Raw genomic sequence first — 57124 nt, 5'->3', positions numbered from 1 at the left:
ACAGCCTGGCCCAGCAGCGCCAGCTGGGCTTTGTCTCGCGCGAGCCGCGCTGGGCCGTGGCCCACAAGTACCCGGCCGAGGAAATGCCCACGCGCATGGAAGGCATCGACATACAGGTCGGCCGCACGGGCAAGCTCACCCCCGTGGCGCGCCTGGCGCCCGTGGCCGTGGGCGGCGTCATCGTCACCAATGCCACGCTGCACAACCTGTTCGAGATCCGCAAGAAGCGCGTGCGCACCGGCGACACCGTGGTCGTGCGCCGCGCCGGCGATGTGATTCCCGAAGTCGTGGGCCGCGTGCCCGGCGACCGGCCGGCCTATGTGCCCAACTTCCGCATGCCCGCTGCATGCCCCATCTGCGGCAGCGCGGTGTCGCGCCCCAAGGGCGAGGCCAACCACCGCTGCACGGGCGGCCTGTTCTGCCCGGCGCAGCGCAAGGAGGCCATCCTGCACTTCGCCGCGCGGCGCGCCATGGACATCGAGGGCCTGGGCGACAAGCTGGTGGACCAGTTGGTGGACGGCCATGTGGTGCGCACGCTGCCCGACCTCTACCGCCTGGGCCTGGTGGCCCTGGCATCGCTGGACCGCATGGCCGAGAAGTCGGCCCAGAACGTGCTGGATGCGCTGGAGAAATCCAAGAAGACCACGCTGTCGCGATTCCTCTTCGGCCTGGGCATCCGCCAGGTCGGCGAGTCCACGGCCAAGGACCTGGCCCGCCATTTCGGCCAGCTGGACGCCATCATGGACGCCAGCGTCGAGCAACTGCTGCAGGTGCGCGACGTCGGGCCCATCGTGGCCGAGAGCATCCACACCTTCTTCGCCCAGCCCCACAACCGCGAGGTGGTCGAGCAGTTGCGTGCCTGCGGCGTGCACTGGGAAGAGGGCGCGGCGCGCGAGCAGACCGCCCAGCCCCTGGCCGGCATGACCGTGGTGCTCACCGGCACGCTGCCCACGCTGGGCCGCGACCAGGCCAAGGAGATGCTGGAGGCCGCTGGCGCCAAGGTCTCCGGATCGGTCAGCAAAAAGACCAGCTACGTGGTCGCCGGCGCCGAGGCCGGCAGCAAGCTGGCCAAGGCCGAGGAACTGGGTGTGCCCGTGCTGGACGAGGCCGGCATGCTGGCCCTGCTGGCGGGTGACCCCCCTGCTGCAGCCGCAGCGGAGCAGGGCTGATGGCGCTGAGTCCGCGCAAACCCGTGGTCGGCCTGGCGCTGGGCAGCGGGTCGGCGCGCGGCTGGGCGCATTTCGGCGTGCTGCGCGCGCTGGAGGATGCGGGCCTGCGGCCCGACATCATCTGCGGCTCGTCCATCGGCGCCCTGGTGGGCGCCTCCTATGCGGCCGGTGAAATGCAGCGCTTCGAGGAATGGGTGCTGGGCCTGGGCATGCGCAAGGTCTTCGGCTTCATGGACTTCAACATCGCGGGCGGCATGCTCAAGGGCGAGAAGCTGATCTCGTTCTGGCGCGAGCATTTCGTGGACTCGGCCATCGAGGATCTGAAGATTCCCTTCGGCGCCGTGGCCACCGACCTGCATTCGGGTGCCGAGGTCTGGCTGCGCAAGGGCTCCATCGCCGATGCCGTGCGCGCCTCCATCGCGCTGCCCGGCCTGTTCACGCCCGTGCAGCGCGAAGGGCGGCTGCTGGTCGATGGCGGCATCGTCAACCCCGTGCCCGCCTCGCTGGCGCGCGCCATGGGCGCGGACATCGTGATCGCGGTCGATCTCAATGCCGACATCATGCGGCGCCACATGCGGCCGCTGGCGCCCGCTGCCGCCATGGCCGCTGCGCCGCCGCTGGAGGAGGCCCCGCCCGCCGTGGAGCAGGGCGTGGCGCCCGAGGACCTGTCGGGCCAGGCCAGCGCCGTGGCCGGCTCGGCCTGGATGCGCCGGCTGCAGCGCGGCGTGATGGGGTGGATGCCCGGCCACCACCGCGATGAGGCAGGCCGCGAGACCGAGCCCCCGCCCCGGCCGCCCTCGCTGCTGGACGTGGTGATGACCAGCGTCAACATCATGCAGATGCGCATCACGCGCAGCCGCATGGCGGGTGACCCGCCCGAGCTGGTGATCGCCCCGCGCCTGTCCCACCTGGGCCTGCTGGACTTCCACCGCGCCCGCGAGGCCATCGACGAAGGCTACGAGGCGGCGCAGGCCGCGCTTCCGGGCCTGCGCCACTGGGGTCTGTGAGGCCCCGGGGGAACGCGCCCTATGCCGCCTGGGCATCCCAGGCCGCCTCGCGCTCCACTGCTGCCGCGCTGCGGTCTGCGTTGGCCGCCGCGCCGCGCGAAGGCTGCAGCCGTTGCATCAATGCAGCCGGATCCAGGCACTGGATCAGCGGCAGGCCCGCGCCGGCATGCACCAGCTCCCGCACCAGGGCCGGCGTCGTGGAGGCCACGCTGAGCATGGGCGATTCCACCAGCGCGCTGGCCGGCAGCCGGTGCACGCCTTGCAGCGCGCTGACCAGCAGCCCCACGCGCAGGCCGCCGTGCTGGACCACGATGACCTGCGACTGCTCGGTGACCACGCCGGGCCGGCCCTGCAGCAGCGCGGCCAGGTCGAACACCCAGACATAGCCGCTGACGCTGCCCTGGCTGCGCCGCGCCAGCGCACCCACGCAAAACGGCAGCCGCCCTGCCGCCACGGGCGAGATGGCGCTGGCGGGCAGGGCCTCGCAGACATCGGCCGCCCGCAGGGCCAGCAGGCTGGCGCCCACGTAGAAGCTGGCCAGTTCCACCGGCGCATCGCCACCGCCGTGCGCGGCGAGCGCACGCGCGACAGGACGCGAGCCATCCAGCCGCGTGGCCGGCGCCAGGCGCAGGGCGCGGTTGCGCGCATCGGCATGCACGGGCCCCAGCCGCTGTAGGCTCAGGCTGACGAGGCCGGCCAGTGTGTCCTCCGTTGCGATTTCCTTTGCATCGCGTGCCGCGCCCTGATCCAGCCGGAACTCGCGGTAGCCGCGCCCGGCAGCCATGCCGACGATGCAGTAGTGGCCTTCGATTTCCTCGATGCTGCTGCGTACCTCTCCATCGGCCAGCGTTGCCAGCCCGGCCACGCCTTCTATGCAACTGCCCAGCGGCCGACCGCCGTGGCTGGCGGCGATGATGCGGCCGTCGCGTGCCACGTAGAAAGCCTCCATCGGCAAACGGGGCAGGCCGTGGTCTTCGGGGCCGGCGTCTTCGGACTGCTCCGGTGCAGCGGCCTGCAGCATGGCCTGCAGTTCTCGGCGCGTGTGGAACAGCAGGGCAATGCCGCCGATGGCGGGGCCCTGATCTGCGCCCTGCCCATGCCCATGTCCATTGGTGGTTGAGGGGGCGCGCAATGCGGCGTGGTAGACGTGGACGGGCAGGCCTCCATCGTCCAGCTCCTGCACGTGATAGGCCTGGGCATCGCGCAGCGCCATGGTGGCCTGCAGTGCCGATGCCTGCACGCGCACGCCGGGTGACAGCGGCAGACCGGGTTCGTCCTCATGGCTGCAGGCCAGCACCAGGCCCTGGGCGTCATACAGCGCAATGCGCGCATAGACGGTGTACAGCGCATTGAGCTGCTCCAGCAGACGCTGCGCGGCGTCGTGTGCCTGTACCGACAGGGCCAGGCAGCCGCTGTTGTCTTGCAGCACTTTCTGCAGGCCTGGCGTCAGGGCCCACCAGCGGCAATCGTTGGCGCGTTCGTAGAGATTGCGCTCCAGCAGGTCCATCAGCAGCCGGTTCAGCGTGGTGTGCTCCTGCAGCCGCGTGGACAGCGCCGTCTCGTGCAGGCCGTGGATGGCGCGCGTGAACACGGCATGGGTCAGGTCGCCGGTCTCGCTCATCTGCTCCAGCACGGCCTGCAGCGGGTCCGGGTGGGCCGTGCCCTGCACGGGGGACTCCGGTGCCTGGCTGGCAGCCAGCACCTGGCCGTTCCAGACCACGCGGCGTATGTCGTCGGCCGCGCGTGCCATGGCGTGCAGGGGCGGGCAAAAGCCCCGGGACTGGGCCATCAGTCCTTCGGCGATGGCAGGTTCCAGTGCCTGCAGGACCTGCGGCCTTTGCTGGGTGGCGAAGGCCAGGTCCAGCGGCGCCATGACCTGGGTCTGCCAGCCCTCGGGGCCCGCATAGCCCTGGTAGGGCAGGGTGCGTGCCGTACGCACCAGATAGGTGCGGCCGGCGTGGATCAGCGGCTGCACGGCATCGCCGTGGTGCATGGGCACGCGGCTGCCGGGGGCGATCCAGTGGTCATCGCTGCTGGCAATGACCACTCCAGCCGCATCCAGCAGCAGTCCCACCTGGGCGCGCGGCCCGCCCGAGGCAAAGATGGCCTGCATCTCGGCCGCGAAGTCGAAGCTCAGGCACAGCACGCCGAGCACCGCCATGGTGCGTGGATGCAGCAGGCGCTGCGCGTAGATCAGGCGGTCTGCGCCGGGCAGCACGCAGCTGGCGCCGAAATGGCTGACATGGCCGGCCTGCTGCAGGCACTGCTGGAACCAGCCCTCGGCGCAGGGCGGCAGCGGCTTGTCGCCTGCCTGGGCGCGTGCACAGACTTGGCCCTGGGTGTCCAGCAGCAGGATGTCGTCGTAGACCGTGTACTTGGCACGGTAGGCCTGCAGGTGCAGCTGCAGCGGAGCCTGCCAGGCGTGCAGGCCGCCCGCGGCCATGTCCAGCAGGATGTCGCCATCGCCGAGCTGGGCCATGGCCTCGCACAGCACGGAATCGGCGGCCAGGAAGCCGACATCGGCCGTGCGCTCGTAGAGGCTGCGCACCAGCAGGTCAATGGCATGGCTGGACTGCATGCCCAGCTGGGCCATGGCTTCCTGCGCGGACTGGGCCAGCTGCGACTGCAGCAGGCCTTGCTCCAGCTGCTCCAACCCCTGGCGCGTGTCGGTCAGCATGGACACCAGGGCCTGTCCCTGCTGCGAGGCCTGCATGCGGGCCGAAGCCTCGATGAGACGCCACATGAGCCGGATCTCGCGCAGGTCGGCGGCGTTGCGGTTGAGTTCCCGCAGGTGGGGAAGAATCAGGTCGGTGGGCAGGGATGTGGCCATGGGGCGCTCCGCAGTCAGGTTCAGGTTCGGTAAACCAACTTTTCCGCTCAGGGAAAAGCCCTATGCAAAGAGCAAGAAGGAGGCCAGTTTGTGACTAAATGTGTCTGCAAGGTGACATAGGGATGACGGACCGCCGCCTGCTCCCCGCACGCAGCCCGTCCGGTGCCACACCGGGGCATGGCCCGGCATCACCGCAGTGCGTACGCCGGCGCCCCGTGCAGCACGGTGGTGCCTGGCGGCCGTGCAGGCCTACAGGCTCAGGTCGATGGAGTGCACCCGGTGCGCGTCCAGCAGGCCGGCAGCCCGGTCGGCGAAGTAGCGCTCCAGCGTCACGCGCACGGTGCGGAAGGCCAGTTCTTCCCAGGGAACATCGGCCTGCGCAAACAGGCGGGCCTCCATGGTCTCGGGGCCGGGGTAGAACTGCTCGCTGCGCAGACGGGCGCGGTAGAACAGATGGACCTGGCTGACCTTGGGCACGTCCACGATGGAAAACAGCGGCCCCATCTCGATGTCGGCGCCGGCTTCCTCGTCGGTCTCGCGCTGGGCACCGCGTGCCGTGGTCTCGGCCAGTTCCATGAAGCCTGCGGGCAGGGTCCACAGGCCCCGGCGCGGCTCGATGTTGCGCTTGCACAGCAGCACGCGGCCGTCGTCGGTCACGGGGATGGTGCCCACCACGTTCAGCGGGTTCTCGTAGTGGATGGTGTGGCAGTGCGGGCACACGGCGCGCTCGCGCGTGTCGCCATCGTCAGGAAGGCGGTAGACCACCGCCGTGCCGCAGGCTCGGCAGAACTTGATGGGGCTGCGAAAAATCATGCCGACACCATGAAAGTGAAAGCGCCGCCAGACGGAAGGCAGTAAGGCATTCTGTGCGGCGGACCGTAGGTTCAAACACAAAGGCCGGCAGGCCGGGGAGCGTGCTCCCTGCTGCCTTGCCGGCCTGTCGCCAGGCTCAGAGAAAACTCAGGCGATCTTGACGCTCAAGGGGCTCAGCCCGTCGATGCGGCCTTCCAGCAGGTCACCGCGCACCACGGCGGCCACGCCTTCGGGCGTGCCCGTCATGATCAGGTCGCCGGGCTGCAGTTCCCAGGCCGCCGACAGGTGCTCGATGGTCTCGGCAATGTTCCAGATCAGCTTGCCGATGTCGCTGCGCTGGCGGTCGGCGCCATTGACCTGCAGCGAGATCGCGGCCTTGGCGATGTCGCCGGCCTCGGCTGCCGGGGTGATGGGGCCGATGGGTGCGGCATGCTCGAAGGCCTTGCCGATGCACCAGGGGCGGCCCTGTTTCTTCATGTCGTTTTGCAGGTCGCGGCGCGTCATGTCCAGGCCCACGGCGTAGCCCCAGATGTAGTCCAGCGCGTCGGCGGCCAGGATGTTCTTGCCCGCCTTGCCGATGGCCACGACGAGCTCGATCTCGTGGTGCAGGTTGGAGGTCAGCGTGGGGTAGGGCATGGTGCCCGTGGTGCCGGCCTCGACGGGCACGATGGCGTCGGCAGGCTTGAGGAAGAAGAAGGGCGGCTCGCGGCCGGTGAAGCCCATCTCCTTGGCGTGTTCTTCGTAGTTGCGGCCCACGCAGTAGATGCGGTGCACGGGGAAGCGCTCGGGGCGGCCCAGGACGGGTACGCTGGCCACGGCGGGCGGGTTGAAAACGTAGCTCATGTCGGTGTTCCTCTGGCGCCTTGTCTCTTGGGCGCCGCCGCAAGTGTGCCATGCATCGGCGCGGCTGCACGGTATGCTTTGCAGTCTATGAAGCTCCACACCTACTTCCGCTCGTCGGCCTCCTACCGCGTGCGCATTGCGCTGCAGATCAAGGGCCTGGACTATGAATCCGTACCCGTGCACCTGCTGCGCGGCGACCACAAGGCGCCGGCCTATGCCCAGCATGTCGGCGATGCGCTGGTGCCGGCGCTGGAGACCGAGGACGGCCACTGGCTGACCCAGTCCATGGCCATCATCGAATATCTCGATGAGACCCATGCCGAAATACCGCTGCTGCCGCGTGACGCCCTGGGCCGTGCCCATGTGCGCGCACTGGCCCAGATGGTGGCCTGCGAGATCCATCCGCTCAACAACCTGCGCGTGCTCAAGTACCTGGTGCGCAACCTGGGTGTCTCCGACGAGGCCAAGAGCGGCTGGTACGTGCATTGGGTGCGATCGGGCCTGGAGGCCTTCGAGCGCCAGCTGGACCTGCTGGCCGCCGAGCGCGAGGCCGCCGGCCTGCCACCTTCGCTGTTTTGCTGGGGCGACACGCCCACGCTGGCCGACTGCTGCCTGGTGCCGCAGATCTTCAACGGCCGCCGCTTCGACGTGAGCCTGGACGGCCTGCCACGCCTGGCGGCCATCGTCGATCGCTGCGAGGCGCTGCCGGCCTTCCAGAAGGCCCATCCCTCGGCCTGCCCCGACGCGGAATGAGCGCGGCCCGGCCTGACTCCATCCCCGCATCCTGGCTGGTGCCCGACTGGCCCGCGCCGCCCGGCGTGCACGCGCTGTGCACCTCGCGCGAAGGCGGCGTCAGCACGGCGCCCTGGGGCAGCCTGAACCTGGGCGACCATGTGGGAGACGACCCGCAGGCCGTGCGCGCCAACCGCCAGCGCCTGCAGGAGATCGTGCGTGCGGATACGCCGGATGCCTGCGCGGTGTTCCTGCAGCAGGTGCATGGCGTGGATGTCATCGCACTGGATGCAGGCAGCGCGCAGGGCCAGGCCTTCGATGCCTGCGTGACCAGCGCCTCGGGCGTGGTCTGCACCATCATGGTGGCCGATTGCCTGCCCGTGCTGCTGGCCCATCGCAGCGGCGCCGTGGTGGGCGCGGCCCATGCGGGCTGGCGCGGTCTGGCCGGAATGCCGCCTGGCCATGCGGGTCAGCCGTTGGCAGGCGGTGTGCTGGAGTCTCTGTTCAAGCGCTTTGCCGATCAGCTCCGGACCGCGCCCGAGCAGGTGGCGCCGCAGACCCTGGCATGGCTGGGCCCTTGCATCGGTCCGCGTTCCTTTGAGGTCGGTGCCGAGGTGCGCGCTGCCTTCATCGCGCATGACGCCGCCGCCGCCGCGCATTTCACCGCCATACCTCAGGCGGGCGAGGGCACCCCCAAGTACCTGGCCAGCCTGGCCGGGCTTGCGCGCCAGCGCCTGGCGGCGCTGGGCATCACTGCCATCCATGGCAATGACGGCAGCGACGCATGGTGCACGGTGCTCAACGACTCACGGTTCTTTTCGCACCGGCGCGACGCTGCCCGCCTGGGCAGCAGCGGCCGATTCGCCGCCTGCATCTGGAAGGACTGAGGGCGCGGGCGCGTCCGGTGCGTCCGCCGTGCCCTGCGAGGCCTGCTGCTGCGCCAGCCAGGCCTGGCGCTCGGCCAGTTCGCGCGCATGGCGCTTTCGGTTGCGCGCGGGCGTACCCATGATGTAGATCACGATGGACAGCGGCAGCAGTCCATACAGTGCGAAAGTGACCAGGGCGCCGAGTATGCTGCCCGTGGGGCTGGCGGCTTCGGCCACGGCCATCATCAGCGTGACATACAACCAGGCGATAACAACGAGATACATGGTCGATTCGAAAAAGGCGCACCGGGCACGGGTTTTTGTGGAGGGCTGTGCCGGGCAACGGGGGGCTCGCCTGGGTCACAATCAAAACGGATGCCCCGCAAGCCCCAGGCTATTGCGAACGGCATCCGCGAACAAGGATGCAGCATGAATTTTGACCCACTCGCAGGCCTGCCAGGCCAACCCATCCAGCAATTCTGGAACGAGCAATGGAGCCGGACGCTGCAGATACTGCAGCAGATGGGATCACCGGGAATGCCGGGGGCACAGGGCGCGGGCATGCCGGACATGGCCCAGGCCTGGAAGGCTGCAGTCCCCGAACCCGGCGCCTTGCCCGAAAACGCGCTATCGCTGGACCCCGAAAAGCTGCTGGAGCTGCAGCGCCAGTACCTGGACGGCGCCAAGGCCATGTGCGAGCAGGGCGGCGCCCAGGCGCTGCTGGCCAAGGACAAGCGCTTCAACACCCAATCCTGGGCCGACAACCCGCTGACGGCGGCCACCGCAGCCACCTATCTGCTCAACAGCCGCATGCTCATGGGCCTGGCCGAGGCCGTGCAGGCCGACGAGAAGACCCGCAACCGCGTGCGCTTCGCTGTGGAACAGTGGCTGGCTGCCATGTCGCCCAGCAACTTCCTGGCACTCAATGCAGAGGCGCAGAAGAAGGCCATCGAAACCCAGGGCGAGAGCCTGGCCCAGGGCGTGGCCAACCTGCTGGCCGACATGCGCCAGGGCCATGTGTCCATGACCGACGAGAGCCTGTTCACCGTGGGCAAGAACGTTGCCACCACCGAAGGCGCCGTGGTGTTCGAGAACGAGCTGTTCCAGCTCATCGAGTACAAGCCGCTGACGGACAAGGTGCACGAGCGGCCCTTCCTCATGGTGCCGCCGTGCATCAACAAGTTCTACATCCTGGACCTGCAGCCCGACAACTCGCTGATCCGCTATGCCGTCAGCCAGGGCCACCGCACCTTCGTGATGAGCTGGCGCAATCCCGACGACAGCCTGGCGCACAAGACCTGGGACAACTACATCGAAGACGGCGTGCTCACCGGCATCCGCGTGGCACGCGAGATCGCGGGGGCCGAGCAGATCAACGTGCTGGGCTTTTGCGTGGGCGGCACCATGCTGTCCACCGCGCTGGCCGTGCTGCAGGCACGCCACGACCGCGAGCATGGCGCAGCTGCTGCTCCGGCGGCCAAGGCGGCTCCAGCCAAGCGCGCGGCTGGCAGCCGCAGCGCCGCCCGGACATCCACAGCCCGCGCCACGGCGCCGGCCGGCGTGCCGTTTCCCGTGGCCAGCGTCACGCTGCTGACCACTTTCATCGACTTCAGCGACACCGGCATCCTCGATGTCTTCATCGATGAGTCCGTGGTGCGCTTCCGCGAAATGCAGATGGGCGAGGGCGGCCTCATGAAGGGCCAGGACCTGGCATCGACCTTCAGCTTTCTGCGTCCCAACGATCTGGTCTGGAACTACGTGGTGGGCAACTACCTCAAGGGCGAAACACCGCCGCCGTTCGACCTGCTGTACTGGAACAGCGACTGCACCAACCTGCCCGGCCCGTACTACGCCTGGTACCTGCGCAACCTTTACCTGGAAAACAAGCTGGTCCAGCCCGGTGCGCTGACCGTCTGCGGCGAGCGCATCGACATGCACCAGCTGCGCCTGCCGGCCTATATCTACGGCTCGCGCGAGGACCACATCGTGCCCGTGGGCGGCTCCTATGCATCGACCCAGGTGCTGGGTGGCGACAAGCGTTTCGTCATGGGCGCATCCGGCCACATCGCGGGCGTGATCAATCCGCCGGCCAAGAAAAAGCGCAGCTACTGGCTGCGTGAGGACGGCCAGCTGCCGCCCACGCTCAAGGAGTGGCAGGCCGGCGCCGACGAGTACCTGGGCAGCTGGTGGGCCGACTGGAGCCCCTGGCTGGCCGAGCACGGCGGCAAGCTGGTCGCGGCGCCAAAGCAGTACGGCAAGGGCAGGGAATACACGGCCATCGAGCCGGCCCCGGGCCGCTACGTGCTGGCCAAGGCCTGAGGCACAATCGTTTCGATGCTGCAGCGCAATAACGCCGCGGCTTGAATGCAGGGTGCCGCTGCCGCAGCTTCGGCAGTGCGCGCCCGGGCATCCCTTCAAGAGTCCAAAGAAAGGTCCGTCATCATGGAAGACATCGTCATCGTTTCCGCTGTCCGCACTGCCGTTGGCAAGTTCGGCGGCACCCTTGCCAAGATCCCCGCCACCGAACTGGGCTCCATCGTGATCCGCGAGGCTCTGAGCCGCGCCAAGGTCGGCACCGACCAGGTCGGTGAAGTCATCATGGGCCAGGTGCTGGCCGCTGGCGCAGGCCAGAACCCTGCACGCCAGGCCATGATGAAGGCCGGTATCGCCAAGGAAACCCCGGCCCTGACCATCAATGCGGTCTGCGGCTCGGGCCTGAAGGCCGTGATGCTGGCGGCCCAGGCCGTGGCCACGGGCGACAGCGAGATCGTCGTGGCCGGCGGCCAGGAGAACATGAGCCTGTCCCCCCACGTGCTGCCGGGCTCGCGCGACGGCCAGCGCATGGGCGAGTGGAAGATGGCCGACACCATGATCGTGGACGGCCTGTGGGACGTCTACAACCAGTACCACATGGGCATCACGGCCGAGAACGTGGCCAAGGAAAAGAGCGTCAGCCGCGAACAGCAGGACGCCCTGGCCCTGGCCAGCCAGCAAAAGGCCACGGCCGCGCAGGACGCCGGCAAGTTCGTGGATGAGATCGTTCCCGTCAGCATTCCCCAGCGCAAGGGCGATCCCGTGGTCTTTGCGGCCGACGAGTACATCAACCGCAAGACCAACGCCGAGGCGCTGGCAGGCCTGCGTCCGGCCTTCGACAAGGCCGGCTCGGTGACGGCCGGCAATGCTTCGGGCCTGAACGACGGCGCCGCCGCCGTGGTGGTGATGAGCGCCTCCAAGGCCAAGGCCCTGGGCCTGACGCCGCTGGCGCGCATCGTCTCCTATGCCACCAGCGGTCTGGACCCCGCCACCATGGGCCTGGGCCCGGTGTTCGCCTCGCGCAAGGCGCTGCAGCGCGCAGGCTGGTCTGCGCAGGACGTGGACCTGTTCGAGCTGAACGAAGCCTTCGCGGCACAGGCCTGTGCGGTGAACCAGGAGCTGGGCATCGAACCGGCCAAGGTCAACGTCAACGGCGGCGCCATTGCCATCGGCCACCCCATCGGCGCATCGGGCGCCCGCATCCTGGTGACCCTGCTGCACGAGATGCAGCGCAGCGGCGCCAGGAAGGGTCTGGCCGGCCTGTGCATCGGCGGCGGCATGGGCGTGGCCATGACCGTGGAGCGCGTCTGAAAGGCTCCGGGAAAACGTTAGCAAGCTTTCAGGGTAGATCCTAGGCTTGACTAGGGCCTGCCCGAAGAGGGGCGCAGCGCACGCGCTGCATACTAGCCATGCGAGGGGGCCGGGCCCAGAGGCTCAGGCACCCTTGGCGATAACCGGCGTCAATGTTCCGGTTGTCATGGATAGATTGATCTGAAGCAACCATTGATTGACAGGAGAGAAGAATGGCTCAAAAAGTAGCGTATGTCACAGGGGGAATGGGAGGCATCGGAACGGCCATCTGCCAGCGTCTGCACAAGGAAGGCTTCAAGGTCATCGCAGGTTGTGGTCCGTCGCGCGACTTCCAGAAGTGGCTTGACGAGCAAAAGGCGCTGGGTTTCACCTTCCATGCATCGGTGGGCAATGTGGGCGACTGGGCTTCCACCGTCGAAGCCTTCAGCAAGACCAAGGCCGAGCACGGCAACATCGATGTGCTGGTCAACAACGCCGGCATCACGCGTGACCGCATGTTCATCAAGATGACGCCCGAAGACTGGCAGGCCGTGATCGAGACCAACCTCAACTCCATGTTCAACGTGACCAAGCAGGTCGTGGGCGACATGGTGGAAAAGGGCTGGGGCCGCATCATCAACATCAGCTCGGTCAACGGCGCCAAGGGCCAGGCCGGCCAGACCAACTACTCGGCCGCCAAGGCCGGCATGCACGGCTTCACCATGGCGCTGGCGCAGGAGTTGGCCACCAAGGGCGTGACCGTCAACACCGTGAGCCCCGGCTACATCGGCACCGACATGGTCAAGGCCATCCGTCCCGACGTGCTGGAGAAGATCGTGGGCACTATCCCCGTCAAGCGCCTGGGCGAGCCCAGCGAGATCGCATCGATCATCGCCTGGCTGGCTTCGGAGGAAGGCGGCTATTCCACCGGCGCCGATTTTTCGGTCAACGGTGGCCTGCACATGCATTGAACCTGCAAGGGTTCGCGCTGCAAAGGAGCCTCCGGGCTCCTTTTTTGTTGGGCAGCCCCGCGGCAAATGTCCCAGAAATGACAAAACCCGCTGAAGCGGGTTCTGTGGAAGAGGGGGTCTGCACGGAAGGCCGTCAGACCGGTGGTGTCAGAGACTGGGGCACCGTGTGCGCCAGCCAGCGCCTCAGCGCTTGCGATCGCGTTCGTCTTCGGGCCAGATGGACATGATGGCGTTCGTTTGCATGGAAACTTCTCCTGTATTGCTCTCTTAACGCGGGCTGGATTCAGCTGGTTGACAGGTTTTTAAAAAATTTTCGAAGGAAGTCGAAACTTTTTCGTGACCCGGTTTTCAAGCGCTGCGGGGGCCGCGCTTGCGGTCACGGTCATCCCATGGCCAGACAGCTTGGGCCAGCGCAGCGGCTGCAAAGCGGGTCTGCAGGGCGGTGTGGGAAAAGATGTCGGTCATTGCAGTCACTCCTTTGCGTGTTCAACGCGGGGCAGTGGCGGCAGGTTGACTCAGGGATTGCCCCAGGACGCAAGCAATTGCAAGCCTGGAGGTGGGGATCTGTCAGTTTGAAGACAGATTCCTGGCGAGGTGAAAAAAAATCCGTTTCCTGACAGAGGCTTACGGGCGTGGCGGGCCGATGTCGATGCTGTTACGCCTCGTTGCCCGCAATGCGTGGGCACAGGTCAACCCGGGGTGAAAACGTCCATCAGGCAAAAATCAGGGTCACGGCAGGCGCGTCGTCCACGATGTAGCCGCGGTACATGCCGGCGCTGTTGAAGGGGCAGTGCACGCGTCCGTCGCTGTCCACGGCCACCACGCCGCCCTGGCCACCGATGTGTGTCAGCGTGCCCCGCACTGCGGCGTCGGCTGCGAGTTCCAGGCTTTGCCCCAGGTAGCGCATGCGCGCATGGATGTCGTGCGCGATGGCTGCGCGCAGGAAATGCTCTCCGGTTCCGGTGGCCGCCACGGCGCAGGTGGTGCTGTCGGCGTAGAAACCTGCGCCCACCACGGGCGTGTCGCCCACGCGCCCGGGGCGCTTGTTGGTCAGCCCGCCGGTGGATGCGGCAGCGGCCAGGTTGCCATGCACATCGCGCGCCACGGCGCCGACCGTGCCCATCTTGCTGTTCTCGTTCAGCGGAGCAAGGTGCGCCGCCAGTCCGCTGGCGTCGTGGTCCAGCAGCGCGGTCTGGCCGGATTGCGCCTGCACCCGGCGCAGCTGTGCCAGGCGCTCGGCAGAGTCGAAGTAGCCTGCATCCATCCGCGCCAGCCCGCGTTCATCGGCAAACCGCTGCGCCCCTTCGCCGACCAGGAGCACGCACTGGCCGTCATCAAGAACATGCCGTGCCAGCGCAATCGGATTGCGCACCTGGCTGACGGAAGCGACTGCGCCGGCCCGCAGGTTGCTGCCGTCCATCAGGCCGGCGTCCATCTCGTGGCGCGCGTCGCGCGTGTAGACGGAGCCGCGCCCGGCATTGAACAGCGGGCAGTCTTCCAGGGACTGGCACGCGGCCTGGACGGCGTCCAGCGCGCTGGCGCCGCGCCGCAGCAGGGCGGCGCCCGCCTCCAGCGCCTGGGCCAGCGCGGCGTGGTAGGGGGCCTCGTCGGCCTGGCCCTGGATGACGGTGCCTGCGCCGCCGTGCACGGCAATGGAAAATTTTCGGGAGTTCTGGGTCATGTTCATTGGAGTGCGTAGCGCGATTCCAGGAAGCGGCCATAGCGGGCGATGCCCAGGCCGATGAGCAGGTAGACGGCACAGACCACCATGTACATCTCCACGAAGTACGCAATCCAGTGGGGGTCGCTCATGGCCATCTTCAGGGAGCCGGTGATGTCGTAGATGTTCACGATCGCCACCAGGGAGGTGTCTTTCACCGCGCCGATGAAGTTGCTCACCGTGGGCGCGATGGTCACGCGAAGCGCCTGCGGCAGGACCACGTGGCGCAGCACCTGCACCCTGGTGAAGCCCATGGCCTGGGCCGCCATGACCTGGCCCTGGGGCACGGCCTGCAGCCCGCCGCGAAACACCTCGGCAAGATAGGCGGCGCTGAAGGCCGCCAGGCAGACGGCGATGCGGACCATGGGGTCCACCCGCCATTGCGCGGGCACCAGCATGGGCAGCACGAAGGCCCCGAAGAACAGCAGCGTGATCAGGGGCACGCCGCGCACGGCCTCGATGAAGCCCGTGCACAGGATGCGGATCAAGGGCAGGCTGGAACGCCGGCCCAGGGCCAGCAGAATGCCCAGCGGAACGCCGGCCAGGCAGGCGATCACGGCAAGGAACAGGGTCAGCGGCAGGCCGCCCCACAGATCGCTGGGCACGGGTGCCAGGCCGGCCACACCGCCGGCCATCAGCACGCCGAAGCCGGTCAACCCGGCCAGCAGCATCGCCATGCCGGCGGGGCCGAAGAAGCGCGGCAGTGCCGCCACGCCCACGCTGCCCAGCAGCCAAAGGCTGGCGACGACGGGGCGCCATTGCTCTGCCACGGGATAGCGGCCCAGGAATACCAGGCGGTATTTCTCGCGCACCACGCCCCAGCAGGCGCCGGCCGCAGTGCGGCATGTGTCGGGGTTGGCTGCGGTTTCGGCGTCGAGCAGGCCCCAGGCCAGCAGCTTCCAGCCTGCCCACAGCGCGGCCAGCAGCAGCGTGGCGGTGATGAGCCCGGAGAGCGCATCCGGAAACAGGCTGGCGCGCAGGCGCTGCGCCAGCGGAACCCGGGGCGGGGCCACCGGCAGGGCCGGTGCGCGGAGTACGGCACTCATGGGCAGGTCTTTCCCGGCTAGCGTGTGATGAAGGCACTGCGCTGGTTGAAGGCATTCAATGCCAGCGAGGTCAGCAGGTTGATGGCCAGGTAGACCACCGCGATGATGGTCACGCATTCGATGGCCTGGCCGGTCTGGCTCATGGCGGTGTTGGCGACCATCACCACGTCGGGGTAGCCGATGGCCACGGCCAGCGAGGAGTTCTTGATGGTGCTGAGCGCCAGGTTGGTATAGGGGGGAATGATCACCCGCAGGGCCTGCGGCAGCACGACCAGGCGCAGCTGCTGGCCGCGGCGCATGCCCAGGGCCGAGGCAGCATTCCATTGCCCGCGCGGCACGGCCTGCAGACCGGCGCGCACGATTTCAGCGCAATAGGCGGCGGCATACAGGCCCAGGGCTCCTACCAGGGCCAGGAATTCAGGCGTCAGCGCCAGTCCTCCGTCGATGCCGAACATGCCCGGTTGCGGGGAACTCCAGTGCCAGCCCGCCGCGCTGTCGTACACCGGGCCGGGCAGGGCCAGCCCCGCCTTGCTCAGAAAGCCCAGGGGGCCGATGGCCAGAGGCCGGTCCACGTCGGGCAGCAGCGAAGTCAGCGCGAAATACCACAGCAGCACCTGCACCAGCAGCGGGATATTTCGTGCCACATCGACATAGAGGCGCACGGCGCCGCGCAGCAGCGGATGCCTTGCCACTGCGGCCACGCCCAGCAGCAGGCCCAGCACGGTGGCCAGCACGAGCGCGGGCACGGCGGCGCGAACCGTGTTGGCCACGCCGGCCGCGACCGCACGCAGGTAGCGGTCGCCGGGCTCGTAGGGCAGCAGCCCTTCGGAGATGGAAAAGCCGGCTGTCTGCTCCAGAAAGCCGAAGCCCCCGGCAATGCCGCGCGCGGCCATGTTGCGGCTGGCGTTGTGCGCCAGCCAGCCCAGCAGCAATATCAGCAGCCAGCCGATGGCGAGCTGCAAGGCCAGCCGGCCCCAGCGTGGCCGGGTGGGGGCCGGTGGCTGCCGTGCCCCGGTGTCGATGGCATTCACGGCTTTCACAGCATCTACAGCGTTCGCGGCGTTCATGGCAGGGTGCCCTCGGCGCGTCAGTTCATCGGCGGCGACATCATCAGGCCGCCCTTGGTGAACAGCGCGTTCTTGCCGCGCGGCACGTTCAGGCCCGACCTGGCGCCCAGGTTGCGCTCATAGCTCTCGCCATAGTTGCCCACGGCCTTGACGATGCGCAGCGCCCATTCCCTGTCCAGCCCCAGCTGCTTGCCCAGGTCGTCGCCCTGGCCCAGGAAACGCTTGACCTGGATGCTGTCGGAGCGGGTCTTGAGCTCGTCGGCATTGGCCTGGGTGATGCCCAGCTCCTCGGCCTCGATCATGGCGTTGAGTGTCCAGCGCACGACGGCGAACCATTCGTCGTCACCGCGGCGCACGGCCGGGCCGGCCGGCTCCTTGGAGATGACTTCGGGCAGGATCACGTAGTCGTCGGGGTTGGCCAGTTCCTTGCCGCGCAGCACGGCCAGGGCGCCGAGGTCGCCTGTATAGGCCTGGCAGCGTCCGCTGCTGAAGGCCTGCAGGGCGGCTTCGGGGTTGTCGAACACCACCGCCTTGTAGTTGAGCTTGTGGGCGCGAAAGTACTCCGACAGGGTCTTTTCCGTGGTGGATCCGCTGATTACGCAGATGGTGGCGCCAGAGAGCTGCTTGACGCTGTTCAGGCCGGGCTTCTTCCTGGCCATGAAGCCCTGGCCGTCGTGGAAATTGATGCCCGCCCACATCAGGCCCAGGCCGTTGTCGCGTGTGAAGGTCCAGGTGGTGTTGCGTGCCAGCAGATCGATCTCGCCGGACTGCAGCGCCGTGATGCGTGTCTGGCCGCTGGTGGGGATGAATTTCACCTTGGTGGCGTCGCCCAGGGTGGCGGCCGCCACGGCGCGGCACAGATCCACGTCCAGCCCGGACCAGTTGCCGCTGCCGTCGGCCAGCGCAAAGCCTGCGCGCCCCGTGTGCACACCGCAGGCCACGGCGCCGCGCTGCTTGATGCCATCCAGCGTCTTGCCTGCGTGGGCCGGCGCGGCAGCGAGCGTGGCCGCGGCGGCCATCGAGGCGAAAAGAAAGCGGAAACGGGCAGGGGCATTCATGCGGAGTCCTTTGCGGCGGGATGGGGGGCCTGGGGTTGCGGCTTGCTCGCCGCAGGTGAAGCGGGGCTGCTGTCCGGTGTCAGGTAGGGAAGCACCGACTCGGACAGTTCGACCAGGCTGCGCACGGCCTGGGGCGTGGCGCGGATGACCTGGGTGGCCAGCGCTTCGACCATGGCCATGGCCGCCAGCACCGACGATGGCAGCAGAGGGTGGGCGGCAGGGGCCAGCAGCACGTAGTCGGCCTGGCCGGTCAGCGGGCTGGTGGCCTCGTCGGTGATGGCGATGGTCAGGGCGCCCCGCTGGCGCGCATGCGCCGTCAGCTCCACCGCTTCGCGTGAGTAGCGCGGCAGCGAGATCGCGATCAGCACGTCCTGCTCCGTCAGCCCCGTCATGCGCCGGACGGCTTGCTCCGTGCCGCCTGCGCAGGCCACTTCCAGCACCTGGGGCAGATAAGGCTGCAGCGCGTCGGCGCCAAAGGCTGCCACATGGTGGGAGCTGCCAAAGCCCATGAACAGGACGCGCCGCGCGCGGCAGATGCGCTGGGCCAGTTGATCGAGCAGGCCGGGGTCGCAGGCCTGTGCGGCCGCCTGCAGATTGCGCTGCGTGTGCTCGAAGGCCTGCGCTCCCACGGCGCTTGCGGCAGGCTCGTGCGCCGCGCGCAGCTTGTTCACGGGCTCCAGGGCCTGTTGCAGCTGGCGGCCCAGGTGCAGGCGCAGATCGGCAAAGCCTTCGTAGCCGGCGTGCTTGGCGAAGCGGTTGACGGCAGCCAGGGAACCGCCACAGGCATTGGCCACTTCCTCGGCGCTCAGCGTGACGGCCAGCACCGGATGCGCGGCCATCCAGCGGCCGACCCGGGCGACGGCGGGCGAGCCATCGACGCTGGCGCGCAGCAGTTCCTGTACGGCGGGATGGGGATGGAGTTCCATGAATGAATGAAAGTGAATGGTCTCTTTCATTCATTATTTTTTAGGAATGAAATCTTTCATTCAGGGGAAACCCTGAACCGAACGATCCATGCGTTCCGCTGGCTGCGGGGGAGTGCGAGGGCGTGAGGGGAGTGGGGGGGAGGGCGGGGCCTCAGGGCCGCACTTGGGCGGAGCCGAAGTGGAGCGCCGTCTTCACGCGGGACGACGCTGGTGGCAGACGGTCATGGGTGCGAGCAAGGGCCTCGCACCCATGGGGCCGCCTGATTTTCGAGAACGACTGGAATCAGTCGGACATCGCGGCCGACAACTGCTCGATCTGCTCGCTCAGTTCCAGCCAGCGTTCCTCCAGGCTGTCGATCTCGTCGTTGCAGGCCTTGAGGCTGCGGCCTGCTTCGGCCATCTCGGCGGGCGAGATGGGCTGGCTCAGCAGGCCCTCCAGCCGCGTGCGTTCGGCCTGCAGCTGGGGCAGGCGCTTGTCCAGCTGTTCCAGTTCCTTCTTGAACGGCCGGGTCTTCTCGGCCATCTGCTGGCGGGCCAGGGCGGCCAGGCGCCGTTGCTCGCGCTGGTCTCCGGCGCTGGCGGCCGGTGGCGTGGGCGGGGCAGCGGGGGCCGGGGCCAGCGCAGCAGCCACGGGGGCCTGCACTGCAGGTGCTGCAGCTGCTGCACCTGCTGCGGGCTCCACCTGCGCTGCCGCCTTGCTGGTGGCCGCAGCCGCCTGTTCGGCCTTGCGGGCTTCCTCGCGCAGGCGGCGGGATTCTTCCAGCAGGTAGCGCTGGTAGTCGTCCAGGTCGCCGTCGAAGGGGCCGACCACCCCACGGCCGACCAGCCAGAAGTCCTCGCAGACCGAGCGCAGCAGGGCGCGGTCGTGGCTGACCAGCATGACGGTGCCGTCGAAGTCGTTGATGGCCATGGCCAGGGCCTCGCGCGTGGCCAGGTCCAGGTGGTTGGTGGGCTCGTCCAGCAGCAGCAGGTTGGGGCGCTGCCAGACGATCATGGCCAGCACCAGGCGGGCCTTCTCGCCGCCGCTCATGCTGCCCACGGCCTGCTTGACCATGTCGCCGCTGAAGTTGAACGTACCCAGGTAGCTGCGCAGGTCCTGCTCGCGGGCCTGCGGGCCGGTGGCGCCGGTGTCCCGTGCCAGGCGGATCATGTGCTCCATCGGGTTTTCGCCGGGGCGCAGCACGTCCAGTTCCTGCTGGGCGAAGTAGCCGATGTTCAGGCCCTTGCCTTCAGTCACGGTGCCGGCCAGGGCCTTCATCTCGCGCGCGATGGTCTTGACCAGGGTGGACTTGCCCTGGCCGTTGGCTCCCAGGATGCCGATGCGCTGGCCCGCCAGCACCGAGCGGTTGACGCCGCGCAGGATGGTGGTCGCCTGGCCTTCGTCGTCCAGGTAGCCGAATGCGGCGTCCGTGATCGCCAGCATGGGGTTGGGCAGGTTGGCCGGCGGCTTGAACTCGAAGGTGAAATCGGCGCTGGCCAGCATGGGCGCGACCTTTTCCATGCGCTCGATCTGCTTGACGCGGCTTTGCGCCTGCTTGGCCTTGGAGGCCTTGGCCTTGAAGCGGTCGATGAATTTTTGCAGGTGGGCGATCTTTTCCTGCTGGCGCTCGAACGAAGCCTGCTGCAGCAGCATCTGCTGGGCGCGCAGTTCCTCGAACTTGCTGTAGTTGCCGCCATAGCGCGTGACCTGCGCGTTTTCGATGTGCAGCGTGGTGTTGGTGATGGCGTCCAGGAATTCGCGGTCATGGCTGATCACGACCAGGGTGCCGGGGTAGCGCTTGAGCCAGGCTTCCAGCCAGACCAGGGCGTCCAGGTCCAAGTGGTTGGTGGGCTCGTCCAGCAGCAGCAGGTCGGAGGGGCACATCAGCGCGCGCGCCAGCTGCAGGCGCATGCGCCAGCCGCCCGAGAAGCTGTTGACGGGGTGCTCCAGCTCGGAGACCTTGAAGCCCAGGCCCAGGATCAGGGCCTGTGCGCGCGGCACGGCGTCGTGCGCGCCGGCATCGGCCAGGTCCACGTGGGCGTGGGCAATGGCCATGCCGTCCTCGCTGGCCTCGGCGGCCGCGAGCTGGGCGTTGAGCTCGCTCAAGCGGGTGTCGCCGTCCAGCACGAATTGGGTGGCCGTCTCCGAGGTCTCGGGCATGTTCTGCGCGACCTGGCCCAGGCGCCATTGCGAGGGGATGGAGAACTCTCCGCCGTCCTCGGCCAGGCTGCCGTTGAGCAGGGCGAACAGGCTGGACTTGCCGGCGCCATTGCGTCCGACAAGGCCGACTTTTTCACCGGGGTTGATGGAGACGGAGGTGCTGTCCAGCAGCACGCGGGTGCCGCGGCGCAGGGTAATGTTGCGAAGGCTGATCATGAATGGGCAGGATTATCCCAGCGATTGCGCCAGGGCAGGATTGCCGCCCGCCATGCCCGTGCCCGGCCACGGTGCAAAGCCCTGGTACCAGGCCCTAGATCGGCTGTATGCCCACGCGCTGCATCATGGACTGGGTGAACTGGATCTCGCGCTCGAAGCCCTTGGCATAGGCTTCGGCGCTGGTGATGGCGACCTTGCCGCCTTCCTGCTCCAGCAAGGCGATGACCTTGGGCTGCCTGAGCACCTCCTCCAGCGCCGTGCGCAGCCGCTGGACGATGGCCTCGGGCGTGGCGGCCGGCACGGACACACCGCCCCAGGACGTGAGGTTGACGTCGGGCACGCCCAGCTCGGCCAGGGTCTGCACCTGGGGCAGCTTGGCGTTGCGCTGGGGGCCGGCAATGGCCAGCGGCACCAGCCTGCCCGCCAGCACCTGGGGATAGGCCACGGAAAACAGCGGGGCGCCGAAGGCCACCTGCTGGCCCAGCACGGCATTGACCAGCTCGGACGCGCCCTTGTAGGGCACATGGTTGACCTGCAGGCCCATGCTGGAGGCCAGCATTTCCACGCCCAGGTGCGATGGCGTGCCCACGCCGCCCGATGCATAGTCCAGCGCGCCCGGCCTGGCCTTGGCGCGGGCGGCCAGGTCATCCAGCGTGCGCATCCCCGAGTCGGCATGCACGACGACCAGGATGTCCGAGCGCGACATGCCCAGCACATGGCGGAAGTCCTTGAACACGTCGTAGCCGGGGCTTTTGTACATGCGCATGGCGGCGGCCATGGGCGAGCCCGAGTACAGCAGGGTGTAGCCGTCCGCCGGCGCCTTGGCCACCTGGCGGGCGCCGATGTTGCCGCCCGCGCCGGCGCGGTTGTCTATCACCACGGGCTGGCCCAGCTGGGCCGACAGCGCCTCGGCCACGATGCGCGCGGCCGTGTCGGGGCTGGTGCCGGCCAGGTAGGGCACCACCCATTTGATGGGGCGCGTGGGCCAGACGCTGTCGTGCGCGGAAGCTGTGGCGGCCCAGGGCAGGCCTGCCGCAAGCGATGCGGCGCCTGCAGCCCGCAGGAATTGGCGGCGGTCCTGGCCGCTGCTGGTGATGTGTGGCATGGCTTTGTCTCCTGGTCTTTTGTCTTTTCTGTTTGCTGGCGGAGTGCTGGGGCTGCCGGCCAGCCTCAGGCGCCGGCCCGCTCCAGCAGCTCCTTGGCGATGGTGTTGCGCTGTATCTCGCTGGTGCCCGTGAGCACGCGGTACATGCGCAGCATGCGGAACAGGAATTCCACGCGCCGGCCCTGGACGATGCCTTCGCCGCCATGGATCTGCACGGCGCGGTCGGCAATGCGGAACGCCGTCTCCGAGCAGAACAGCTTGCTCATCGAGGCCTGGGCGCGCGCATCGATGCCGGCGTCGATGGCGCGGGCCGTCTGCACCATCAGTGCGCGCGCGGCCATCCATTCGGTGGCCATGTCGGCCAGCATGTGCTGTATGGACTGGAACTGGGCAATGCTGCGGCCGAATTGCTGGCGCCCCAGCGCATAGTCGCGCGCATCGCGCAGCGCCACCTGCGCCAGCCCCAGCATGGCCGGGCAGTGCAGCAGGCGGTTGACGGTGATGCGGCCCAGCGCCAGGGCCAGGCCCCGGCCTGGCTCGCCGATCAACTGGGCCGCGGGCACGCGGCAGCCGTCGAGCACGATGTCGCCCGTGCTCGATTGACCGGCCATGGTCTTGTAGCCGCTGACCACCTGCACGCCCGGTGCATGCAGGTCCACGAAGAAGGCGCTGATCTCGCGCTGCGGGCTGCCTTCGGGCGCGGTCGAGGCCATGAGCACGGCGAAGTCGGCAAACGGCGAGCCCGAGATGAAGCGCTTGCGGCCGTGGAGCACGTAATGGTCGCCTTCCAGCACGGCGCGCGTCTCCAGCGCGCCCGCGTCCGAGCCGGCCGCCGCCTCGGTCAGCGCAAAGCAGATGGACTTTTCGGCGCGTGCCACGGGCAGGATGAACTGCTCCATCTGCAAGGGCGTGGCCTTGCGGATCAGCGCGCCTATGCGCGGCGGGCCGCTGAGTTCGCCCAGCACATGGGGCGCGAAGGGCGATCCCGTGGCGTAGATGGCCTCCTTGACCAGCACCTGGTCGAGCACGGACAGGCCGGCGCCGCCCATGGCCTCGGGCAGGGTCATGCCGTAGAAGCCGCGCGCATGCGACAGCTTCCAGACCTGGCGCAGCAAATCGGTGGAGGCGCTGTTTTCATGGTCCACGTCATGCGCGCGGGCGAGGTCCGCCAGTTCGCCGTGGATGAAGGCGTTGAGCGCGTCGATCAGGCCGGCCGCGCGCTCCGAGCCTTCAAAGGGCATTTCCAGCAGGGCAGCGTTGGCGGTGGGGAGTGTGTCCTTGGCGTTCATCTCAGTTCACCTTGCGGGCGTGGTTGGCCCAGTAGGGCGCCTGCACGGCGCGGCGCATGACCTTGCCGTTGGGGTTCTTGGGCAGTTGCTGCACGAATTCGATGTGGCGCGGGCGCTTGAAGCCGCCCAGGCGCTCGGCGCAGAAGCGGTCCAGCGCGGCACTGTCGCCGGCCAGGCCGGGCTTGAGCACGATGTGGGCGGCCACGGCCTCGCCCCATTTGTCGTCGGGGATGGCGAACACGCAGGCATCGGCCACCGAGGCATGTTCGTAGAGCACGGACTCCACCTCGGACGGATAGACGTTGAAGCCGCCGCTGATGACCATGTCCTTCTTGCGGTCCACGATATAGACAAAGCCCTGCTCGTCCATGCGGGCCAGGTCGCCCGTGTGGTAGCGGCCGTTTTTGAGCACCTCGGCCGTCAGCTCGGGCGCGCGCCAGTAGCCTGCAAAGACATCGGCGCCGCTGACCACGATCTCGCCGATCTCGCCCTCGGGCACGCGGCGGCCTTCGTCGTCCACCACCTCCACCAGGGATTCCAGAAAGGGCCGGCCGCAGGATGCCAGCCGCTCGGGCCGCGACGCGCGTGCCTGCAGGTGGTCCTGCACCGTCAGGCCGCAGACGCCGGAGGTGGTCTCGCCCGCGCCGTAGCCCTGGGACAGGATGGGGCCGAACACGTCCATGGCCTGCAGGATGCGCGCGGGCGCCATGGGCGCTGCGCCGTAGCCCAGGCGCAGCAGGTCGGGCAGCGGGCGGTAGCGGCCGCCGATCTCGGCCAGCAGCATGTTGATCATGGTGGGCACCATGAAGGTATGGGTGATGCGCCGCGCCTGCATCTCGGCCATGAAGGCGCCAGGCTCGAAGCCCGAGAACAGGTGGATGGTGGCGCCCGTGCACAGCGCCGGCACCATCTGCATGCCCGAGGCGTGGGTGACCGGCCCCACCAGTCCCAGCACATGGCCGGCCTGCATGCCCTCGCCGCGCATCAGGAATTTGCGCAGCTGGGCCAGGCGGTTGCCGAAGGTCTGCATGGCGGCCTTGAGCACGCCCGACGAGCCCGAGGTGTAGTGCAGCACGGCCACCTCGTGCTCGTGCACGTCCACGGGCTGGAAGCGGTCGCTGGCGCGGGCGAGCAGCGCTTCGTAGTTGCTGTCGGCAGGGCCGTCCAGCAGCAGCAGGCGCACGTCGGCAGACTGCAGGTGCGGCTTGAAGGCCTCGGCGCGCGCGGCCGTGGTCACGATGATGGAAGCATCGCTGTTGGCCGCGATATCGCCTACTTCGCGTGGAGACAGGCGTGCGTTGAAGGGCGCCTTGATGAGCCCGGCCTTGTAGCAGGCGATCTCGATCTCCACGATTTCCACGCAATTGGGCAGGTAGATGCCCACGCGGTCGCCGCGGGCCAGCCCCTGGGCAAGCAGGGCGTTCGCCAGGCGGTTGGAGCGCTGCTCAAGCTCTGCGTAGCTGATGCTGCGCGTGGCGCTGGTCACCGCAGGCTGCGCGGCATGGGCCCTGCAGCTGCGTGCGACGAGTTCGCCGACATTGGGTATGGGGAGGGAATGGGGGTGGCCTGCGGTGGGCCGGGATGTCTCGTGCATGGCATTCCTTGGCTGAAGCCGCGCGTTTTGCGCGGCGTGCCATGCACTGTTGCAGAAGAGGACCGGGCCGGGGAAATACCGATTAGTGATTCAGTTGCATCAGAAAAATTGATGTCCAGACCAACCCTTGCCGTTTTTGCTGATGACCATCGGACTGCTGCATCACATCTGCTGCGGATGCTGCCAGCGCGCCTGCCAGAGGCCCGCCGTGATCAGTTGCCGGGCCTGGTCCAGCAGTGCCTGCCGGACCACCTGCAGTGCCGGGTCACCGCCGCGGTTGGCCTGCACGGCCAGGAAGTAGCGGCGCAGCAGCGCGGGCGCCGCGACCTGGGCCACGATCCAGCCGGGCTGGAGGCCCGTGGGCGCCGCCTTGGCGCCCTCGCGCAGCCAGGCGGGCGCATCGCTCAGCGAGCAGGCGGGCGTGAAGGTGAAGCCCGCGCCGCAGTGGTAGAGCGAGCGGATGACGCGCGCGGAATCGTGTTCGTGGACGATGTTCAGCCGCAGCTCCCGCGCATCGGCGGCGGCCTCCACGGTCTGGCGGATGGAAAAGCGGCGCGACTGCAGCACCAGCGGCAGCTGGCAGGCATGGGCAAAGTCCATGTGCGGCAGGCCGCCGTCCGGCGCCGGGCGCAGCAGCGGGGCGACGCTGCCATCGACATCCTGGCCGCAGACGTAGATGGATTCCTCGGCCATGGGCTGCACCTGCAGGTCATGCAGGCTGGCCGTGTCCACAAGAATGGCCAAGTCGGCGCGCCGGTCCAGCATGGCCTTTTGCACCATCAGGCTGAGGTCGTCGAGCACGAAGATGCGTATGCGCGGGTGGCTGTGGCGCAGGCTGGCAATCAGGGGGCCTGCCAGCAGGCTGGTCAGCAAAAAAGGCAGGGCGATGGTGACCGAGCCTTCGGGGCCCTGGGGCAGGCGCTGTATGCGCTCGCGCATGGCATCGGCGTCGGACAGCAGGCGGCGGGCGTCCTCGTACAGCTGCGCGCCGGCCGGGGTGGGGGTCACGCCGGCGTGGCTGCGCTCCAGCAGTTGCGCACCCAGCTCGCCTTCCAGCTTCTTGATCTGCGCCGTGAGCGCGGGCTGGGCCACGTACAGCGAGTGCGCGGCGCGCGAGAGGCTGCCAGCCTCCAGCACGGCGATGAAGTAGCGCAGCGCCCGCAGGTCCATCTCAGCCCAGGGGGCGGTATTGCGGGCGCAGGGCCTCGATATCGCCTTCGGTCCAGGCGCGCAGTGCCTCCTGGGTGATCAGCAGCACCTGCTCGTCGCCCGAGCTGGTGTCCAGCCAGAACACGGGCAGGTCGGGGAAGGCGGCTTCGAAGAAGTCCTTTTCATTGCCGATCTCCAGCACGACCACGCCTTCCTTGGCCAGGCGCGAGGGCAGGTCCTGCAGCAGGCGGCGGATGAAGTCCATGCCGTCGGCGCCGCCGGCCAGCGCAAGCTCGGGCTCGGCCTGGTACTCGGCGGGCAGGCGCGACATGCTGTCGGCGTTCACATAGGGCGGGTTGCACAGCACCAGGTCCCAGGGGCCGGGCAGGGCGGCCAGGCCGTCGCTCTCCAGCAGTTGCACGCGCTCGGCGAGTTCATGGCGGTCCACGTTGATGCGCGCCACGGCCAGCGCGTCGGCCGAGATGTCGGCGCCCGTGACCTCGACCTCGGGCCAGGCCATGGCCGCCAGGCAGGCCAGGCTGCCGTTGCCGGTGCACAGGTCCAGCACGCGGCGCGTGCGGTCGGACAGCCAGCCGTCGATGCTGCCGTCGGCCAGCAGTTCGGCAATGAAGCTGCGCGGCACGATGGCGCGCTCGTCCACGTAGAAGGGCACGCCCTGCAGCCAGGCCTCGCGCGTGAGGTAGGCGGCGGGCTTGCGTGTGCGGATGCGCTCGGCGAACAGCTCGGCCACTTCAGCCTGCTGCTCGGCGCTCACCGGCTGGCTGGCCAGGGACTCGGGCGCGCCGGGTGCCAGTTCGCTGTCCAGCGGCAGGCCCAGCTTCCACAGCGTGAGCCAGGCCGCTTCGTCTTCGGCCGTGGCCGTGCCGTGGCCAAAGGCCACGCCGGCCGCCGTGAGCGCTGCGGCGCCCGAGGCCACGAGGTCGGCGATGGTGCTGCCCGAGATGGCGGGAATATTGGCAGGGGTGGGGGCGGATGTCATCGTCGGCTCCTTGGGCGCGCGTTCAGGCGGCCTGCTGGCGCTGCAGCTCCTGGAGCGTGCGGCGGTAAATGTTCTTGAGGGGCTCGATGTCGGCCACCACGATGTGCTCGTCGATCTTGTGGATGCTGGCGTTGGGCGGGCCCACTTCCACGACCTGGCTGCAGATCTGGGCGATGAAGCGGCCGTCGCTGGTGCCGCCCGTGGTGGACAGCTCGGTCTCCAGGCCGGTCTCGGCGCGGATGGCCGCCTGCACGGCATTCACCAGCGTGCCCGGCGTGGTCAGGAAGGGCTGGCCGCCGATGGTCCAGGCCAGCTCGTACTCCAGTCCATGGCGGTCCAGCACGGCGTGCACGCGCTGCTGCAGCGATTCGGCCGTGGACTCGGTGCAGAAACGGAAGTTGAAGTCGATGGTCACATCGCCGGGAATGACGTTGGATGCGCCCGTGCCGCCATGCATGTTGCTGATCTGCCAGCTGGTGGGCGGGAAGAAGGCGTTGCCCTCGTCCCATCGCGTGGCGGCCAGTTCGGCCAGGGCCGGCAGGGCCTGGTGGATGGGGTTGCGCGCCAGCTGCGGGTAGGCGATGTGGCCCTGGATGCCCTTGACGGTGAGGCGTCCGCTCATGGTGCCCCGGCGGCCGTTCTTGATCATGTCGCCCGTGCGGTCCACGGAGGTGGGCTCGCCCACGATGCACCAGTCCAGGCGCTCGCCGCGCTCGCGCAGCAGCTCGACCACGACCTTGGTGCCGTCCACCGAAGGGCCTTCCTCGTCGCTGGTCAGCAGCAGGGCAATGTCGAAGGAGGGAGTTGGCGTCTCGGCCAGGAACTCCTCCAGTGCCACGACAAAGGCGGCGATGGAGGTCTTCATGTCGCTGGCGCCGCGGCCGTACAGCTTGCCGTCGCGGTGCGTGGGCACGAAGGGCGGGCTGCTCCACTGCTCCAGGGGGCCGGTGGGCACCACGTCGGTATGGCCGGCAAAGACCAGCACGGGCCGGTCGGTGCCTGCGCCGGAGCGCCTGGCCCAGAGATTGCGCACGCGAAAGCTGTCTGGGCCGCTGTCGATGCGCTCGCAGGCAAAGCCCATGGGCAGCAGGGCATCGGCCAGGAGTTCAAGGCAGCCGGCGTCTTCGGGAGTGACGGAGGGCAGGCTGATCAGCTGCTCGGTCAGTTGCAAGGTGCGGGACATGGTGGGAAGGTCAAAAAATCAAAAAAGTCGGAGGGCTGGCTGGCGCCAGCGTGCTCCGACATTGTGAACGCTGCAGGCCCGGCTGTTCAGTTCGGCTTGACTTCCAGCATGATTTCGGTGAACGAGGGCATGTCGTCCTCGCCGGGCGTGGCCAGTTCGGCGAACTGGCTGGACGGCGCGGCATGGCCGGCCTTGACCACGTCGTTTTCCAGACGCCACATCAGGTTGGTGGGCGAGTCGGCAAAGGCCAGTCCCTCGGCGCGGTCGATGCGGCCCGAGCGGATCAGCTGGGCCAGCGCCTCTTCAAAGGTCTGCGAGCCTTCGGCCATGGATTTCTCCATGGCCTCCTTGACGCCCGAGAAGTTGCCGCGCTCGATCAGGTCGGCGATCAGCTTGGTGTTGAGCATCACCTCGACGGCCGGCATGCGGCCGCCATCCACGGTGCGCACCAGGCGCTGGGAGATCACGCCCTTGAGCGCTGCCGACAGCTCGCCCAGCATGGTCGGCCGGATTTCCTCGGGGAAGAAGGACAGGATGCGGTTGAGCGCGTGGTAGCTGTTGTTGGCGTGCAGCGTGGCAAGGCACAAATGGCCCGACTGCGCAAAGCCCATGGCCGAGGACATGGTCTCGCGGTCGCGGATCTCGCCGATCAGGATCACGTCGGGCGCCTGGCGCAGCGCATTCTTGAGCGCAACCTGCAGCGATGCCGTGTCGGATCCCACTTCGCGCTGGTTGACGATGGAGCGCTTGTTGCGGAACTGGTATTCGATGGGGTCCTCGATGGTGAGGATGTGGCCCGTGAGCTTTTCATTGCGCGCGTCGATCATCGAGGCCAGCGTCGTGCTCTTGCCCGAGCCCGTGGAGCCCACGACCAGCAGCAGGCCGCGCTTTTGCATGATCAGCTCGCCCAGCACGGGCGGCAGGTTCAGCGTGTCCATGGGCGGGATGTGCTGGGCGATGAAGCGGATCACCACGGCGCAGCTGCCGCGCTGGTGCATGGCGCTGACGCGGAAACGCCCCACGCCGCGCAGCGGCACGCCCATGTTGAGCTCGCCCGTCTCGTCCAGCTCCTGCAGGCGCTCGGCCGGCACGATCTCGGCCAGCAGGCTGCGCGGCGCATCGGGCGGCAGCAGCTGGTTGTTGATGGGGACGCATTCGCCGTTGATCTTGATCAGCGCCGGCGCGTTGACCGCCAGGTAGACGTCGGACGCCTGCTTCTCGCCCATCAGGCGCAAAATCCTCTCCATCGTGCCCATGTGTTCCCCCAAATTCGTGTGCTGTCGCTGTTCTTGGATCGTTGTCACGCGCTTTTGACGTGAAACGGGCGTCCGCTGCCTGGTGGCCGGGGACGCCCTCGAGAGTATGCCTTGGTCCATCCCCTGAACAGGGGATGTTTTGGCGCCGCAACCACGCCTTTGGCGCGGTCCGGATGCAGGTCAATCGCGCAGCAGGTCGTTCAGGCTCGTGGTGGAGCGTGTCTTGGCATCGACCTTCTTGACGATGATGGCGGCGTACATGCTGTAGCGGCCGTTGTCCTTGGGCAGGTTCCCCGACACCACCACCGAGCCGGCGGGCACGCGGCCGTAGCTGGTCTCGCCGGTCGCACGGTCATAGATGGGAGTGGACTGGCCGATGTACACGCCCATGGAGATCACCGAGTTCTCTTCCACGATCACGCCTTCGACGATTTCGGAACGCGCGCCGATGAAGCAGTTGTCCTCGATGATGGTCGGGTTGGCCTGCAGCGGCTCCAGCACGCCGCCCAGGCCCACGCCGCCGGACAGGTGCACGTTCTTGCCGACCTGAGCGCAGGAGCCCACGGTGGCCCAGGTGTCGACCATGGTGCCTTCGTCCACGTAGGCGCCGATGTTCACGTAGGAGGGCATCAGGATGGCGCCCTTGGCCACGAAGCTGCCACGGCGGGCCACCGCCGGAGGCACGACGCGCACGCCGGTGGCGGCGATCTCGGCTTCGGTCATGCCGGCGAACTTGGTGGGGACCTTGTCGAAGAAGTTCAGGTCGCCGGACTGCATCAGCACGTTGTCCTTGAGGCGGAAGGACAGCAGCACGGCCTTCTTGATCCACTGGTGCACGGTCCACTGGCCCACGCCTTCGCGCGTGGCCACGCGCAGCTGGCCGTTGTTCAGGGCTTCGATCACGTGGTCCACGGCCTCGGTCACTTCCTTGGGCGCGGCAGCGGGGGAGAGGCTGGCACGGTTGTCCCAGGCGGTGTCGATGATGGATTGCAGCTGTTGCGTCATATGGCTTTGGTGATCAAAGGGTTTGTGAGGAAAGGGGTGGCCAGGCGTGGCTCAGCGCTGGCGTGATTCTATGAATTGTGCAATGCGCTGGGCCGCCTCCAGGCATTCGGCGGTCTCGGCCACCAGGGCCATGCGCACGCGCCCGGCGCCCGGATTGCGGCCATTGGCCTCGCGCGCCAGGTAGCTGCCGGGCAGCACGGTCACGCCGGTGGTGGCATACAGCTCGCGGGCAAAGTCGGCGTCGTCCAGGCCCAGCGATTCGGGAATGCCGGCCCACAGGTAGAAGCTTGCGTCGGGCAGGCGCACATCCATCACGCGCGCCAGCACGGGGGTGACCTGGTTGAACTTTTCGCGGTACAGGCGGCGGTTCTCCTCGACATGGGCCTCGTCGCCCCAGGCCGCGATGCTGGCCGTCTGCACCACGGGGCTCATGGCGCCGCCGTGGTAGGTGCGGTACAGCAAAAAGGCCTTGATCAGGGCCGCATCGCCCGCCACGAAACCGCTGCGCAGGCCAGGCACATTGCTGCGCTTGGACAGGCTGGTGAACATCAGCAGGTTCTTGTAGTCCGTGCGGCCCAGGCGCTGCGCGGCTTCCAGTCCGCCCAGTGGAGGCGTGCCGTCGAAGTAGATTTCGCTATAGCACTCGTCGCTGGCAATCACGAAGCCATGGCGGTCGGACAGCGCAAACAGCTTTTCCCATTCGGCCAGCGGCATCACCGCGCCTGTGGGGTTGCCGGGAGAGCACACGAAGATCAGCTGGGTCTTTTCCCACACGTCGGCGGGAACGCTGTCCCAGTCCACCGCGAAATTGCGCGCAGCATCGCTGGGGGCGTAGTACGGCTGGGCGCCGGCCAGCAGGGTGGCGCCTTCGTAGATTTGATAGAACGGGTTGGGGCAGATCACGCGCGCGCCGTCCTGGCTGGCGTCCACCACGACCTGGGTGAAGGAGAACAGGGCCTCGCGCGAGCCGTTGACCGGCAGCACCTGGGCGGCGGCGTCCAGCGCAATGCCGTAGCGCTGGCGCGCCCACTGGGCGCAGGATTCGCGCAGCGCGGGCTCGCCGGCTGTGGCCGGGTACTTGGCCAGGCCGCCCAGGTCGGCGCTCAGCGCCTGTTCGATGAAGGGCGGCGTGGCATGGCGGGGCTCTCCGATGCCAAGGCTGATGGGGCGCACGCCCGCCGGTGGCTGGACCCCGGCGAACAGTTTGCGAAGACGCTCAAACGGGTAGGGCTGGAGTCGGGAGAGCAGGGGATTCATGGGCTCGCATTATGGATTGATGCGCTTTCGGCATGCCGTTGTCACAGGGGACTGCGGGTCTGCACGCTGGCTTTTTTGCATTCTGTTACCTATTCTGGCATGGTCTCGACTGGGGCCATGCCAACTCGTGTGGCGAGGCCTCGCAAACGGTGAATTCCAGATACCAATGACAAGAGAGGCAGACAGCTATGCAGGCAGGCGCTGGCATGGAAAAAGATAGAAGCAGACATCGTAAGCATACATCCGGCCCAGGTGCCGGCTTCCTCGTATGCACGGTGTGGGCATTGGCGGGACCGGCGCTGGCGTTGGTGGCCGATTCGATGGGCCTGGGGCCCTGGGTTTGGGCAGCCTTGCTGCTGTGGGCCGGGTTGCTGCTGGGCGGCATGCACAGGCTCTGGTCGCGGGTGATCGGCGAGCGCGAATTGCTGCAGCAGGCCATGCAGGGCATCGCCCAGGGAGACCTGAGCCAGCGCGTGGCCGTGGAGGCTGCGGCCTCCCAGGAGGGCGCAGGCGCCGTCCAGACGCCCAAGGCCTTGCTGGGCGGCATGGTGACCTCGCTGTCGGGCATGGTGGCCGATGTGCGCAGCAATGCGGCCCTGGTGGCGCAGGCCGGGCAACAACTGGTGAACGAGCACCAAGCACTGTCCGATCGCACCGAACTGCAGGCCACCAACCTGGCCCAGACCGTGGTCAGCGTGGAGCAGCTCAGCAGCGCCGTGCAGCACAACGCCGACGTGGTGGGCGTGGTCCACCACCAGGCCAGCGCGGTGCGCGGCGCGGCCGATGAAGGCGTGGTGGCCATGGGCCGCGCCGTGGAGTCGGTGGAGACCATTGAAAGCAGCGCCGGCCGCATGCGCGAGATCATCGGCGTGATCGACGGCATTGCGTTTCAGACCAACATCCTGGCCCTCAACGCTGCCGTGGAAGCGGCGCGTGCGGGCGAGCAGGGCCGCGGCTTTGCCGTGGTGGCCAGCGAGGTGCGCTCCCTGGCCGGCCGTTCGGCCGAGGCGGCGCGCGAGATCCGCCACCTGATCGGCGATGCGCTGGCCCAGGTGGAGCACAGCACCGAACTGATCCGCACGGCCGGGCGAGGTATGGAGCGCGTGACCGAAGGCATCCGCCAGGTGGCCGAGCACATGGGAGAGCTGTCGCAGTCCACCGGCAGCCAGAGCACGGGTCTGGCCGAGATCAGCCGCGCCGTTCACCAGATCGACGAGATCACCCAGCACAACGCGCAGATGGTGGGCCATGCGCTGGACCAGGCCCGGGCGCTGCAGCAGCGCGCGCAGATGCTGTCAGGGGCGGTGTCGCGCTTTCGGCTGCAGCAGGGCACGGCGGAGGAGGCCGTGGCCCTGGTCGAGTCGGCCCTGGGCCTGGCGCGGCGCGGAGTGGCCACCGAGGCACTGCTGGCCGCCGTGAACGACCCCGGCCAGCCCTTCCATGACCGCGATATGTACGTTTTCGCCCTGGCCGCCGACGGCAGCTACCGTGCCTTTGGCGGCAACCCTGCGCGCGTGGGCGTGCGAGTCCAGGAATTGCCCGGCGTGCGTGGCGAACAGCTGCTGACCGACATCATTGCCCAGGCCGAGCGCGGCCCAGGCTGGGTGGAGTACGACTTCAGAAACCCGGCCACGCAACAGGTACAGACCAAGATGTCCTTCGTCTGCAAGCATGGCGGGCTGTACTGGGGATGCGGCGTCTACAAGAGTCTGGCGCTGGCGGCATAGCCTTGGCCTGGAAGGCAGACTGCCGCCTGGCGGGCTTCACTGGCACGCGTTCGGCGATGAACCGCCGCCCGCGCGCTGGGCACGAGCGCGGGCCAGGATGGCGGCGATGGTGGCCTGCTTGCTCTCGGCCACGGGAGGTGCGGGGCAGGGTGCGTGAGGGCTGGCGTCGTCGTCGGCTGCCTGCTCTGCCTGCGCACGAGGCGTCGGTGCCCGGCTTGCACTCAAACGCTCGCGCTCCACTTCACGCTCGCGGTGCAGCACATAGCGCTGGCGCGCATGCTCGGCCTGCTGGGGGCTCCAGGCAGACCAGCCTGTGGCCGGGCCGCTGGCGTTGTGCAGTTCGATGCAATCGACCGGACACACGGGAATGCACAGTTCGCATCCCGTACAGTGGGCTGCGATCACCGTGTGCATGAACTTGTTGGCCCCCAGGATGGCATCCGTGGGGCAGGCCTTGATGCACAGGGTGCAACCGATGCACCAGGCCTCGTCGATCACGGCCACGGTGCGCGGGGCTTCCATGCCGTGCTCGGCGCTCAGCGCAACAACGGGCCGGCCCGTCAATGCGGCCAGCCGCTCCACGCCCGCAGCGCCGCCCGGTGGGCACTGGTTGATGCCAGCCTCGCCCGAGGCCACGGCCTGGGCGTAGCTGGCGCAGTCAGGGTAGCCGCAACGCGTGCACTGCGTCTGCGGCAGCGCGGCGTCTATGCGCGCTGCCAGATCGTCGCGGGCGAGCATGGCGGTGGAGGACATGGCGTGGCGGGCTTGCTCGGGAATCAGCCTGCCTGCACCTTGGCGCCACGCTTGCGTGGCTGCTCGGCGGCCGTTGGCGCGTCATCGCTCAGGCTGCTGGCATGGCCTGCAGCGCTGGCGGCGGTGGCGCTCTCGGGCTGGTGGGTGCTGATGAATTCGCGCACCTGCGGATAGACGATCTCTCGCCAGCGGCGGCCGCTGAAAATCCCGTAGTGTCCCGCGCCCGGCACTTCAAGGTGCCTGCGCTGATCCGCGGCAATGCCCGTGCACAGATCGTGCGCAGCCCGCGTCTGGCCGGAGCCGGAGATGTCGTCCAGCTCGCCCTCGATGGTCAGCAGGGCGCTGCCCTTGATGTCCTGCGGGCGCACCAGTTCAACCTTGTCCTCGGGCGAACGCACTTCCCAGGTGCCATGGACCAGCTTGTAGTCCTGGAACACCGTGGCGATGGTCTCGAGGTAGTAGTCGGCATCCATGTCGAGCACGGCGTTGTACTCGTCATAGAACTTGCGGTGGTGCTCGGCGCTGGCGTCGTCACCCTTGATCAGGTCCTTGAAGTAGTCGTAGTGGCTCTTGGCGTGGCGATCCGGGTTCATGGCCACGAAGCCCGAGTACTGCAGGAAGCCGGGGTAGACGCGGCGACCCACGCCCGGATAGCCTTCGGGCACGCGGTAGATCACGTTGTTCTCGAACCACTCGAAGCTGCGGTTCTGCGCCAGGTTGTTCACCGAGGTCGGCGAGCGGCGCGCATCGATGGGGCCGCCCATCATGGTCATGGACAGCGGAGGCGTCTCGCCACGGCTGGCCATCAGCGACACGGCCGCCAGCACCGGCACCGTGGGCTGGCAGACGCTGACCACATGGCACTGGCCGTACTTGCCCTGCAGGTAGCGGATGAACTCCTGCACATAGTTCACGTAGTCGTCGAGGTGGAACTCGCCATCGGCCAGCGGCACCAGGCGGGCGTTCTTCCAGTCGGTGATGTAGACCTTGTGGTCGCCCAGCATGCTTTGCACCGTATCGCGCAGCAGCGTGGCGTAGTGGCCCGACAGCGGCGCCACGATCAGCACCACGGGCTGGCTCAGCATGGTCTGCAGTGTCTCGGTGTCGTCGGAGAAGCGCTTGAAGCGGCGCAGCTCGCAAAACGGCTTGTCCACTTCGACCCGCTCGCGGATCGTCACGTCCACGCCGCCGACATCGACGCTGCGCAGGTTGAACTCGGGCTTTTCGTAATCCTTGCCCAGGCGGTAGAACAGGTCGAACCCGGCGGCCATGCGCTGGGACATCGGACCCTGGCTCAGCAGCGAGTGGGGGTTGCTGTAGAGCTTGGCTGCAGCCTGCGCGAAATCGGCAAAGGGCTCGACCATGGCGCGCTGGATTTCGTAGAGCTGATAGAGCATGGATACAAGGGGTTGTTTGGATTTGTTGCAGTGCAATATATCAGCAGCACGCTAAGAAAATTGGTAGTAAAACCCCTCTAATGCTGTCGCTTAAGTGATAGCTTGACTGATGGTTGTAAGCTGGCGGCCGCCCAGCCCCCGGCATTCCTGCAATGCAGTGCGGCGCGCTAGGCGGCAAGCGCCGCTTCGGCCGGTTTGGTGCGCGCAAGCCGCATCACCTCTGAAGGCGGCAACTGCTTGAACTGGTGGTTGCTCCACACCTGGCGCCAGCGCCGCGCACCTGCCAGCCCGTTGCGCAACCCCAACATATGGCGGGCTATCGAATACCAGTGCGTGCCGTGCGTGCGCGCCTCTCGCTCCATGTAGGCCACCATCTGCTCCTCGATGGACTCGCGCGTGTGCTCCACGCCAGCATCGCCGTAGTACAGCGCATCCCACGAGGCCAGCCACCAGGGGTTGTGATAGGCCTCACGCCCCACCATCACGCCATCGACCTGCTGCAGCAGCTCCTGCACGGTGGCGTCGGACTTGATGCCGCCATTGATGGCAATGGTCAGCTGCGGAAAATCCTGCTTGAGCCGGGCCACGATCTCGTAGCGCAGCGGCGGGATCTCGCGGTTTTCCTTGGGAGACAAGCCTTTGAGCCAGGCATTGCGTGCGTGAACGATGAACACGCGGCATCCCGCATCGGCCACCGTGCCCACGAAGTCACGCACGAATCCGTAGCTCTCGTCCTTGTCGATGCCGATGCGGTGCTTCACCGTGACAGGCACGTCCACCACATCCACCATGGCCTTCACGCAATCGGCCACCAGCGGCGCCTCGTTCATCAGGCAGGCGCCAAATGCACCGCGCTGCACCCGCTCGCTGGGGCAGCCGCAGTTCAGATTGATCTCGTCATATCCCCACTGCGCTCCCAACCGCGCAGCCTGCGCCAGATCCGACGGCTCGCTGCCGCCGAGCTGCAACGCCACCGGATGCTCCTCGGCCTCGAACCGCAGATGCCGTGGCACATCACCGTGCAGCAGTGCGCCCGTGGTCACCATCTCGGTATACAGCAGGGTATGGCGGCTCAGCAGTCGGTGCAGGTAGCGGCAGTGCTTGTCAGTCCAGTCCATCATGGGCGCAACGGACATGCGCCACATGCTGGCAGGTGCTTGATTTTCTACGTTTGTCATTGATCTGATTGGTTTTTTGCTCTGGCGTCGTTGCCTGGTTCTTCGCCATCCAACCCCGTTTTTGCTGACTTTCTCGCTGGCTTTGCCACATCCTTCACCTGTCGCAAAACAGATGGAACCATCACTTCACGCAAGCGCGCACACGGCTTGCTTGCTCGCTTGCCTGCACCGCACAGATCCGGCTGATGGAGAACGGCACGTTTGTCCACCGCGAAAGCCAGGCCTACCGTCGGAAAGTGCTGGCCAATGAGTGGCTGCGCAGGCGCGAGCACGAGATGGACCAGGAGCACGCTTTTGGCCAGGCGCCAGGCCGTGCACAAGAAAATTTCAGTGGGGGAGCTACTGCGGGATTATGTCAGTGCGGTCAAAAACGTGACTGAGTGGGGCCGTTGCAAAAAGGCCGGCATCGCGCGACTGCAGGCCTCTGGTCGGGCCGACCTCCAGGCCGCCAAGCTCACGGTGCAGGATCTGATGGGCCACACCAAGAAGCGGTGCACGGAGGACGAGGCCGGCCCGCCGCCGTGCTCAATGACATGGTGTGGCTGCGCCAGGTCTTCCTGCATGCTTCGGCCGCGCGCGGCATTGATGCGCCGCTGCAGGTGCTGGACCGCGCCAGGCTCAAGCTGCTGCGCACGCGGGTGCCCGCCTACGCGGCAGGGCTTCAAGCGTGGCCGACAAGACTGCCTTGAATCCAAGTGAGAGCTCTCCCTGGAGCAAATTTCATCCATTGCGCGAAACTGGGGTAATGGTAGCTAGATGTAAGTGAGTGGCGAGAAGCGGATAAATTTGATCTTCATTCATTTGGTGTTGGTAAAGAATTTCTATCTGCACATTGCCTTTCGATGGCATATTGGTGAGGCCATGCATCGAATAAGACAAATGGAGGCACGCCAAATGAATGTTAGAGAGAGGCAAGAATCATTCGCGCCGCAATCGCGGTTGCAAGCATTGATGGTTGATTGCGAGGTGGAAGATTTTTCAGGGTTGGGCCTGTTGCTCGGTCAGGCTGGATATGATGCGCGAATGGCGGCAAGTGCGCCGGAAGCGTTGGCTGAGTTTGCTGGTGGACGAATTGACTTGTTGATATGCAATACGCGTGTAATTGACAAGGATGGTGGGCAGTGGCTGGAAAATCTCGTTGGGCAGTCCCCTGATCTGTTCGTGATTTTTCTTTCGGAATGCAGTCCCGTGGCAATTACGAAAGGCCTTGGTCGGTTGCTGGGCTTGCACCGTCACATAGTCAAACCTTGGAATAGTGAGCAATTTTTGGCTGTCATTGAGCAACTGAATGATCAAAAAATTACACGCTATGAGAATATTCGGCTAGAGCAAAAAAATAGAGCGCTGACGAAGGAGTTGGCAGAACTAAATGCAACTGTTGAGCTGACTGCCCATGAGCATGACGACGAATTGTTGGAGGCACATAGGAAACTTAAAAAAAGCTTCGTCGCATCGATCCGAATGTTTTCAAATCTGCTTGAGTGGCGAGGGGGGATACTTGCCGGACATTCAAGACGCGTTGCGGATCTAACCCGCCGAACCGCAAGTATTATGCAGCTAAGTGAAGCAGAGCAGCAGAATGCTTTTGTCGCTGCGCTCATTCATGATATCGCTCATATTACTCTTCCCGATGGGATGTTAAGCAAGCCCGTCCCAAGTTTAAGTCATGAGGAACTGGATAAGTATAGAAACCATAGCAGTTTGGGAGAGCAACTGCTTCTGTCGATAGATGATGCGCATCTTGTCGCTACTCTCGTCAGGTCTCACCATGAGCGATTCGATGGAGCAGGTTACCCTGATGGCCTAAAGGGGAAGGATATTCCAATAGGTGCTCGCATAATAGCGGTTGCTGATTTTTACGATGACCTGATGGTGGGGCATTTGAGCAGTAAGCCGCTAACTTGCGCAGAGGCAAGAACGCTCATTTCGCATAGTAGAGGAGCACAATTTGATCCAGAGGTTGTGGATGCTTTCTTGCAAATTGTGATTCAGGCGACCCCTGCTCCCGACCCGGCTCCAATTAATGTCCCCTGTTCGGAACTGAGGCCAGGGATGACTTTAGCTCAAGACTTCGTATCGAGGGAAGGCTTGGTCTTGCTTACAGCAGGTCGAGTTTTGACGCCAGAGTTGATACGCAGAATGCAATTGCGTGTTGATCTTGGTCGAAAGTTTCCAATTCGTGCTGTAGCGACGGCTGTTTGATTGGATTGAATAATTATTTTGGTCTGGACTTGATCCAGTTTTTTATAGCCTTCGCTCTCTGGTTGTTTTTGAGAATTTGAGTAGAATTTCTCCATTGGTTGTAATTGCTTGTTTTTCTGATATGTCAGCTATAAGTGAAGGCGGTACTTCTGTTGAATACAGCTTGTTTTTGCTTATTCTATATAAAATCCTCGTTTTTCCGACTATGAATTCATCTCCTTCGATTATTCCTATATACCGGCCATTTTTTGTATAGGCTTTCCACCATCCGCCTTCGATCATTTTATGCCTCGCTGTGCTGTGATTTATTATTGGCGCCACCATGCCAATTCTTGAGCATGAAATGTTATTATGAAAGCCGCCCGATATTTCAATTGATGCAAAATTTGACAAAGTAATTGATTTTGATAATTTATTATCAAAATCGCGCCTGGCAAGAGTAATATCTGGATATACGTGGAAACACGGATGGTCACTTGGCGTAAATCTCGACGTCGTGCCTACCAAGGCTGCCACCTTCGGCAGGATGAGCAAGGAACACATGCAGGCGCCGCAGTGGGAGCGCATCAAGCGGGATTGCTGGAGCCGGTCCTCGCTGCGCGTCCGTAGGACTCTCGCCACCGGAATCTTGCCCAGGGACCGACAGCCTGCAGCCTGTTGCTGGCACACCATGACAGCTCTGAAGCAACAGGAGCAATGAATGGCGATTTCAGAAAAGATCCAGGACCTGCGCAAGTGGGACGACTCTCGCAAGGGATTCACGGGAGAGCATTGGCTGGTGCTCGGTGCCGGCCTCTTGGCGCTGCGCCATGCCCGGCGCGCGGAAAGTGGCATGGGCCGCCTTGTGAGTGGTGCGCTGGGCACGGCATTGATAGCGCGCGCGGCCACGGGCCGCGACGGTGTATTGGGAACGGCAGGACGATTGGCTGCAAAGCCCACCCTGGCCGAGCGCCTGCTGATCGCCGCGCGCCGCCTGTAGACGCCCGGACAAAGGAAAGGCCCGCAGTTGCGGGCCTTGCTTTTTCAGGTCAGGCCTGCATCAGCGCTGGCGGCGCATGCGGCGCATGCCGAATATTGCCAGCAGGGCAGACATCAGGATGGCGCCCCATTCGCTGAGCGTGGGAACGGCTGCTGCGCCGCCTGCTGGGGCTGCTGCCAGCACGGGCACGAGCGGATCGGCGATCACGCCCACGGCAGGGTTGGTGTCACCAGGGCCGTTGTCCGTGATGGTGTAGGTCACCGTGGTGCGCGCGCTGTCCACGATCACGTTCAGCGCGGTCGCAGGGTCAAACCAGCCGCCGACACCATCGGGCTTGCGGAACTGCACGCCTTCGGGGAGAGCGCTGGGATAGGTGAGAGTCATCGTCACAGATCCTGTGCAGTTTTCGGCGCTGAAAGCGAATTGTCCGCTGGGCGCTTGCAGGTTCGGTGGGGTGGAGGTCACAGGTCCGAAGCCGCCGCCAGGTTGCAGCGTGCAAGTGGTGCCGCCGCCGGACATCGTGGCAGACGGTATGCCGGTCATGCCAGGCACGCTGCCGGGCGCGCTCACCAGTTGCAGTTTGCGTGGCGTGGCTTGTGTGCTTGCAGAGGCTGCACCGGTTGTCCCGTTGGAGGCTGCGACCGTGAAGTTATAGGTGAAGCCATTGCTCAGGCCAGCCACGACGATGGGGGATGTCGTTCCTTGCTGAGTGATCACGCCAGGCGCACCGGGCACGGCCACGGGGGTCGCGATCACGGTATAGCCTGTGATGGGCGCGCCGCCATTGGAAGCAGGTGCAGTGAAGGTTACCGTAGCCTGCCCGTCGTCTGCAGCGATGTTGCCGATGGTGGGGGCTCCGGGTGCCGCTGCATTCACCATGAAGGTTTGAGACACCTGTGATGCAGGCAGGTAGCTTGCGTTACCACTTTGGTTCGCATCAACGGTGCAAGAGCCTGTGTTCACAAAAGTCAGCGTGCCGCCCGTGGTGACCGTGCACACCGCAGTTGTGTTTGCGCTGAAGGCCACCGGCAGGCTGGAGCTGGCCGTCGCGGTCAGTGTTGGCGTTGTGCCGAAAGTTTGGTCGCCGGGGTTTGGGAACGTGATGTTCTGGTTTTGCTGTCCATTCACCAGTACGCCGGTCGTGGCGCCTACGTTCGCCAAATTCAGCACAACGTTGGCGCCACCGCTCGTCATCGTGCTCCCGTTGAGATCGATAGCGGTTCCTAACGACACTCCATTTGCGTCAACATCACCTGGCTGCACGGTATATATGAAGGTCAGGGCGGAGCTGTTGCTGCCACCGACGAAGTTCGCTTGCCGCAGAGTTGAACCGATCGTCAAAGGAATTGAGGGCGTGCCGCCAGCTGTGACGGTCACGGGAGCGCTGTAGGTCACAGTGAACTGCAGGCTCTGTCCAGCACTATAGGTTCCGTCGGGGGGGACGCTTACTGATTGCACTGAGGCGGCAGGAGCTACAAGCGTGTAGCTCAGCGTGGTTTGGCAGGCTTTGGAGTCTGTGATGGTCACCGAATATTGACCGGGAGCCAGTCCTGTCGCGGTTGCCGCTGCGCCACCGGAGGGGGTCCATGAGTAAGTGTAGCCAGGAGTCCCCCCTGTCGCGACAACTGTTGCGCTACCGTTGTTGCCTCCAACGGGATTGATATGCGACTGTGTGCCTGACAATGTTTCGGGCTGTCCAACGGTCGTAGACGCTGTTCCTTGCAGGCCGTTATTGTCAGTAACCGTAACTGTATAGGTGCCTGCTATGAGCCCTGTTGCGGTAGCGTTTGTGCCTCCAGAGGGACTCCATGAGTAGGTGAAGGGCGCAACACCGTTCTGGGTGATTTGGGCAGTGGCCGTGCCGTTGTTTGCCCCGTTACAAGAGGCATCGGTGTGGGACGCGGACAAGGTCAGCTGTGCGCTTGCAGAGCCGGTGTAGGTGACAAGAGCAAAGATGCCGCCTAGCACCCATGTGCGGAAAACCCCAGAAGACATGTTGTTCCCTTACTTTGGAGATCGGCGCAATCTCTCTAGCTCTGTTTGCTGAACTTTTGTTTGATGACGAAACGCACTGCAAATTGTATGAATTTGTGTATATTGTGTCTATCACTGAAACTTGGTAGTTACTCCGGCTAGACGGCCTGGTCCTGCGGCAGTCGTCCCAAGCCTGCCAGCTTCGGGGGATGGGCACGGAATACAGGCAGTTTCCGCAGTGGGAACGCATCGAGCTGGACTACAGGGCCGGCATCAAGGGCCTGAGGCAAATCGCAGCAGAGCAGGACATCAGCCAGGGGGGCGATCCGCAAGGCGCTGAGAGTGATGACTGGAGCTGGGTGCTGTCGGAGCGCATCCATGACAAGGCCGAGCAGTCGGTACGCAAGGAGGCGGTACGCAGCGAGGTCTGCGCGGAACGCAGGGCGTCCGAGCGGCCCACGGCCCTTGTGCGCTCACCGCGACGGCCAAGAAATACGGCAGGACTGAGAGCCATTATTCGAACTCTTCGGCGCCCGAGGAATGATCGTTTCTGAATGGCAGGCTTCGCTTGAGAATAAATCCGCAGGTGGTGATGACTGGACAAAGCGTCAACTTCCGGAGGGTGCTCTGAGGCTATATTCCGTCTGCGGGAAGCTGCGTTCGTAACTTGAACGCATGCGCCTGGGAGGGCGTTTCATGCGTGCGCCTGAAGCTGTGTCAAGGCTTGCGATAAATATTCAGAGGAAATTGGCAATGGGTATCGCTTTTCGTCAGACTGAAATCAACATCAAGATTGCCAAGAAGCAAGGCAAGGAGATTTCCAAGCTTCTGCAGGACAAGGGATGGATTGCAGAGGATATGCCGTTGGATGCCGCAATGGCAGCTATTGGCTGGCATGGAAAATATCAAAAAACTCTGCTGATAATTGATGAGATTGATGTTGATAAAATAACCAAACAGGTATCCGAACAGTTCGAGGCTCTGGCTTCTTTTGTGCGAGATGGAAGCTTCGTCCGTTTTGAATCAGAGGAGAGCAGTAAAGACTACGCTCTATGTGTTTTCGAAGGGGGCAAGGCTCATGGCTATGGATGGTTGGGAACCCATGAAAAGACCGCAGTGGTTGCCGCCATCGGAACTGTGCCCAGCGGTCCATGGAATGAGTATATTCATGACGAATCGCCTTCCCGAGAGAAGCTGACAGATCACCGCTATTGGGCGGTGATGGCCTGGAAAATGGCTGAGTACATTCAGTTCATTGCTCAGAGTTCCAACAGCTTCAGCGCCAAAGATAAGGAACAAGCTTATTGGATCATCCGCGCTGGTGAGGCCGCCAGAACCACTTTACTGGGGACGCGTCCTTTGCTCGTTCAGGATATTCAGATGTATGAGAAGGATGTGAGTGAGATTCCGCGGCTCATTGCAAGCGACTTGCATGAGGTGAAACTGCGCTGGTTAAAAGGGCCGCGTAAGAAGTTAGCAGCGTTGGATTTTGACATCAATGCTGGTGAATTGCAGGCGCTCCTCCGCTACCGTGATACATTTGCGCCGACGAAAGAGTTCTTGGTTGATGGACAGGAGGGTGTATATCAACCGGAAGTGCTTGAATTCTTAGAATGCCTGCGTGATGCGTCTTGGTTTCAGCAGCTTTGCAAGCTGGCGAAGGATGGCGATAAACGTACGGAGGTCATTCTGGAGTTTCACGGGTGGATGTCCGATGTAATGGAAACTGCCGATCTGAAGGAGCTTTTGTTTAAACTGCATTGGATTGCCTCCGCTGACAAGGGAAGCGCTGCCCTCGTTCCTGGTGTGAGCAGTGAAGAGATTTCTTCGTATATGGCTGGCGAAATCTACAACGCAATGCAGAGAATCAGCCAACTGGCCGCAATAAAGTAGGATGGCGTAGAGGCTGCTTTTGTCGGTGAAAGCACTTTGCTATCAACCAGCCTTGCGAAGCCTTGGCTCGCATGCGCCAGCACTGTCTTGCCAAGACTGACAGCCTCGAGGGAGTTCCGTCCGCGAGGTAGTGCATACCGCAGACCCCCTAAAGCGCCGCCGATGGCGGCATTGACCTGTTCGAGCTTGGCGTTATCTCTATCAATGTACCTCATGATGGGCGGCGGCGATGGCTCTGCTAAACGCAATCAATTGAGACCGTGAATCAGAAGATGGATTAGCGATGCGCCTCCGGAATCGGGAGCGGCAGATCCCGTCCGCTGGAGTCAATGCTGCGGACTCCCGCGCCAAATGCGAATGTTTTCTTGGTTGAAAAACTCAATAATTAACTTTTTGTTTCTGTTGACAATGATTGACACTTTCAATCATTTCACTTGTGCGCGCCTTGCGCTCAGGTTCAACGGAACTTGTCTGATGAAGTTTTCCCTTTGGCGATGTCTGGGTGGAGCAGGCTTGGCCCTCATGCTGTCCTCCAACGCAGCGGCCCAGTGGTCCTATCCACCGGGCAGCTCTCTGGTTGTCCCGGCGGGCGGGGCCGTGGACCTGTCCTGCTCTGCGCTGGACATGCAAGGAACCCTGGACCTGGGAGGCGCGCTGACCGTCGATTCTTCGGCTACGTTCGCAAGTGCCGCCGCCATCACCAACAGTGGCGGAACGCTGTCGGTGGGTGGTGACCTGCAGATCAACGGATCACTGAATGCCGGCAACAACACGATCGAGCTGCGCGACGGCTGCGATCCGGGCAACACCAGCCAGCTCAGCGGCACCCTGGTCGTGCAGAACCTGACCATCAGGAGCAGCACGGGCCGCACCTTTGTGCTGCCTGTCGGGGCAAATATCACCGTGCTCGGGACGCTGACCGTCGAGGGAGTGCCTGGTCAGCCTGTGGTGCTGCAGGCTGCCAGCGGCACTGCGGTCATCAACCTGGGTGCCGGTGCGACGGTGGTACGCACCAATGCGACGGTTCCGCCCACTGTGCAGATCGGTGCAGGTCCCGGCCCATCGGCTGCGGCCATTCCCACACTGAGCGAGTATGGGTTGGTCCTTCTCTCTGTGCTCATGGGACTGGCGCTTTTGCGTCAGCGCCGCACTGCACAACGTTAGCCACTACACATTCAGACCATGAAAACCATGAAATTCACGCTGCGCTCTGTCTCTTTCGCCGCGGCCATCGTCTTGAGCGGCGCTGCAGTGGCGGCTCCTGGCGGCGCCGACATCACCATCACACCACCGGCCAATGGTGGATTCGTCATCAAGAACAATGCAGGCAATGCAGAGCGGCTCCGGGTGATGGAAACAGGCGATGTATATCTGCCCAACCTGTCCAATACAACGGAGGCTGGCAGCGTGGCCTGCTATGACGACGCGACGGGGCGGCTGGGCAAGTGCGCAGCAGGGGCGATTGTGGGGAACCCGGGTCCAACGGGAGCAACCGGAGCGACCGGTGCCACAGGACCGGCGGGCGCGACCGGAGCCACCGGCCAGGCAGGACCGGCGGGACCCACAGGTCCGATTGGCATTCAAGGCCCAGCGGGCCAGACAGGCGCTCAAGGCCCCATTGGTGCCACGGGCCTTCAAGGTCCGACGGGGGCGCAGGGTGATATTGGCTTGCCTGGTCCCACAGGCCCCACCGGTCCAGCAGGGGCCGGAGGAACTACTGCCACCTCAATGGCTGCTCACAACACTAGCGGTTCTGTAATAGCTGTGGTTCTCGGTGGGACCGATATACCATTGCCTCAGTCGCAGAATCTCTCTGGCTTTATGGCCAATGGTTCAAATACGTCATTTACTGTTCCGTCGAGTGGTAGGTACAGGATTAAATATTCTATTAAAATTAATAATAATATGCTTGTTTCGGCAAGGGTTTTGTTGAATGGTACGCCAGTTGAGGCGCTTACAGAGAATACGGCAACCAGCGTCTCAAGATTCGATGGCGAATCAATTTTGGCTTTGGCTGCCGGCGATACACTGAATGTTCAATTCTTTGGAATGCTTGGGGCGGTGACTTTGCAGTCAGGGAACGGCGCGGCTCTAATTGCGGAAAAGTTAAGCGATTAGTATATTTAAACGCTCATAGAAGCGAGCGTTATGCTCGCTTTTTTAATTTTCGTTGTGTGAATTTATAGCTTAAAGAATTGTATTTTTGATAAAGGAGAGTATTAAGGTATTCAAATGGTCTGCGGGTGTCTGAGGAAAGACGGAGGGGTGAAGTAGATGTGCCCCGGGTGCGGGCTTACACATCGTCACTGAGGTTTACATAAAAGCTTCTAAGCGCTTAATACAAGACTGCTTGTCAGGCCCCCACTTTGACCAAAACCTGCCCAAGGTAGGCCGAAATTGGGCTAAAAAGGAATGATTTCAACAACACCACCTCATCGGTCGGTACATGCAGACACCCGGATCTATGCACCATTAGAAGCGCAACTGAGCGAGTGATGCTGCAAAGTTGCTACGGAGGATTGGGGGTATTCCTCTAAGTTGCTGTCAGATAATGATTTTCTTCAAATATCAATCCAGTCCATCATGGGTGAAACGACATGCGCCACATGGCGGCGGGTGCTTGGGATTCGCGGTGTGTCATTGATTCGATTGAAGTTTCTGCTGCGCATGCGCTTTTGTGCTTTGCACCATCGCACGCCTGTCTTTGCTTGCAGGTGACAGGTGAACTGCAGCCATGCATCGCGCGGTTCCGATCCCTAAGAAGGCGGCCAATCCATCTGTCGCCAGCCTGGGCAGTATGGTCGCCGTGCGGCGGCAGCGGCGCTGTAGAGGACGGTGGCCGCCGGTTCGGTCAAGGGGCAGGGCGCAGGCAACCCTAAATTATGTTAGGGAGGGTAAAGACGTGGCCTGTCCGGGGCTGGCTGGACTGGGTCATGGTGCAAAGCCGCTCAACAGAGGTGCGGCGCGGTTATCAGGTAAGCAAGGATGGCAGTGCACACACAAGCCAAGGCAACCATCAGTCCCAGCCACATGCCTTTGCGGGCGAGCATTGCCTCGTCCTTTGCACGGGCGGCCTCATTACGGTAGAAGGCGGCTTCTTTTTGCGCTTCCATCGCGCGATTTCGTTCTGCCCGCAGTGCAGCTTCCGAAGCTATCGCGCTGCGCCTGGCGTACTCGGTTCTTTTGTCTTCGCGCTCTTCCTGTTCCCTTCGCCGCCCCTCCAGCATGTGGCTGAACGGCGTCGATCCTGTTATTTTTTGGCGGGGTGGGGTATCTACCCCGCTGGGTCGTACTTTGAGCAGTATGGGTTGAATTGGAGTACTTTTTTTGGTGGGGCTGTCTGGTGTTTTTTGAGTTTTTATCTCGTTATCTGGTGTATTTTTGGAGATGGGATTTTCTGAAACCTTGATATTGATTTTAGGGTTTGATGTGGTTGGTGTAGATTTGCTGATTTTCGCGTTGAACTCGATGAGGGGAATCCCTGGTGAAACATGGGTTTCCCGGGTCTTATTGTTTGCATGGCTGGTGGGCTTTGAATTTTTTGATGCGATATAGGAATGGTTTGATATTTGGTCAGGAGTTTTTACTCCATGCGGGTAGGAATGGAGAAACGAAGCATATTCAAAGCCACCTGAAGCCTGCTGCTGGAATAGATTAATATCTTTCGGCGGTGATTGCAATTGCGATGAGCCTTTTGAGCTTGATGTTGCCGATTGGAGGTCAGGTTCCGGAAGGCTCTGTGGCGATTGGGCAGTTTCATTCCCGAGAATTTCTTCAGGCGACAAGGCAGAGATGCTTGCATTCAAGGCCGCTCTCATCCTGTCCAGGGCTTTGTGATCACGTCCTGCGATGGATCCACTCGGGCCTGCGGCCTGTAAGCTGAGATCAGCAGGAGGAGTGGGGCTCTGCCCAAGATGATTTTTGGGCATGTTGCTTTCCGATTCTCTGTCTTCTTGCAACTTTTTCGGATCTGTCATTGCTCTCTCACGGTCTCAGATGTGATCAGGCTATTGTGTCATCCCGGCCGCTTGGGCCTTGCCTCTGCAAGGCAATGAAGCACTTGCCGGTCATCATTGTCCTTGGCGCAGTCAACGGGCCTGCGGCGCCCTTGACGGCATCAATACTCGGCGTTTCTGAACCTGGCAGCCGACGCAATGACGATGTGCCAATAGCACCTCACTCGTCCGCGCTGTTTCTGCCCGGCCCCTTCACCGGCCCACGCCCTTGCCCAGCGACAGTATTTCGCTCGCATGGACGATGGCCTGGGCAATCTCCTCCACCGAGCTTCGCCGGCTCATGGCCTGGGCGCGGATCATGTCGTAGGCCTGGTCTTCGTTGATCTGGTGGGTCTGCATGAGGATGGCCTTGGCTTCGGCCACGCGGCGCTGGCCCAGCAGCTTGGCCTGGAGCTTGGCGATGCGCTGCAGCTGCTGGCGTGATTCCTTGTGGTTTCTGCGCGCCAGCACCAGGGTGGACAGCAGGCCGAAGGAGCGGATGGGCGTGGGCAGGATGGCCTGCACCTGCAGCTCCAGCACTGCGGAGACGATGGTGGGGTTCTCGTAGTTGACCACTGCGATGGCGGTGGGCGGGCTCTCTCCCTCGCCCTGGGTCCAGGTGTAGTTCAACTGCAGGTGGTCGGGGCGAACGGCCAGGAAGACCACGTCCGTGCCTTCGGGCAGGCTGGGCTGGGGCGGCCAGATGGCCTGGACCTGGCAGCCTATGCGCTGCAGTTGCTGGGCCAGCAGGCGGCCGTCCGCGTCGTCGGGGTGGACGACGGCAATGCGCAGCTGGCGCAGTTCCTTGAGCTGGGGCGAGGTGGCGCGCAGCAGCGGCTTTCTTTCCAGCAGCGGCCGGCCTGTGGCAGCGCTGCCTGCGTCCTTGTTCGGGGCGGCATCCACGCTCAGTTCTCCAGGGCACCGAGGCTGGCGGTCCAGTCGCCCAGGGAGTGGGTGACCAGGTAGGGGTCGGGCGAGACGGCCCGGGTGGCCTGGCGCACGATGGTGAAGCCGCCCTGTGCGTTGGCGCGGCCCACGCGCGGGTGCAGCCAGGTGTGGTGGTTGCCGGGATCGAGCCGGATGCGGCCCTGGGGCGCGTCGAACTCGCTGCCCAGCAGATGGGGCAGCAGATCGCCGATGCGGTCGCTGCCGGCCTGGCGGAAGGCGTTGGCGAACAGGTGCATCTGAAAGTAGGCGGCTTCCCAGCACAGGTTGGGCCGGCAGTCGTCGCCCAGGCGCTGGCGCAGCCGGGCCAGGCAGCGCGCATTGGCCGGTGAATCGATGGACTGGAAGTAGGGCGCGGCCGTGAAGTGGCCGGCCGCCACGTCGGCACCCATCTGGGCGATCTCGGCCTCGGAGGTGGTGAGGCTGGCAATCGGCATGGTCTGCGGGTTGAAACCCGCATCGGCATAGGCGCGGTAGAGGCTGGCGGTGGAATCGCCGACCACGGTGGAGAAGATGAAGTCCGGCTGCCTTGCGCGGATGTCCTGCATGATGGCCGCGTAGTCGCGCTCGGTGGCGTCCAGCGGCAGGTAGTGTTCGCCCAGCTTGTCGCTGCCCGGGTGCTGCATGACCAGCTCGCCCATGATGCGGTTGGACTCGTAGGGATAGATGTAGTCCGAGCCGATGAGGTAGACCCGCGCGCCGAAGCTGCTGGTCATGTAGTCGGCCAGCTGCACGCTGTTCTGGTTGGGCGCGGCGCCCGTGTAGATGACATTGCCCGAGAACTCGAAGCCTTCGTAGAGCGTCGGATAGAACAGCAGCCGGTTCCACTTCTCGACGATGGGGATGACGGCCTTGCGGCTGCTGGACATGTAGCAGCCGAAGATGACGTTGATGCCGTCGCGCACGATGAGCTGCTCGGCCAGCGCCGCATAGCGGGCCGGCGTGGAGGCCGGGTCGTAGCGCACTGCCACCAGTTCACGCCCCAGCAGGCCGCCCGACTCGTTGATTTCGTCGATGGCCAGCTGCGCGCCCTGCAGCTGGGACTGGCCTATGGTCGATGTGGTGCCGGTGGCCGAGTAAAGAATGCCGACTCTGACGGGGTCGTTCATGGGTTCCTTGTATGCCAGGTGCTGGCGTGCGTTCTTTGCAGGCTTCAGGTTAATCGAGATTTCCGTGGCGCTTGCCGTGGTCAGCGGCCGGCTGCGAGCCTTGCGCCCATCTGGGACAGCCGCCTTGGCAGATGCCGCGCGTCGTCGGCAATGCCGTAGTTGCGCCCGCCAAAGATGTGGCGCACATAGCCGTCAGCCTGGCTGTCCACGGCCAGGCAACTGATGCGTATGCCTGCGGCGCGGGCCTGCTGCACGGCGTGGCGCGCGTCTTCGATCAGATAGCGCTCGTCATGCACGTCGATGTCGGCGGGTGCTCCGTCGGTGATCACCAGCAGATGGCGCTGGCCGGCAGGCTCGGCCGCCAGCAGGCTGCTGGCGTGGCGCAGGGCGGCGCCCAGGCGTGTGGAATGGCGCCCCTGCAGTGCCTGCAACCGTGTGGCCGCTGCTGCGGCAAAGGGTTGGCCGAAGTCCAGCAGGCGCAGGTAGCGGACCTCGGCGCGCGTGTTGGACGAGAAGGCGTGGATGGCCAGGCGGTCCACGCCGGTCCTGTGGCCTGCGCGCGATTCGGCCAGCATGAGGGCCGCCTGTTTCTCCAGCTCCAGCAGGCTGGCGCCGTGGGGGCCGGGCGTGTTGACCGATTCGGAAGCGTCCATCAGCACCAGCAGGCTGGTGGGGCGCGGGCCTTTGCCGGCACGCATGAAAAGGCGAGGTTCCGGTCGCAGGTTCAGGCGGCGGTCCACCTGGACCTCGATGGCGGCATTGAAGTCCAGGTCATCGCCTTCCCACTGGCGGCGCAGGCGCTGGCGCCGGTCCAGCTGGCGTGCCGGCGGCAGCGGCAGTAGCGGCAGTAGCGGCAGTGTCTGTCTGCCGGCTTGGGAGCCTTTCCCGGCCAGAGCCTCGGCCTGCCATGCGGGCAGGGTGTCGATGACGGTGCACCAGTCCGTCTTCAGGCGCTCCGACCTGCGGTCCCATTCGGGATAGCTGTGGCGCGACAGTTCCAGGCCTGGGTCCAGCGACTGGCCTTCCTGTGCATCGTACTGCTGTCCTGCGCCGGCCGATGGAGGAGGGGCCGCGCGCGCAGCGGTCTGCTGCAGCGCAAGTGTGTCTTCCTCGCCCTGGGGCGACTCCGGATGCTGCCAGAGATAGCTGTTGTCATCACGGTAGATGCTGGGCACGGCATGGTGCTGCGGGTCCATGCGCACGCGCATCTGGCCCAGGTCGTTGGCCAGGATGGAGGCAATGGCCCGGAATGCGGCGTAGTCCTCCAGGCCATGGCGCGTGGCGGTGTCCTCGAACAGGTCACGGGCCTTGTGGATCCAGTGGTTGCCGTCCATACGGCCTGGCCACAGCAGCATGCGGTCCAGTCGGGCCATGAAGGCGGCAAAGCCCAGGTCGGATGGGTCGGGCTCGGGCGCGATGCAGGCCTCGAACCAGTGGCGCACGCCGGGGTGCTGCAGGCACAGCAGCCGCTCCACGCGCGCATCTTCCAGTGCGCCCACCACGGCCTGGCCCATGGGCTTGAGGGCGCTGCTGTCTTGGCGGGCGGGTGAAAAGCGCAGATGGGCTGCGGCATGGGCCATCGTTGCTGCGTGCAGGTTTGCCTGAATGGGCAAGTGGGCGGGAATCAGCAGCCGGGCAGGCTGGCTGATCAGCACGGCGCGCGGCGGCAGGGCGTGGGCCTGGCCCGGCGCCGGCGCCCTGGCCAGCGCCTGCACGGCGACAGGCTGGCGCGCGAGGCCGCTGGCCAGCAGGCCCAGCGTGTGCAGCAGACGGGACTCTTCGGGCAAGACAGCGGAGACGATGGCCATGGCGCGCGGCCCTCAGGCGCCGAACTCGGCTTCGACCAGCTGGCGCAGCGCGGCGGCGGTGTCGGGGTCGTCGGTCAGGGCGCTGGTGATGGTCATGTCGCAGCTGTCATGCACCGGCATGCCGTCGCGCATCAGCAGGCCTGCGTAGATCAGCATGCGGGTGGAGGCGCCTTCGTCCAGGCCCCGGTGGCGCAGTTCGCGCGTGCTGCGTGCCAGGCTGACCAGGCTGCGAGCGGTGGCCGGGGCAATGCCGGTCTCGTGGGCCACGATGTCCGCCTCGATCTCGGGCGCCGGGTAGTCGAAGTCCAGGGCCGCGAAGCGCTGGCGGGTCGATGGCTTCATGTCCTTGGCGCTGCTCTGGTAGCCGGGGTTGTAGGAGACCACCAGCTGGAAGTCGGGATGGGCATGCACCACCTCGCCCTTCTTGTCCAGCGGCAGGGCACGGCGCGCATCGGTCAGCGGGTGAATGACGACCGTGGTGTCCTGGCGGGCTTCCACCACCTCGTCCAGATAGCAGATGCCGCCGTGGCGCACGGCAAGGGTCAGCGGGCCGTCGTGCCAAGCCGTGCCGTCGGCATCCAGCAGGTATCGGCCCACCAGGTCGGAGGCTGTCATGTCCTCGTTGCAGGCCAGCGTGACCAGGGGGCGCTTGAGTGCCCAGGCCATGTACTCCACAAAGCGCGTCTTGCCGCAGCCCGTGGGGCCCTTGAGGATGAGCGGCATGCGGTGCTGGTAGGCCTGCCGGTACAGCTGCACTTCGCGGCCCGAAGGGCGGTAGAAGGGCTCTTCCTCGATGCGGTAGGCCGCCAGCGGGTCGGTGGCCTGGCTGGCAGGAGCGTGCAGCGGGCCTGTGGTTGTTGTCGTGCTCATCTTCACTCTTCACCTTTCCGTGTTCATGGGCGGGCCTGCCCCCGGGCCTGCAGGCTGCGGAGGCAGGACGCTGTCAGCGGTGCCTGGGCGCTTCGTGCGGAATGCCTTCGATGGGGCATTCGGGCGTGCCCACGGTGGTGCGCGTGAAGGACTCCACCATCTCGCGCGTGCCCTCGGGATCGTTGACCCACTGGCTGTAGAAGTTGTAGGGGCAGGCGGCCACGCCCTTGTCCCCGTCGCCGGAGTTGATGGTGCCGGTGTAGCCGCGGTGCACGAGCTTGAACAGGTGGTTCTGAGACTGGCCGTTCTTGCGCGCATCGCGGATCAGGTGCTTGGACAGTTCGGCGTACTGGATGCCCATCTCCTCCTCGCCGGTCTCGCCCAGGGTGCGGCCATCGAAGCCGATGATGGCCGAGTGCCCGAAGTACGAGTACACGCCGTCGAAGCCCGCCGCATTGGCCACGGCCACGTAGCAGTTGTTCATGAAGGCCATGGCCTTGGAGACCATGATCTGCTGCTCCTTGGCCGGGTACATATAGCCCTGGCAGCGCACGACGAGCTCGGCGCCGCGCATGGCGCAGTCGCGCCAGATCTCGGGGTAGTTGCCGTCGTCGCAGATGATGAGGCTGATCTTCAGGCCCTTGGGGCCCTCGCTCACATAGGTGCAGTCGCCCGGGTACCAGCCCTCGATGGGCACCCAGGGCATGATCTTGCGGTACTTCTGCACGATCTCGCCCTGGTTGTTCATGAGGATCAGGGTGTTGTACGGCGCCTTGTTGGGGTGCTCCTCATGGCGCTCGCCGGTCAGCGAGAACACGCCCCAGACATTGGCCCTGCGGCAGGCGTCGGCAAAGATTTCGGTCTCTTCGCCCGGGATGGCGCTGGCCGTGTCGTACATCTCCTTGGCGTCGTACATGATGCCGTGCGTGGAGTACTCGGGAAAGATCACCAGGTCCATGCCCGGCAGGCCGCGCTTCATGCCTACCAGCATGTCCGCGATCTTGCGGCAGTTGTCCAGCACCTCGGCCTTGGTGTGCAGGCGCGGCATCTTGTAGTTGACCACTGCCACGCCGACGCAATCGTTGCTGCTGGAAATATCTCCGTGTCTCATGCTGCTGCTCCTGAAGGGGTTGAGGGGGCGGCGTGCGGCATCGCTGCCCCTTCGATTCCCGGCCAACAAAAAAAGGCCCGAACCGCTCCAGGTCAGGGAGCGGTTCGGGCCTTGTTGCCCGACATCTGCGCTGGCAGCTTTGGCAGCGGATGTCGTCTTGTCGGTGATGCGGGAATGAACCGGGGCGATGCCTTATCGCCGTGCATGCATTGTTGCCATGCACCCGCCCCGCGCATATACGTCATATGCCGGTTGTGGCGGGCGCGAGGCCGTGGTATTTCCCGCGCGCGCTCTGCGCCCTGGTCCCTCAGAAGGACCCGAACATGGTGCCGAGCGTGATCACCAGCACCAGGGCCAGCAGTGGCGCACCAATGGTCATGATGGCGATGTTGCCGTACGACTGGCGGTGCGTGAGGCCGCAGATGGACAGCAGCGTGATGATGGCGCCGCTGTGCGGCAGGGTGTCGAAGCAGCCGGCCGCCATCACGGCCACGCGGTGCAGCAGCTCCGGGCTGATGCCCAGCTGGGCGGCCATGGCCAGGTAGTCCTTGCCCAGCGTGGACAGCGCAATCGACAGGCCGCCTGACGACGACCCCGTGATGCCTGCCAGCACGTTCATGGCCACGGCCTCGGAGATCAGCGGGTTGTGGGGCGCCACGTTGAGCACGGCCTCGCGGATGATGGCAAAGCCGGCCAGGCTCGCGATGACGGCGCCGTAGCCCACTTCCGAGGCGGTGTTGAAGATGGGCAGCATGGAGCCCAGCACGCCCTTGTTCACCGACTCCTTGAGATTGCGCCAGCGGCCCAGGCCCAGCAGCACCAGTGCGGCGCAGGCCACGGCCAGGGACAGGATCAGCGCCCACAGGCCCGTCTGCTTGGCCGGGTTCACGGCAGGAAAACGGTCCTTGAGGAAGCCGAAATCCATTTGCGGGAACACGCCGTAGGTCAGCAGCGCGTTGACCGCGATCACCAGCACCAGCGGCAGCAGGGCCAGCAGCAGCGGCAGGTCCCGGCGGCTGTGCAGGGCGGGGTCGCTTTCGTCATGCAGGCCCTGCTCGACAGCGTCGTCATGATCGCCGTAGCCTTCGCCCGCCACGCGTGCCTTGGCCGCGCGCGACTGCAGCCACCACAGGCCCAGGGCCAGCATGGTCATGCCGCCGATGATGCCCAGGCCCGGCGCCGCGAACACGTTCGTGCCGTAGTAGGGAATGGGAATGGCGTTCTGGATGGACGGCGTGCCCGGCAGCGCCGTCATGGTGAAGGTGAACGAGCCCAGCGCGATGGTGGGCGGTATCAGCCGCTTGGGCACATGGGCCGCGCGGAACAGCGACTTGGCAATCGGATAGATGGCAAAGGCCACCACGAACAGCGAAACGCCGCCATAGGTGAGCACGGCGCAGGCCAGCACCACGGTGAGGATGGCGTGCTTCTCGCCCAGCACGCGCATGATCCAGTGCGATATCGCGGTGGCTGCGCCCGAGTCCGCCATCAACTGGCCGAACAGCGCGCCCAGCAGGAACACCGGGAAGAACTGCAGCATGTAGTTGCCCAGGGCGCCCATGAAGGTGCTGGTGTACAGCGGCAGCATGTGGCCCAGGTCGCCGGACAGCAGCACGGCCACGGCGGCCATCAGGGGGGCCAGCAGCAGCACGGAGATGCCTCGATAGGCCAGGAACATCAATCCCGCCAGTGAAATCACGATTGCCAGGGTACTCAAATCGTCTCCAGTCCAGTGGTTCTAGTCAAAAAGACAGAATAAATGCGGATGGGTGACAATTTGGCGTAATTGGCGTGCTTTGTAGATGATTTGGCGCAATATGTCGCCACGTTTACCCGTGTTTCCGGGCATTGGCGTGCGATTGCTGCCCCAGACGACGGTGCTGGCCAGGGGCGTTTCCGACCCGGCCTGTGTGTGCCGTGAACAGCGTTTGATCAGCGCCTGATCACGGGGTTTTCGCCGGGGGAGTTTGCCCGCTGCTTCGCGCACGATGAATCGTTGTGGATGTATCGGCTCTGGGTGTGGCGCGGTGCTCTGCCATGCTTGCGTGTCCGTCACGCCACAGCATTTTTTGCATGGCAGAAAACGCAGGGGCTCCAAGCCGTTTCCCTGTGAAAACAGGGCCTGAATGCCGCTGTAAAACCCTAAGTCTTCTACAAGACTTAAAAAATCCGGCAGGTTCCGCTTAGAATTTTGTATTGTGGGATCGCATTGCAGAAAACGCCGGGGCAGCATGCTGGCGCGACGGGGCATTGCGTGACGGTCCTACAGCGTCAGGCTGCACCGGCCCGTTTCCCCTAGCGGATGTCCGGTTCGACGGCCTGCGGCGCGACCCCTACCTTTTTCACTACCTGAGACAAGAGATGAGCACGCAGCAACCCACCATCATCTACACCCTGACCGATGAGGCCCCGCGCCTGGCCACCAGTGCCTTCCTGCCTGTGGTGCGCGCCTTTGCAGCACCCGCCGGCGTGAATGTCGAGACCGCCGACATCTCCGTGGCCCACCGCATCCTGGGTGAGTTCTCCGAATTCCTGGCCGAAGACCAGCGCGTGGCCCACACCCTGTCCGAGCTCGGCAAGAAGACGCTGGAGCCCGATGTCAACATCATCAAGCTGCCCAACATCAGCGCCTCCGTGGCCCAGCTGACGGCTGCCATCAAGGAGCTGCAGGGCAAGGGCTACGCACTGCCCGACTACCCCGAGAACCCGTCCAACGACCAGGAAAAGGACATCAAGGCGCGCTACGGCAAGTGCCTGGGCTCGGCCGTGAACCCCGTGCTGCGTGAAGGCAACTCCGACCGCCGCGCTCCCGCCGCCGTCAAGAACTACGCCAAGAAGCACCCGCACTCCATGGGCGAGTGGAAGCAGTGGTCGCAAACCCATGTCTCGCACATGGAGCACGGCGACTTCTACCACGGCGAAAAGTCCATGACCCTGGACAAGGCCCGCGACGTCAAGATGGAGCTGACCACCAAGAGCGGCAAGACCGTGGTGCTCAAGCCCAAGGTCGCGCTGCAGGCCGGCGAGATCATCGACTCCATGTTCATGAGCAAGAAGGCGCTGTGCGACTTCTACGAAAAGGAACTGGACGACTGCCGCGACGCCGGCATCCTGTTCTCGCTGCACGTCAAGGCCACGATGATGAAGGTCTCGCACCCCATCGTGTTCGGCCACTGCGTGAAGATCTACTACAAGGAAGCCTTCGAGAAGCACGGCAAGCTGTTCGACGAGCTGGGCGTCAACGTCAACAACGGCATGTCCACGCTGTACGAGAAGATCGAGACGCTGCCCGCCTCGCTGCGCGAAGAGATCATCCGTGACCTGCACGCCTGCCAGGA

Annotated in this window: 48 protein-coding genes and 1 pseudogene (2 of these 49 cut by a window edge); 16 read left to right on the top strand and 33 right to left on the bottom strand. The window is 65.1% G+C overall.

Features of this window, described 5'->3' with window-relative positions:
* On the top strand, positions 1-1169 hold the 3' portion of the coding sequence (ligA, locus tag ACF8ME_RS13435) for an NAD-dependent DNA ligase LigA (RefSeq protein WP_034363903.1). It extends 967 nt beyond the left edge of the window; only the last 1169 of its 2136 coding nucleotides appear in the window; its start codon lies off the left edge, out of view; it ends in the stop codon at positions 1167-1169.
* Positions 1169-2176, top strand: coding sequence for a patatin-like phospholipase family protein (locus ACF8ME_RS13430; RefSeq protein WP_016445920.1), 1008 nt, complete (start codon positions 1169-1171; stop codon positions 2174-2176). Before ligA ends, ACF8ME_RS13430 begins: the two co-directional genes overlap by 1 nt.
* 19 nt (positions 2177-2195) lie before the next feature.
* Here ACF8ME_RS13430 and ACF8ME_RS13425 read toward each other — a convergent pair whose 3' ends face one another.
* The 3 genes from ACF8ME_RS13425 to ACF8ME_RS13415 form a co-directional block, all read right to left on the bottom strand.
* Positions 2196-5006, bottom strand: a complete 2811-nt coding sequence (locus ACF8ME_RS13425) for a chemotaxis protein CheW (RefSeq protein WP_392416896.1) — start codon at positions 5004-5006, stop codon at positions 2196-2198.
* A 249-nt stretch (positions 5007-5255) separates the two neighbouring features.
* Entirely contained in the window at positions 5256-5819 is a 564-nt protein-coding gene (locus ACF8ME_RS13420) for an NUDIX hydrolase (protein ID WP_016453500.1), read from the bottom strand.
* A gap of 147 nt (positions 5820-5966) precedes the next feature.
* On the bottom strand, positions 5967-6662 hold the full coding sequence (locus tag ACF8ME_RS13415; RefSeq protein WP_016445923.1) for a fumarylacetoacetate hydrolase family protein: 696 nt from the start codon (positions 6660-6662) through the stop codon (positions 5967-5969).
* 87 nt (positions 6663-6749) lie between these two features.
* Between ACF8ME_RS13415 and maiA the strand changes: the two genes are divergently transcribed.
* Both maiA and ACF8ME_RS13405 read left to right on the top strand, forming a co-directional pair.
* Entirely contained in the window at positions 6750-7415 is a 666-nt protein-coding gene (gene maiA, locus ACF8ME_RS13410) for a maleylacetoacetate isomerase (protein ID WP_392416894.1), read from the top strand.
* Complete coding sequence (locus ACF8ME_RS13405) at positions 7412-8281, top strand: laccase domain-containing protein (protein WP_209671224.1); 870 nt, start codon at positions 7412-7414, stop codon at positions 8279-8281. Before maiA ends, ACF8ME_RS13405 begins: the two co-directional genes overlap by 4 nt.
* Here ACF8ME_RS13405 and ACF8ME_RS13400 read toward each other — a convergent pair.
* Positions 8201-8545, bottom strand: a complete 345-nt coding sequence (locus tag ACF8ME_RS13400) for a hypothetical protein (RefSeq protein WP_016445926.1) — start codon at positions 8543-8545, stop codon at positions 8201-8203. The genes ACF8ME_RS13405 and ACF8ME_RS13400 overlap by 81 nt on opposite strands.
* Before the next feature lie 144 nt (positions 8546-8689).
* Between ACF8ME_RS13400 and ACF8ME_RS13395 the strand changes: the two genes are divergently transcribed.
* From ACF8ME_RS13395 to phbB, 3 genes are all read left to right on the top strand, one after another.
* The gene (locus tag ACF8ME_RS13395) at positions 8690-10579 is read left to right on the top strand and encodes a PHA/PHB synthase family protein (protein WP_392416893.1); all 1890 of its coding nucleotides are present in this window, start codon (positions 8690-8692) and stop codon (positions 10577-10579) included.
* A gap of 123 nt (positions 10580-10702) precedes the next feature.
* Positions 10703-11884, top strand: coding sequence for an acetyl-CoA C-acetyltransferase (locus ACF8ME_RS13390; RefSeq protein ID WP_392416891.1), 1182 nt, complete (start codon positions 10703-10705; stop codon positions 11882-11884).
* A 212-nt stretch (positions 11885-12096) separates the two neighbouring features.
* On the top strand, positions 12097-12834 hold the full coding sequence (phbB, locus tag ACF8ME_RS13385; protein WP_026062290.1) for an acetoacetyl-CoA reductase: 738 nt from the start codon (positions 12097-12099) through the stop codon (positions 12832-12834).
* Between the two features lie 712 nt (positions 12835-13546).
* Here the strand turns inward: phbB and ACF8ME_RS13380 are convergent.
* The 15 genes from ACF8ME_RS13380 to dapC all read right to left on the bottom strand — a co-directional run bounded on the left by ACF8ME_RS13380 (position 13547) and on the right by dapC (position 31845).
* Positions 13547-14521 (bottom strand): isoaspartyl peptidase/L-asparaginase family protein, encoded by a 975-nt coding sequence (locus tag ACF8ME_RS13380; RefSeq protein WP_392416889.1) that lies wholly within the window; start codon positions 14519-14521, stop codon positions 13547-13549.
* Positions 14518-15600 carry an amino acid ABC transporter permease gene (locus ACF8ME_RS13375; RefSeq protein ID WP_392416887.1) on the bottom strand — a complete coding sequence of 361 codons (1083 nt, stop codon included), beginning with the start codon at positions 15598-15600 and terminating at the stop codon, positions 14518-14520. The genes ACF8ME_RS13380 and ACF8ME_RS13375 overlap by 4 nt, the downstream gene beginning before the upstream one ends.
* Before the next feature lie 17 nt (positions 15601-15617).
* Positions 15618-16631 (bottom strand): ABC transporter permease subunit, encoded by a 1014-nt coding sequence (locus ACF8ME_RS13370; RefSeq protein WP_392416885.1) that lies wholly within the window; start codon positions 16629-16631, stop codon positions 15618-15620.
* A 56-nt stretch (positions 16632-16687) separates the two neighbouring features.
* Positions 16688-17725 (bottom strand): amino acid ABC transporter substrate-binding protein, encoded by a 1038-nt coding sequence (locus ACF8ME_RS13365; protein ID WP_392416884.1) that lies wholly within the window; start codon positions 17723-17725, stop codon positions 16688-16690.
* Positions 17722-18681, bottom strand: a complete 960-nt coding sequence (locus ACF8ME_RS13360; RefSeq protein ID WP_392416883.1) for a MurR/RpiR family transcriptional regulator — start codon at positions 18679-18681, stop codon at positions 17722-17724. The genes ACF8ME_RS13365 and ACF8ME_RS13360 overlap by 4 nt, the downstream gene beginning before the upstream one ends.
* A gap of 253 nt (positions 18682-18934) precedes the next feature.
* Positions 18935-21007: an ABC-F family ATP-binding cassette domain-containing protein gene (locus ACF8ME_RS13355; RefSeq protein WP_017405039.1), complete on the bottom strand. Its 2073-nt coding sequence runs from the start codon at positions 21005-21007 to the stop codon at positions 18935-18937.
* A gap of 94 nt (positions 21008-21101) precedes the next feature.
* Positions 21102-22112 carry a tripartite tricarboxylate transporter substrate binding protein gene (locus tag ACF8ME_RS13350; RefSeq protein ID WP_209803235.1) on the bottom strand — a complete coding sequence of 337 codons (1011 nt, stop codon included), beginning with the start codon at positions 22110-22112 and terminating at the stop codon, positions 21102-21104.
* A 65-nt stretch (positions 22113-22177) separates the two neighbouring features.
* Complete coding sequence (locus tag ACF8ME_RS13345; protein ID WP_392416880.1) at positions 22178-23401, bottom strand: acyl-CoA dehydrogenase family protein; 1224 nt, start codon at positions 23399-23401, stop codon at positions 22178-22180.
* Position 23402: 1 nt separating this feature from the next.
* On the bottom strand, positions 23403-24995 hold the full coding sequence (locus ACF8ME_RS13340) for a class I adenylate-forming enzyme family protein (protein ID WP_392416878.1): 1593 nt from the start codon (positions 24993-24995) through the stop codon (positions 23403-23405).
* Between the two features lie 162 nt (positions 24996-25157).
* Positions 25158-26165: a LysR family transcriptional regulator gene (locus tag ACF8ME_RS13335; RefSeq protein WP_016453487.1), complete on the bottom strand. Its 1008-nt coding sequence runs from the start codon at positions 26163-26165 to the stop codon at positions 25158-25160.
* A gap of 1 nt (position 26166) precedes the next feature.
* Complete coding sequence (gene prmB, locus ACF8ME_RS13330; RefSeq protein ID WP_392416876.1) at positions 26167-27144, bottom strand: 50S ribosomal protein L3 N(5)-glutamine methyltransferase; 978 nt, start codon at positions 27142-27144, stop codon at positions 26167-26169.
* 22 nt (positions 27145-27166) lie between these two features.
* Positions 27167-28327, bottom strand: a complete 1161-nt coding sequence (dapE, locus tag ACF8ME_RS13325) for a succinyl-diaminopimelate desuccinylase (protein WP_392416874.1) — start codon at positions 28325-28327, stop codon at positions 27167-27169.
* 86 nt (positions 28328-28413) lie between these two features.
* A complete protein-coding gene (locus ACF8ME_RS13320; RefSeq protein WP_016445943.1) occupies positions 28414-29583 on the bottom strand; it encodes a PilT/PilU family type 4a pilus ATPase in 1170 nt (389 codons plus the stop codon).
* A gap of 180 nt (positions 29584-29763) precedes the next feature.
* Positions 29764-30588: a 2,3,4,5-tetrahydropyridine-2,6-dicarboxylate N-succinyltransferase gene (gene dapD / locus ACF8ME_RS13315; RefSeq protein WP_012205450.1), complete on the bottom strand. Its 825-nt coding sequence runs from the start codon at positions 30586-30588 to the stop codon at positions 29764-29766.
* Between the two features lie 51 nt (positions 30589-30639).
* Complete coding sequence (gene dapC, locus ACF8ME_RS13310) at positions 30640-31845, bottom strand: succinyldiaminopimelate transaminase (protein ID WP_392416872.1); 1206 nt, start codon at positions 31843-31845, stop codon at positions 30640-30642.
* A gap of 188 nt (positions 31846-32033) precedes the next feature.
* On the opposite strand from dapC, the gene ACF8ME_RS13305 reads away from it, so the two are divergent.
* Positions 32034-33572 (top strand): methyl-accepting chemotaxis protein, encoded by a 1539-nt coding sequence (locus ACF8ME_RS13305; protein ID WP_392416870.1) that lies wholly within the window; start codon positions 32034-32036, stop codon positions 33570-33572.
* Positions 33573-33608: 36 nt separating this feature from the next.
* On the opposite strand, the gene rsxB is transcribed toward ACF8ME_RS13305, so the two are convergent.
* The 3 genes from rsxB to dusA form a co-directional block, all read right to left on the bottom strand.
* Complete coding sequence (rsxB, locus tag ACF8ME_RS13300) at positions 33609-34325, bottom strand: electron transport complex subunit RsxB (RefSeq protein ID WP_392416868.1); 717 nt, start codon at positions 34323-34325, stop codon at positions 33609-33611.
* 23 nt (positions 34326-34348) lie between these two features.
* On the bottom strand, positions 34349-35722 hold the full coding sequence (locus tag ACF8ME_RS13295) for a polyhydroxyalkanoate depolymerase (protein ID WP_016445947.1): 1374 nt from the start codon (positions 35720-35722) through the stop codon (positions 34349-34351).
* Between the two features lie 167 nt (positions 35723-35889).
* A complete protein-coding gene (dusA, locus tag ACF8ME_RS13290) occupies positions 35890-36900 on the bottom strand; it encodes a tRNA dihydrouridine(20/20a) synthase DusA (protein WP_082254116.1) in 1011 nt (336 codons plus the stop codon).
* Positions 36901-37391: 491 nt separating this feature from the next.
* On the opposite strand from dusA, the gene ACF8ME_RS13285 reads away from it, so the two are divergent.
* Positions 37392-37589: a hypothetical protein gene (locus ACF8ME_RS13285; RefSeq protein ID WP_156135960.1), complete on the top strand. Its 198-nt coding sequence runs from the start codon at positions 37392-37394 to the stop codon at positions 37587-37589.
* A 97-nt stretch (positions 37590-37686) separates the two neighbouring features.
* Complete coding sequence (locus ACF8ME_RS13280) at positions 37687-39102, top strand: HD domain-containing phosphohydrolase (protein ID WP_392416866.1); 1416 nt, start codon at positions 37687-37689, stop codon at positions 39100-39102.
* Positions 39103-39144: 42 nt separating this feature from the next.
* On the opposite strand, the gene ACF8ME_RS13275 is transcribed toward ACF8ME_RS13280, so the two are convergent.
* Complete coding sequence (locus tag ACF8ME_RS13275; protein ID WP_392416864.1) at positions 39145-39636, bottom strand: hypothetical protein; 492 nt, start codon at positions 39634-39636, stop codon at positions 39145-39147.
* A gap of 166 nt (positions 39637-39802) precedes the next feature.
* On the opposite strand from ACF8ME_RS13275, the gene ACF8ME_RS13270 reads away from it, so the two are divergent.
* Positions 39803-40081, top strand: a complete 279-nt coding sequence (locus ACF8ME_RS13270; RefSeq protein WP_016445950.1) for a hypothetical protein — start codon at positions 39803-39805, stop codon at positions 40079-40081.
* Positions 40082-40141: 60 nt separating this feature from the next.
* Here the strand turns inward: ACF8ME_RS13270 and ACF8ME_RS13265 are convergent, their stop codons facing one another.
* Positions 40142-41458: an IPTL-CTERM sorting domain-containing protein gene (locus tag ACF8ME_RS13265; RefSeq protein WP_392417151.1), complete on the bottom strand. Its 1317-nt coding sequence runs from the start codon at positions 41456-41458 to the stop codon at positions 40142-40144.
* A gap of 207 nt (positions 41459-41665) precedes the next feature.
* Positions 41666-42076, bottom strand: a pseudogene (locus ACF8ME_RS13260) (hypothetical protein); the annotation flags it as partial.
* Between the two features lie 188 nt (positions 42077-42264).
* On the opposite strand from ACF8ME_RS13260, the gene ACF8ME_RS13255 reads away from it, so the two are divergent.
* The 4 genes from ACF8ME_RS13255 (at position 42265) to ACF8ME_RS13240 (ending at position 46066) form a co-directional block, all read left to right on the top strand.
* On the top strand, positions 42265-42609 hold the full coding sequence (locus ACF8ME_RS13255) for a hypothetical protein (RefSeq protein WP_374005236.1): 345 nt from the start codon (positions 42265-42267) through the stop codon (positions 42607-42609).
* A gap of 199 nt (positions 42610-42808) precedes the next feature.
* Positions 42809-43948, top strand: coding sequence for a hypothetical protein (locus ACF8ME_RS13250; RefSeq protein ID WP_392416862.1), 1140 nt, complete (start codon positions 42809-42811; stop codon positions 43946-43948).
* A gap of 522 nt (positions 43949-44470) precedes the next feature.
* Positions 44471-45112 carry an IPTL-CTERM sorting domain-containing protein gene (locus ACF8ME_RS13245; RefSeq protein ID WP_392416860.1) on the top strand — a complete coding sequence of 214 codons (642 nt, stop codon included), beginning with the start codon at positions 44471-44473 and terminating at the stop codon, positions 45110-45112.
* Between the two features lie 27 nt (positions 45113-45139).
* Entirely contained in the window at positions 45140-46066 is a 927-nt protein-coding gene (locus ACF8ME_RS13240) for a hypothetical protein (RefSeq protein WP_392416858.1), read from the top strand.
* A gap of 830 nt (positions 46067-46896) precedes the next feature.
* On the opposite strand, the gene ACF8ME_RS13235 is transcribed toward ACF8ME_RS13240, so the two are convergent.
* From ACF8ME_RS13235 to ACF8ME_RS13200, 8 genes are all read right to left on the bottom strand, one after another.
* Positions 46897-47925 carry a hypothetical protein gene (locus tag ACF8ME_RS13235; protein WP_392416856.1) on the bottom strand — a complete coding sequence of 343 codons (1029 nt, stop codon included), beginning with the start codon at positions 47923-47925 and terminating at the stop codon, positions 46897-46899.
* A gap of 231 nt (positions 47926-48156) precedes the next feature.
* Complete coding sequence (locus ACF8ME_RS13230) at positions 48157-48846, bottom strand: ANTAR domain-containing response regulator (protein ID WP_392416855.1); 690 nt, start codon at positions 48844-48846, stop codon at positions 48157-48159.
* 2 nt (positions 48847-48848) lie between these two features.
* Positions 48849-49997, bottom strand: coding sequence for a transporter substrate-binding domain-containing protein (locus ACF8ME_RS13225; protein WP_392416853.1), 1149 nt, complete (start codon positions 49995-49997; stop codon positions 48849-48851).
* 80 nt (positions 49998-50077) lie between these two features.
* Complete coding sequence (locus ACF8ME_RS13220) at positions 50078-51805, bottom strand: nitric oxide reductase activation protein NorD (RefSeq protein ID WP_392416852.1); 1728 nt, start codon at positions 51803-51805, stop codon at positions 50078-50080.
* 12 nt (positions 51806-51817) lie between these two features.
* The gene (locus tag ACF8ME_RS13215; protein ID WP_392416850.1) at positions 51818-52675 is read right to left on the bottom strand and encodes a CbbQ/NirQ/NorQ/GpvN family protein; all 858 of its coding nucleotides are present in this window, start codon (positions 52673-52675) and stop codon (positions 51818-51820) included.
* A 73-nt stretch (positions 52676-52748) separates the two neighbouring features.
* Positions 52749-53786: an aliphatic amidase gene (locus ACF8ME_RS13210; RefSeq protein WP_043791758.1), complete on the bottom strand. Its 1038-nt coding sequence runs from the start codon at positions 53784-53786 to the stop codon at positions 52749-52751.
* 307 nt (positions 53787-54093) lie between these two features.
* Entirely contained in the window at positions 54094-55503 is a 1410-nt protein-coding gene (locus tag ACF8ME_RS13205) for a GntP family permease (RefSeq protein ID WP_016454628.1), read from the bottom strand.
* 21 nt (positions 55504-55524) lie between these two features.
* Positions 55525-56037, bottom strand: coding sequence for a hypothetical protein (locus tag ACF8ME_RS13200; protein ID WP_392416848.1), 513 nt, complete (start codon positions 56035-56037; stop codon positions 55525-55527).
* A 110-nt stretch (positions 56038-56147) separates the two neighbouring features.
* Here ACF8ME_RS13200 and ACF8ME_RS13195 point away from each other — a divergent pair, with 110 nt between their 5' ends.
* Positions 56148-57124: the start of an NADP-dependent isocitrate dehydrogenase gene (locus ACF8ME_RS13195; RefSeq protein ID WP_016454629.1), read on the top strand. The gene runs 1258 nt beyond the window's last position; 977 of the gene's 2235 nt are visible here — the first part of the coding sequence; it begins with the start codon at positions 56148-56150; its stop codon lies beyond the right edge, outside the window.

Origin of the sequence: Delftia sp. WSY_7, assembly GCF_043104845.1 — a bacterium.
GTDB lineage: Bacteria > Pseudomonadota > Gammaproteobacteria > Burkholderiales > Burkholderiaceae_C > Comamonas > Comamonas tsuruhatensis.
The sequence above is the reverse complement of the archived record's forward strand: the minus strand, read 5'-3'. Positions and strand labels throughout refer to the sequence as shown.

Excerpts from the sequence above, each read along its gene's own strand:
- ACF8ME_RS13430 (WP_016445920.1), top strand. The coding sequence starts at position 1,169 with ATGGCGCTGAGTCCGCGCAAACCCGTGGTCGGCCTGGCGCTGGGCAGC.
- ACF8ME_RS13425 (WP_392416896.1), bottom strand. The coding sequence starts at position 5,006 with ATGGCCACATCCCTGCCCACCGACCTGATTCTTCCCCACCTGCGGGAA.
- ACF8ME_RS13420 (WP_016453500.1), bottom strand. The coding sequence starts at position 5,819 with ATGATTTTTCGCAGCCCCATCAAGTTCTGCCGAGCCTGCGGCACGGCG.
- ACF8ME_RS13415 (WP_016445923.1), bottom strand. The coding sequence starts at position 6,662 with ATGAGCTACGTTTTCAACCCGCCCGCCGTGGCCAGCGTACCCGTCCTG.
- maiA (WP_392416894.1), top strand. The coding sequence starts at position 6,750 with ATGAAGCTCCACACCTACTTCCGCTCGTCGGCCTCCTACCGCGTGCGC.
- ACF8ME_RS13405 (WP_209671224.1), top strand. The coding sequence starts at position 7,412 with ATGAGCGCGGCCCGGCCTGACTCCATCCCCGCATCCTGGCTGGTGCCC.
- ACF8ME_RS13400 (WP_016445926.1), bottom strand. The coding sequence starts at position 8,545 with ATGTATCTCGTTGTTATCGCCTGGTTGTATGTCACGCTGATGATGGCC.
- ACF8ME_RS13395 (WP_392416893.1), top strand. The coding sequence starts at position 8,690 with ATGAATTTTGACCCACTCGCAGGCCTGCCAGGCCAACCCATCCAGCAA.
- ACF8ME_RS13390 (WP_392416891.1), top strand. The coding sequence starts at position 10,703 with ATGGAAGACATCGTCATCGTTTCCGCTGTCCGCACTGCCGTTGGCAAG.
- phbB (WP_026062290.1), top strand. The coding sequence starts at position 12,097 with ATGGCTCAAAAAGTAGCGTATGTCACAGGGGGAATGGGAGGCATCGGA.
- ACF8ME_RS13380 (WP_392416889.1), bottom strand. The coding sequence starts at position 14,521 with ATGAACATGACCCAGAACTCCCGAAAATTTTCCATTGCCGTGCACGGC.
- ACF8ME_RS13375 (WP_392416887.1), bottom strand. The coding sequence starts at position 15,600 with ATGAGTGCCGTACTCCGCGCACCGGCCCTGCCGGTGGCCCCGCCCCGG.
- ACF8ME_RS13365 (WP_392416884.1), bottom strand. The coding sequence starts at position 17,725 with ATGAATGCCCCTGCCCGTTTCCGCTTTCTTTTCGCCTCGATGGCCGCC.
- ACF8ME_RS13360 (WP_392416883.1), bottom strand. The coding sequence starts at position 18,681 with ATGAAAGAGACCATTCACTTTCATTCATTCATGGAACTCCATCCCCAT.
- ACF8ME_RS13355 (WP_017405039.1), bottom strand. The coding sequence starts at position 21,007 with ATGATCAGCCTTCGCAACATTACCCTGCGCCGCGGCACCCGCGTGCTG.
- ACF8ME_RS13350 (WP_209803235.1), bottom strand. The coding sequence starts at position 22,112 with ATGCCACACATCACCAGCAGCGGCCAGGACCGCCGCCAATTCCTGCGG.
- ACF8ME_RS13345 (WP_392416880.1), bottom strand. The coding sequence starts at position 23,401 with ATGAACGCCAAGGACACACTCCCCACCGCCAACGCTGCCCTGCTGGAA.
- ACF8ME_RS13340 (WP_392416878.1), bottom strand. The coding sequence starts at position 24,995 with ATGCACGAGACATCCCGGCCCACCGCAGGCCACCCCCATTCCCTCCCC.
- ACF8ME_RS13335 (WP_016453487.1), bottom strand. The coding sequence starts at position 26,165 with ATGGACCTGCGGGCGCTGCGCTACTTCATCGCCGTGCTGGAGGCTGGC.
- prmB (WP_392416876.1), bottom strand. The coding sequence starts at position 27,144 with ATGACATCCGCCCCCACCCCTGCCAATATTCCCGCCATCTCGGGCAGC.
- dapE (WP_392416874.1), bottom strand. The coding sequence starts at position 28,327 with ATGTCCCGCACCTTGCAACTGACCGAGCAGCTGATCAGCCTGCCCTCC.
- ACF8ME_RS13320 (WP_016445943.1), bottom strand. The coding sequence starts at position 29,583 with ATGGGCACGATGGAGAGGATTTTGCGCCTGATGGGCGAGAAGCAGGCG.
- dapD (WP_012205450.1), bottom strand. The coding sequence starts at position 30,588 with ATGACGCAACAGCTGCAATCCATCATCGACACCGCCTGGGACAACCGT.
- dapC (WP_392416872.1), bottom strand. The coding sequence starts at position 31,845 with ATGAATCCCCTGCTCTCCCGACTCCAGCCCTACCCGTTTGAGCGTCTT.
- ACF8ME_RS13305 (WP_392416870.1), top strand. The coding sequence starts at position 32,034 with ATGCAGGCAGGCGCTGGCATGGAAAAAGATAGAAGCAGACATCGTAAG.
- rsxB (WP_392416868.1), bottom strand. The coding sequence starts at position 34,325 with ATGTCCTCCACCGCCATGCTCGCCCGCGACGATCTGGCAGCGCGCATA.
- ACF8ME_RS13295 (WP_016445947.1), bottom strand. The coding sequence starts at position 35,722 with ATGCTCTATCAGCTCTACGAAATCCAGCGCGCCATGGTCGAGCCCTTT.
- dusA (WP_082254116.1), bottom strand. The coding sequence starts at position 36,900 with ATGACAAACGTAGAAAATCAAGCACCTGCCAGCATGTGGCGCATGTCC.
- ACF8ME_RS13270 (WP_016445950.1), top strand. The coding sequence starts at position 39,803 with ATGGCGATTTCAGAAAAGATCCAGGACCTGCGCAAGTGGGACGACTCT.
- ACF8ME_RS13255 (WP_374005236.1), top strand. The coding sequence starts at position 42,265 with ATGGGCACGGAATACAGGCAGTTTCCGCAGTGGGAACGCATCGAGCTG.
- ACF8ME_RS13250 (WP_392416862.1), top strand. The coding sequence starts at position 42,809 with ATGGGTATCGCTTTTCGTCAGACTGAAATCAACATCAAGATTGCCAAG.
- ACF8ME_RS13245 (WP_392416860.1), top strand. The coding sequence starts at position 44,471 with ATGCTGTCCTCCAACGCAGCGGCCCAGTGGTCCTATCCACCGGGCAGC.
- ACF8ME_RS13240 (WP_392416858.1), top strand. The coding sequence starts at position 45,140 with ATGAAATTCACGCTGCGCTCTGTCTCTTTCGCCGCGGCCATCGTCTTG.
- ACF8ME_RS13235 (WP_392416856.1), bottom strand. The coding sequence starts at position 47,925 with ATGACAGATCCGAAAAAGTTGCAAGAAGACAGAGAATCGGAAAGCAAC.
- ACF8ME_RS13225 (WP_392416853.1), bottom strand. The coding sequence starts at position 49,997 with ATGAACGACCCCGTCAGAGTCGGCATTCTTTACTCGGCCACCGGCACC.
- ACF8ME_RS13220 (WP_392416852.1), bottom strand. The coding sequence starts at position 51,805 with ATGGCCATCGTCTCCGCTGTCTTGCCCGAAGAGTCCCGTCTGCTGCAC.
- ACF8ME_RS13215 (WP_392416850.1), bottom strand. The coding sequence starts at position 52,675 with ATGAGCACGACAACAACCACAGGCCCGCTGCACGCTCCTGCCAGCCAG.
- ACF8ME_RS13210 (WP_043791758.1), bottom strand. The coding sequence starts at position 53,786 with ATGAGACACGGAGATATTTCCAGCAGCAACGATTGCGTCGGCGTGGCA.
- ACF8ME_RS13200 (WP_392416848.1), bottom strand. The coding sequence starts at position 56,037 with ATGCCCCGTCGCGCCAGCATGCTGCCCCGGCGTTTTCTGCAATGCGAT.